The 52,396-nt window shown below is 70.0% G+C and carries 46 protein-coding genes (1 of these 46 only partly in view); 33 read left to right on the forward strand and 13 right to left on the reverse strand.

The window, feature by feature from the left end:
* A protein-coding gene (locus BLQ03_RS06205) for an ABC transporter substrate-binding protein (RefSeq protein ID WP_090753939.1) crosses the window boundary here: on the reverse strand, positions 1 to 708 show its start. It extends 891 nt beyond the left edge of the window; only the first 708 of its 1,599 coding nucleotides appear in the window; its start codon is at positions 706 to 708; its stop codon lies beyond the left edge, outside the window.
* Positions 709 to 897: 189 nt separating this feature from the next.
* On the opposite strand from BLQ03_RS06205, the gene BLQ03_RS06210 reads away from it, so the two are divergent.
* From BLQ03_RS06210 to BLQ03_RS06220, 3 genes are all read left to right on the forward strand, one after another.
* Positions 898 to 1,665, forward strand: coding sequence for a histidine phosphatase family protein (locus BLQ03_RS06210; protein ID WP_090753940.1), 768 nt, complete (start codon positions 898 to 900; stop codon positions 1,663 to 1,665).
* Positions 1,662 to 2,537, forward strand: coding sequence for an NAD(P)H-hydrate dehydratase (locus BLQ03_RS06215; protein ID WP_090753941.1), 876 nt, complete (start codon positions 1,662 to 1,664; stop codon positions 2,535 to 2,537). The genes BLQ03_RS06210 and BLQ03_RS06215 overlap by 4 nt, the downstream gene beginning before the upstream one ends.
* Positions 2,538 to 2,673: 136 nt before the next feature.
* A complete protein-coding gene (locus BLQ03_RS06220; RefSeq protein WP_090753942.1) occupies positions 2,674 to 4,194 on the forward strand; it encodes an aldehyde dehydrogenase (NADP(+)) in 1,521 nt (506 codons plus the stop codon).
* Positions 4,195 to 4,239: 45 nt separating this feature from the next.
* Here BLQ03_RS06220 and BLQ03_RS06225 read toward each other — a convergent pair whose 3' ends face one another.
* The gene (locus BLQ03_RS06225; protein WP_090753944.1) at positions 4,240 to 4,983 is read right to left on the reverse strand and encodes a peptidoglycan-binding domain-containing protein; all 744 of its coding nucleotides are present in this window, start codon (positions 4,981 to 4,983) and stop codon (positions 4,240 to 4,242) included.
* 278 nt (positions 4,984 to 5,261) lie between these two features.
* On the opposite strand from BLQ03_RS06225, the gene BLQ03_RS06230 reads away from it, so the two are divergent.
* The 7 genes from BLQ03_RS06230 (at position 5,262) to BLQ03_RS17885 (ending at position 11,715) form a co-directional block, all read left to right on the forward strand.
* Positions 5,262 to 6,461, forward strand: a complete 1,200-nt coding sequence (locus BLQ03_RS06230; RefSeq protein ID WP_090753946.1) for an ABC transporter substrate-binding protein — start codon at positions 5,262 to 5,264, stop codon at positions 6,459 to 6,461.
* 173 nt (positions 6,462 to 6,634) lie between these two features.
* Positions 6,635 to 7,840, forward strand: coding sequence for an ABC transporter substrate-binding protein (locus BLQ03_RS06235; protein ID WP_090753947.1), 1,206 nt, complete (start codon positions 6,635 to 6,637; stop codon positions 7,838 to 7,840).
* A complete protein-coding gene (locus tag BLQ03_RS06240; RefSeq protein WP_090753948.1) occupies positions 7,837 to 8,610 on the forward strand; it encodes an ABC transporter ATP-binding protein in 774 nt (257 codons plus the stop codon). The genes BLQ03_RS06235 and BLQ03_RS06240 overlap by 4 nt, the downstream gene beginning before the upstream one ends.
* The gene (locus BLQ03_RS06245; RefSeq protein WP_090753950.1) at positions 8,607 to 9,308 is read left to right on the forward strand and encodes an ABC transporter ATP-binding protein; all 702 of its coding nucleotides are present in this window, start codon (positions 8,607 to 8,609) and stop codon (positions 9,306 to 9,308) included. The genes BLQ03_RS06240 and BLQ03_RS06245 overlap by 4 nt, the downstream gene beginning before the upstream one ends.
* Before the next feature lies 1 nt (position 9,309).
* A complete protein-coding gene (locus BLQ03_RS06250) occupies positions 9,310 to 10,197 on the forward strand; it encodes a branched-chain amino acid ABC transporter permease (protein WP_090753952.1) in 888 nt (295 codons plus the stop codon).
* Position 10,198: 1 nt separating this feature from the next.
* On the forward strand, positions 10,199 to 11,197 hold the full coding sequence (locus BLQ03_RS06255; protein ID WP_090753953.1) for a branched-chain amino acid ABC transporter permease: 999 nt from the start codon (positions 10,199 to 10,201) through the stop codon (positions 11,195 to 11,197).
* A gap of 197 nt (positions 11,198 to 11,394) precedes the next feature.
* Positions 11,395 to 11,715, forward strand: coding sequence for a hypothetical protein (locus BLQ03_RS17885; protein WP_217629664.1), 321 nt, complete (start codon positions 11,395 to 11,397; stop codon positions 11,713 to 11,715).
* Positions 11,716 to 11,755: 40 nt separating this feature from the next.
* Here the strand turns inward: BLQ03_RS17885 and BLQ03_RS06265 are convergent, their stop codons facing one another.
* The 3 genes from BLQ03_RS06265 to BLQ03_RS06275 form a co-directional block, all read right to left on the reverse strand.
* Positions 11,756 to 14,044 carry an FdhF/YdeP family oxidoreductase gene (locus BLQ03_RS06265; protein ID WP_090753954.1) on the reverse strand — a complete coding sequence of 763 codons (2,289 nt, stop codon included), beginning with the start codon at positions 14,042 to 14,044 and terminating at the stop codon, positions 11,756 to 11,758.
* A gap of 92 nt (positions 14,045 to 14,136) precedes the next feature.
* Positions 14,137 to 14,931 (reverse strand): Crp/Fnr family transcriptional regulator, encoded by a 795-nt coding sequence (locus tag BLQ03_RS06270; RefSeq protein ID WP_139166643.1) that lies wholly within the window; start codon positions 14,929 to 14,931, stop codon positions 14,137 to 14,139.
* Positions 14,932 to 15,142: 211 nt separating this feature from the next.
* Entirely contained in the window at positions 15,143 to 17,833 is a 2,691-nt protein-coding gene (locus tag BLQ03_RS06275; RefSeq protein WP_090753959.1) for a molybdopterin-dependent oxidoreductase, read from the reverse strand.
* Positions 17,834 to 18,051: 218 nt separating this feature from the next.
* On the opposite strand from BLQ03_RS06275, the gene BLQ03_RS06280 reads away from it, so the two are divergent.
* Positions 18,052 to 18,564 (forward strand): hypothetical protein, encoded by a 513-nt coding sequence (locus BLQ03_RS06280; protein WP_090753961.1) that lies wholly within the window; start codon positions 18,052 to 18,054, stop codon positions 18,562 to 18,564.
* Between the two features lie 48 nt (positions 18,565 to 18,612).
* On the opposite strand, the gene BLQ03_RS06285 is transcribed toward BLQ03_RS06280, so the two are convergent.
* The 6 genes from BLQ03_RS06285 to BLQ03_RS06310 all read right to left on the reverse strand — a co-directional run bounded on the left by BLQ03_RS06285 (position 18,613) and on the right by BLQ03_RS06310 (position 24,652).
* Entirely contained in the window at positions 18,613 to 19,707 is a 1,095-nt protein-coding gene (locus BLQ03_RS06285; protein ID WP_175558776.1) for a response regulator, read from the reverse strand.
* Entirely contained in the window at positions 19,694 to 21,169 is a 1,476-nt protein-coding gene (locus BLQ03_RS06290) for a sensor histidine kinase (protein WP_090753965.1), read from the reverse strand. The genes BLQ03_RS06285 and BLQ03_RS06290 overlap by 14 nt, the downstream gene beginning before the upstream one ends.
* An 87-nt stretch (positions 21,170 to 21,256) precedes the next feature.
* Positions 21,257 to 22,429, reverse strand: a complete 1,173-nt coding sequence (locus BLQ03_RS06295; protein WP_090753967.1) for a DegT/DnrJ/EryC1/StrS family aminotransferase — start codon at positions 22,427 to 22,429, stop codon at positions 21,257 to 21,259.
* A gap of 3 nt (positions 22,430 to 22,432) precedes the next feature.
* Positions 22,433 to 23,116: a PIG-L deacetylase family protein gene (locus tag BLQ03_RS06300; RefSeq protein ID WP_090753969.1), complete on the reverse strand. Its 684-nt coding sequence runs from the start codon at positions 23,114 to 23,116 to the stop codon at positions 22,433 to 22,435.
* Positions 23,103 to 24,020, reverse strand: a complete 918-nt coding sequence (locus tag BLQ03_RS06305) for a methionyl-tRNA formyltransferase (RefSeq protein WP_090753970.1) — start codon at positions 24,018 to 24,020, stop codon at positions 23,103 to 23,105. The genes BLQ03_RS06300 and BLQ03_RS06305 overlap by 14 nt, the downstream gene beginning before the upstream one ends.
* Positions 24,017 to 24,652, reverse strand: coding sequence for a sugar transferase (locus BLQ03_RS06310; RefSeq protein ID WP_090753972.1), 636 nt, complete (start codon positions 24,650 to 24,652; stop codon positions 24,017 to 24,019). Before BLQ03_RS06310 ends, BLQ03_RS06305 begins: the two co-directional genes overlap by 4 nt.
* Positions 24,653 to 24,883: 231 nt before the next feature.
* Between BLQ03_RS06310 and BLQ03_RS06315 the strand changes: the two genes are divergently transcribed.
* The 19 genes from BLQ03_RS06315 to BLQ03_RS06405 all read left to right on the forward strand — a co-directional run bounded on the left by BLQ03_RS06315 (position 24,884) and on the right by BLQ03_RS06405 (position 48,229).
* On the forward strand, positions 24,884 to 26,056 hold the full coding sequence (locus BLQ03_RS06315) for a glycosyltransferase (protein WP_175558777.1): 1,173 nt from the start codon (positions 24,884 to 24,886) through the stop codon (positions 26,054 to 26,056).
* Positions 26,053 to 27,918 (forward strand): GumC family protein, encoded by a 1,866-nt coding sequence (locus BLQ03_RS06320; RefSeq protein ID WP_090753976.1) that lies wholly within the window; start codon positions 26,053 to 26,055, stop codon positions 27,916 to 27,918. Before BLQ03_RS06315 ends, BLQ03_RS06320 begins: the two co-directional genes overlap by 4 nt.
* Entirely contained in the window at positions 27,905 to 29,302 is a 1,398-nt protein-coding gene (locus tag BLQ03_RS06325) for a hypothetical protein (RefSeq protein WP_090753978.1), read from the forward strand. Before BLQ03_RS06320 ends, BLQ03_RS06325 begins: the two co-directional genes overlap by 14 nt.
* A gap of 32 nt (positions 29,303 to 29,334) precedes the next feature.
* A complete protein-coding gene (locus BLQ03_RS06330) occupies positions 29,335 to 30,636 on the forward strand; it encodes a lipopolysaccharide biosynthesis protein (RefSeq protein WP_090753979.1) in 1,302 nt (433 codons plus the stop codon).
* A gap of 17 nt (positions 30,637 to 30,653) precedes the next feature.
* The gene (locus BLQ03_RS06335; protein WP_090753981.1) at positions 30,654 to 31,907 is read left to right on the forward strand and encodes an O-antigen ligase family protein; all 1,254 of its coding nucleotides are present in this window, start codon (positions 30,654 to 30,656) and stop codon (positions 31,905 to 31,907) included.
* Positions 31,900 to 33,177 (forward strand): polysaccharide biosynthesis/export family protein, encoded by a 1,278-nt coding sequence (locus tag BLQ03_RS06340; protein ID WP_090753983.1) that lies wholly within the window; start codon positions 31,900 to 31,902, stop codon positions 33,175 to 33,177. The genes BLQ03_RS06335 and BLQ03_RS06340 overlap by 8 nt, the downstream gene beginning before the upstream one ends.
* Complete coding sequence (locus tag BLQ03_RS06345) at positions 33,174 to 34,343, forward strand: glycosyltransferase (RefSeq protein WP_090753985.1); 1,170 nt, start codon at positions 33,174 to 33,176, stop codon at positions 34,341 to 34,343. Before BLQ03_RS06340 ends, BLQ03_RS06345 begins: the two co-directional genes overlap by 4 nt.
* Positions 34,340 to 35,161, forward strand: a complete 822-nt coding sequence (locus BLQ03_RS06350) for a sulfotransferase family protein (protein WP_090753987.1) — start codon at positions 34,340 to 34,342, stop codon at positions 35,159 to 35,161. The genes BLQ03_RS06345 and BLQ03_RS06350 overlap by 4 nt, the downstream gene beginning before the upstream one ends.
* Before the next feature lie 362 nt (positions 35,162 to 35,523).
* Positions 35,524 to 37,518: a polysaccharide biosynthesis protein gene (locus BLQ03_RS06355; RefSeq protein ID WP_139166644.1), complete on the forward strand. Its 1,995-nt coding sequence runs from the start codon at positions 35,524 to 35,526 to the stop codon at positions 37,516 to 37,518.
* Complete coding sequence (locus tag BLQ03_RS06360; RefSeq protein WP_090753991.1) at positions 37,515 to 38,735, forward strand: glycosyltransferase family 4 protein; 1,221 nt, start codon at positions 37,515 to 37,517, stop codon at positions 38,733 to 38,735. Before BLQ03_RS06355 ends, BLQ03_RS06360 begins: the two co-directional genes overlap by 4 nt.
* Positions 38,732 to 39,142, forward strand: a complete 411-nt coding sequence (locus tag BLQ03_RS06365; RefSeq protein ID WP_090753993.1) for a GtrA family protein — start codon at positions 38,732 to 38,734, stop codon at positions 39,140 to 39,142. Before BLQ03_RS06360 ends, BLQ03_RS06365 begins: the two co-directional genes overlap by 4 nt.
* Positions 39,139 to 40,767 carry a hypothetical protein gene (locus BLQ03_RS06370; protein WP_090753995.1) on the forward strand — a complete coding sequence of 543 codons (1,629 nt, stop codon included), beginning with the start codon at positions 39,139 to 39,141 and terminating at the stop codon, positions 40,765 to 40,767. Before BLQ03_RS06365 ends, BLQ03_RS06370 begins: the two co-directional genes overlap by 4 nt.
* A complete protein-coding gene (gene rfbF / locus BLQ03_RS06375) occupies positions 40,764 to 41,573 on the forward strand; it encodes a glucose-1-phosphate cytidylyltransferase (RefSeq protein ID WP_090753997.1) in 810 nt (269 codons plus the stop codon). Before BLQ03_RS06370 ends, rfbF begins: the two co-directional genes overlap by 4 nt.
* On the forward strand, positions 41,570 to 42,748 hold the full coding sequence (rfbG, locus tag BLQ03_RS06380) for a CDP-glucose 4,6-dehydratase (RefSeq protein ID WP_090753999.1): 1,179 nt from the start codon (positions 41,570 to 41,572) through the stop codon (positions 42,746 to 42,748). The genes rfbF and rfbG overlap by 4 nt, the downstream gene beginning before the upstream one ends.
* 1 nt (position 42,749) lies before the next feature.
* A complete protein-coding gene (locus BLQ03_RS06385; protein WP_090754001.1) occupies positions 42,750 to 43,952 on the forward strand; it encodes a DegT/DnrJ/EryC1/StrS family aminotransferase in 1,203 nt (400 codons plus the stop codon).
* A complete protein-coding gene (locus tag BLQ03_RS06390; protein ID WP_217629665.1) occupies positions 43,949 to 45,208 on the forward strand; it encodes a class I SAM-dependent methyltransferase in 1,260 nt (419 codons plus the stop codon). The genes BLQ03_RS06385 and BLQ03_RS06390 overlap by 4 nt, the downstream gene beginning before the upstream one ends.
* A 5-nt stretch (positions 45,209 to 45,213) precedes the next feature.
* Positions 45,214 to 46,173 (forward strand): NAD-dependent epimerase/dehydratase family protein, encoded by a 960-nt coding sequence (locus tag BLQ03_RS06395; RefSeq protein ID WP_090754005.1) that lies wholly within the window; start codon positions 45,214 to 45,216, stop codon positions 46,171 to 46,173.
* Entirely contained in the window at positions 46,170 to 47,138 is a 969-nt protein-coding gene (locus BLQ03_RS06400; protein WP_090754007.1) for a glycosyltransferase family 2 protein, read from the forward strand. Before BLQ03_RS06395 ends, BLQ03_RS06400 begins: the two co-directional genes overlap by 4 nt.
* Entirely contained in the window at positions 47,135 to 48,229 is a 1,095-nt protein-coding gene (locus BLQ03_RS06405) for a glycosyltransferase family 4 protein (protein WP_090754009.1), read from the forward strand. Before BLQ03_RS06400 ends, BLQ03_RS06405 begins: the two co-directional genes overlap by 4 nt.
* Here the strand turns inward: BLQ03_RS06405 and BLQ03_RS06410 are convergent.
* Both BLQ03_RS06410 and BLQ03_RS06415 read right to left on the reverse strand, forming a co-directional pair.
* The gene (locus BLQ03_RS06410; RefSeq protein WP_217629666.1) at positions 48,193 to 48,867 is read right to left on the reverse strand and encodes an HAD family hydrolase; all 675 of its coding nucleotides are present in this window, start codon (positions 48,865 to 48,867) and stop codon (positions 48,193 to 48,195) included. The genes BLQ03_RS06405 and BLQ03_RS06410 overlap by 37 nt on opposite strands.
* The gene (locus tag BLQ03_RS06415) at positions 48,860 to 49,819 is read right to left on the reverse strand and encodes an ATP-grasp domain-containing protein (protein ID WP_090754013.1); all 960 of its coding nucleotides are present in this window, start codon (positions 49,817 to 49,819) and stop codon (positions 48,860 to 48,862) included. The genes BLQ03_RS06410 and BLQ03_RS06415 overlap by 8 nt, the downstream gene beginning before the upstream one ends.
* A 173-nt stretch (positions 49,820 to 49,992) precedes the next feature.
* Between BLQ03_RS06415 and BLQ03_RS06420 the strand changes: the two genes are divergently transcribed.
* The 3 genes from BLQ03_RS06420 to pcaD all read left to right on the forward strand — a co-directional run bounded on the left by BLQ03_RS06420 (position 49,993) and on the right by pcaD (position 52,173).
* Positions 49,993 to 50,811 carry an aldo/keto reductase gene (locus BLQ03_RS06420; protein ID WP_090754015.1) on the forward strand — a complete coding sequence of 273 codons (819 nt, stop codon included), beginning with the start codon at positions 49,993 to 49,995 and terminating at the stop codon, positions 50,809 to 50,811.
* Between the two features lie 36 nt (positions 50,812 to 50,847).
* Positions 50,848 to 51,291 carry a type II 3-dehydroquinate dehydratase gene (aroQ, locus tag BLQ03_RS06425; RefSeq protein ID WP_090754017.1) on the forward strand — a complete coding sequence of 148 codons (444 nt, stop codon included), beginning with the start codon at positions 50,848 to 50,850 and terminating at the stop codon, positions 51,289 to 51,291.
* Between the two features lie 99 nt (positions 51,292 to 51,390).
* Positions 51,391 to 52,173, forward strand: coding sequence for a 3-oxoadipate enol-lactonase (gene pcaD / locus BLQ03_RS06430; RefSeq protein WP_090754019.1), 783 nt, complete (start codon positions 51,391 to 51,393; stop codon positions 52,171 to 52,173).
* The last annotated feature ends 223 nt before the right edge of the window (positions 52,174 to 52,396 follow it).

Raw genomic sequence — 52,396 nt, forward strand, 5'->3', positions numbered from 1 at the left:
CACCCGCTTCATCGCGGGCGCGCCGCCCCAGTAGGTCTCGTTGGCGACAAGCTGGACGACCTCGTTCGGGCGCCACGCGGCCAGGCTGTAGGGGCCCGAGCCCGCGCCGTTGGTGGACAGCCAGGTGTTGCCCAGGTCGTCGCCCTGCGCGTTGGCCATCGCCGTTTCCTTGTCGATCACGGCGGCATTGCTGGCAGCAAGGCAGTTCAGCACGAAGGACTGCGCATAGGGCTTGTCCAGCCGGATGGTCAGCGTACGCCCCTCGGCCGTGATCATCTGGTCCACGTTCTCGGGCGTGAAGCCGAACTGGGTCAAAATGAAGGCCGGTGCCTTGTTCAGCTTGACCACGCGCTGCAGCGACCAGGCGGCGTCCTCGGCGCGCACCGGGTTGCCCGACTGGAAGGTCACGCCCTCGCGCATGGTCAGCGTCAGGGTCAGCCCGTCCTCGCTCATCTGCCAGCTTTCGGCGAGGCTGGGCTGGTAGCCCTTGGACAGGTCCAGCGCGTCGAAATCGACCAGCCGGTCATAAAGGTTCTGGGTAACGTCGTTGCCCGAGAACTCGAAGCTCTGCGCGGGGTCGAGGCTGATGATGTCGTCGATCTGGGCAGCAACCACCAGCGTGTCGGCGGGGGTTTCGGCGTAAGCCGCCGGGGCAAGCGCAAGCGCCGAGGCCAGCAGCAGCGCGCGGGCGGAGAACGAAAGCGTCATGGTCCTGATCCTGTCGGTTCTGGCGCCGCTCCTCGTCCTTGGGCCGCGGGCAAGCGCATGGGATTGCTGGCCGGTTCGTCCGGCTCTGCGCCGTTGGTGCGCCATCCTGCCCCGCGACGCAAGCATCACGATGGCGCAACCCGAAGGCACCCGCCCGTGTTGTCCGTCAGACGGATGCGGGGGACGACAATGACGCCAAGATGGCCCGAGCGACTGTGGATCGTGCGGCATGGCGAAAGCGCGGGCAACGTGGCGCGCGACTTCGCCTATCAGCAGGGCCTGCCCCGGATCGACCTGACGGGCCGGGACGTGGACGTGCCGCTTTCCCCCCTGGGCGAACAGCAGGCCCGTGCATTGGGCCACTGGTTCTCGCAGGGGAAGGAGGAAGGGCGGCCGAACGTCGTCCTCGCCTCGCCCTATCTCCGGGCGATGGAAACGGCGCGCCTGTTCCGCGAGGCCGGGGGCTGCCCGGAGGGCACCCGCATCCACCTGGACGAGCGGCTGCGGGAAAAGGAATTCGGCATCCTCGACGGCCTGACCGGCCTCGGCATCCGCGCGGAACACCCTCAGCAGGCCGAGCTGCGCGCCAGCCTGGGCAAGTTCTACCACCGTCCGCCGGGGGGCGAGAGCTGGTGCGACGTGATCTTCCGCCTGCGCGCGCTGATGGACACGGTCGGGCTGCATCACGGCGGCTGCCGGGTGATGATCGTGGCCCATCAGGTCGTCGTCCTCTGCCTGCGCTACGTCATCGAGGGGCTGACGGAACAGGAGATCCTCGCCATCGACCGCGCAGGGGACGTGGCCAACTGTTCCATCACCGAATACCGTTGGGAAGCCGGCGAGGAAGGCACCGACGGCGGCATGGCGCTGGTCCGCTACAACGTGACCGCGCCGATGGAGGCCGAGCATACCCCCGTCACGCGCGAGCCCGACGCCATCGTAGGGAACCGGGGATGACCGAGGCACAGGTTCTCGACGCGGCCTGGCTGCGCCGGCATCCCCTGCCGGTCCACCCCGAGGACACCGACAAGAACAGCCGCGGCCGGCTGATGCTGGTGGGCGGCTCGCTTCTGGTGCCGGGGGGGCTGACGCTGACCGCGACCGCGGCCTTCCGGGCAGGGGCGGGAAAGGTGCAGATCGCCCTGCCCGAGCCCCTGGCAATCCCCACCGGCATGGCCATGCCCGAATCCGGCATCTTCGCCCTGCCCACCGGCCCGGACGGAGAGATCGCCGACTGCAGCCCCATCATGGACAAGCTCGCCCCCTGCGACTGCCTGGCGCTGGGCCCCGCCGTGGGCACGACCGAGGCCGGGGGCGTGATCCTCGACAGGCTGCTGCCCCATGCGGGCGGCGCGCCCGTCATCATCGATGCGGCTGCCGTCTGCGCCGGGATCGACCGGCAGGACGCCATCGCCGCCCTGCCCGGCGGCGCGATCCTGACCCCGCATGTGGGCGAGATGGCATTGCTGACCGGCATTCCCGCCGAGGAGATCGAGGCCGACCGCGACAAGGTCGCGCTGGAGCAGGCCGAACGACTGCGGGCGGTGGTGCTCATCAAGGGCGCGACCACCGTGATCGCCAGCCCCGACGGCGAGCTGATCGTCTATGGCGGCGGCGGCGTGGGGCTGGCGACGGGCGGATCGGGCGACGTGCTGACCGGGATCATCGCGGGCCTCTGCGCGCGGGGGATGCCAGCCTGGGAGGCGACCTGCTGGGGCGTCTGGCTGCATGGCGAGGCGGGACGGCGGCTGGCCGAGCGGCTGGGGATGATGGGCTTCCTTGCCCGCGAACTGCCCGGCGAGGTGCCGAGCCTGATGCGCGGGATCTAGACGCGGGGCCGCGAGGCCTAGCTGAAAAAGCCGCTTCCCTGCCCTTGCAGCCGGGGCGCGGGCGGGGGATGTGTCCTCGCATCGGCCAGCACCGGGCGTTTCCCTTGGCTGGCGGCACAAGCGAAAGGATCCTCGGATGTCAGGCTTCACCCCTCACGGCAAGCACCTGGTCGGCGGCGAATGGGTCGCGGGCGAGGCGACGTTCCAGTCGAGCCCCGCGCATGGCCCGGCACATGACTTCGCGGTGGGCACCCCCGATCTGGTCGCCCGCGCCTGCGCCGCCGCCGCCGGGGCCTTCGACGCCTATGCGGCGACCACGCGCGAGGAACGCGCCCGCTTCCTCGAAGCCATCGCCGACGAGATCGACGCCCGCGCCGAGGCCATCACTGAAATCGGCACCCAGGAATCCGGCCTGCCCGAAGGCCGCCTGCAGGGCGAGCGTGGCCGCACCACCGGCCAGCTGCGGCTGTTTGCCGAACATATCCGCAAGGGCGACTACCTCGACCGGCGCCTCGACGCGGCCCTGCCCGACCGCGCCCCGGCCCCGCGCCCGGAACTGCGGATGATCCAGATGCCCATCGGCCCGGTCGCGGTCTTCGGCGCCTCGAACTTCCCGCTGGCCTTCTCTACGGCGGGCGGCGACACGGCCGCCGCGCTGGCGGCGGGCTGCCCGGTCGTGGTCAAGGGCCATTCCGCCCATCCCGGCACCGGCGAGATCGTGGCCGAGGCGATCCTTGCCGCCATCGAGAAGACCGGGATGCCCAAGGGTGTCTTCTCGCTGATCCAGGGCGGCAACCGGAAGGTGGGCGAGGCGCTGGTGACCGACCCGCGCATCAAGGCCGTGGGCTTCACCGGCTCGCTGCAGGGGGGCCGGGCTCTGTTCGACCTCTGCGCCCAGCGCCCCGAGCCGATCCCCTTCTTCGGGGAACTGGGCTCGGTGAACCCGATGTTCGTCCTGCCCCAGGCGGCCGCCGCGCGGGGCGAGGAGATCGGCAAGGGCTGGGCCGGGTCGCTGACCATGGGCGCGGGCCAGTTCTGCACCAACCCCGGCATCGCCGTGGTGATGGACGGCCCCGAGGCCGACCGGATCATCGCCGCCGCCCGCGCCGCGCTGGAACAGGTCGCGCCCCAGACCATGCTGACCGACGGCATCGCTCAGGCCTATCGCCAAGGCGTGGACCGCATGGCCAAGTCCAACGCGGTGAAGCCGGTGCTGACCACCGACAGCGCCGAGCGGAACGCCTCGCCCAACCTTTACGAGACCACCGCCGACGCCTTCCTGGGCGAGGACGACCTGGCCGAGGAGGTCTTCGGGCCGCTGGGACTGGTCGTCCGCGCAAGCTCGCCCGAGGACATGGAGCGGATCGCCCGCGGCTTCCCCGGCCAGCTGACCGCGACGCTGCATACCGATCCCGAAGACGCCGATCTCGCCCGCCGCCTGCTGCCGATCCTGGCGCAGAAGGCCGGCCGCGTGCTGGCCAACGGCTTCCCGACGGGGGTCGAGGTCGCCGATGCGATGGTCCACGGGGGACCCTACCCGGCCTCGACCAACTTCGGCGCGACCTCGGTCGGCACACTGTCCATCCGCCGCTTCCTGCGGCCGGTGTCCTTCCAGAACCTGCCCCCCTACCTGCTGTCGGGCGACCTGGCGGGCTGAAACGAAAAAGGGCCGCCCTCGGGGCGGCCCTTGCCTTTCGGCGATTCAGCGCGAGGTCAGGCGCTCGAACTGGTTGGCGGTCAGATAGCCCGTCGCGTTCAGGTCATTGGCCCGCTGCCAGGCCGCGATCGCGTTGCGGGTCCCGCGCCCGAAGACGCCGTCCACGCCGCGCGTGTCGAAGCCGCGCCGCGTCAGCCCGGCCTGCACGGCCGCGCGCTGCTGGCGGCTGAGGTTCAGCACCCCCTCGGCCCGCGCAGGGGCCCCGTCCGCAGCCGCGCCCGTGTTCGACGCCGAGCCGCTTGCGGCAGGCGCGCGCCCTTGCAGGATCTCGGTCGCCTGTGCCGAGGTCAGGGTGCCGGTCTGGGGATAGTTGCGGTCGCGCTGCCACAGCGAGATGGCGCGGCGCGTGCCGGGGCCGAAGCTGCCATCCAGTCCGTTGGTGTTGTAGCCGAGCGCGTTCAGGCGGCGCTGGATGGCGACACGCTGGTCGGCCGACAGCGAGGCACTGCCCGCACTCGACTGGCTGCCGGTGGTTGCCACGGTCCCGCCCAGCCGCCGCACGCGCTCTCGCGCCTGTTCGGCATAGGCGCCGTTGGGAAACTGGCGCAGGTAGGACTGGTAGGCCGACAGCGAGTTCGTCTGCTGCGCCTGCGCGAAGGCGGCGCGGTCCTGTTCCTGCTGCAGATACTGCCGGGCGATGCCGCCCACGATCTCGCCCACGTCCTGCGCCTGCACGGGCGCGGCAAGAAGAACGGCCGCCAGCGCCGTGGAAATCATCGTCCTGACCATCAAGGTTCCCTTCTTTCCTGTGGCGCCTCGGGCGGTGCACGGGCGCGAAGCTGATGCCCCTTGGCCGGGGCGGCCGAGGATTATAGCGCCAAGGGTGCCATCCGGTTCCCGCAACCCTGGAGCTGCCCTTTCCCAAACGCTTAAACTTGCAGCGGGAATTCTGCCCTGTCCGCTTGCGGGCGCTTGCCAGCGGAACGCGCATTGGACAGTCTGCGCGGCGGAGGAACGGGGCTGCGCGGCAAGGACCGCGCAAGACACCCAGACAAGGGAGGAAGAACATGGCGAGGTTTTTCGCATCGGTCGCGGTCGCGGCCCTGCTGGGCGTGCCGGCCTGGGCCGAGGTTTCGGACAACAAGGTCAGGATCGGCATCCTGAACGACCAGACGGGCGTTTATGCCGATTTCGGGGGCTTGGGCTCGGTCGAGGCCGCGAAGATGGCCGCCGAGGAGTTTGGGGGCACGGTTCTGGGCGCGCCTGTCGAGATCGTCTCGGCCGACCACCAGAACAAGCCGGACATCGCCAGCAACATCGCGCGCCAGTGGTATGACACCGAGCAGGTGGACGCGATCATGGAGCTGACCACCTCGTCGGTCGCGCTGGCCGTCCAGGCGCTGAGCGCCGAGAAGAAGAAGATCAACCTTGTCACGGGGGCGGCGACGGCGGACCTGACGGGCAAGGCCTGCTCGCCCTACGGCTTCCACTGGGCCTATGACACCCATGCGCTGGCCGTGGGCACCGGGGGCGCATTGGTCGAGGACGGGGGCGACAGCTGGTTCTTCCTGACCGCCGACTATGCCTTCGGCTATTCGCTGGAAGAAAACACCGGCGCCGTGGTCAAGGAAAAGGGCGGCACGGTGGTGGGCTCGGTCCGCCATCCGCTGGCGGCAACCGATTTCTCGTCCTTCCTGCTGCAGGCGCAAAGCTCGGGCGCCAAGGTCGTGGGACTGGCAAACGCGGGGCTGGACACCCAGAACGCCATCAAGCAGGCGGCCGAGTTCGGCATCGTGCAGGGCGGCCAGCGCATGGCGGGGCTGCTGTTCACCCTGGCCGAGGTGCACGGGCTGGGGCTGGAAACGGCGCAGGGGCTGACGCTGACCGAAAGCTTCTACTGGGACCGCACGGAAGCCAGCCGCGAATTCGCCAACCGCTTCAAGGAACGCACGGGCAAGATGCCCAACATGGTGCAGGCCGGCACCTATTCGGGCGTGCTGCATTACCTCAAGGCCATCGAGGCCGCCGGCACCGACGAGACGGAAGCCGTCGCCGCGAAGATGCGCGAACTTCCCGTCAGCGACGCCTTCGCGGAAAGCGGCCGGGTCGGGCCGAACGGGCGCATGATCTCGGACGTCTACCTGATGGAGGTGAAGACCCCCGCCGAAAGCAAGGGCGAGTGGGACTACTACACCGTCAAGGCGACCATCCCGGGCGACCAGGCCTATATCGACCCGGCGAAAGCGGGCTGCCCGCTGGTGCAATAGAACGACCCTGCAGGGCCGGGCATCCCCGGCCCTTTTTCATTCGCACAATTCATCGTCCGAACGTCTTGCTTCGCACATGAACTGCGGCAATCATCCGGCTCGGAGAGAACAGAAAGGGCGCAAGCAATGCGCCGCCCCGCGGCCGGCGGCCCGGGGAGAATCGGGAGGACGACATGAAGTTTCTGTATGTCACCGCCGCCACGGCGGCGCTGCTGGCTGGTACGGCCACGGCGCAGGAAGTCTCGGACGGCAAGGTCAAGATCGGCATCCTGAACGACCAGTCGGGCGCCTATTCGGCGCTGGGCGGACTGGGCTCGGTCGAGGCCGCGAAGATGGCTGTCGAGGAAGCCGGCGGGACCGTTCTGGGCATGCCGGTCGAGATCGTCGCGGCCGACCACCAGAACAAGGCGGACGTGGGCTCGTCCATCGCCCGCGAATGGCTGGATGCCGGGCAGGTGGACGCGATCATGGACCTGACCACCTCGTCGGTGGCGCTGGCCGTGCAGACCCTGGCGGGCGAGCGCAACAAGGTGACCATGATCACCGGCGGCGGCACGACGGAACTGACCGGCAAGGCCTGCACGCCCTACAGCTTCCACTGGGCTTATGACACCCATGCGCTGGCCGTGGGCACCGGCAGCGCCGTCGTGGCGCAGGGCGGCGACAGCTGGTTCTTCCTGACCGCCGACTATGCCTTCGGCTATTCGCTGGAAGAAAACACCACCAAGACCGTCGAGGCTGCGGGCGGCCAGGTGCTGGGATCGGTGCGCCACCCGCTGAACACGACCGACTTCTCGGCATTCCTGCTGCAGGCCCAGGCCTCGGGCGCCAAGGTGGTCGGCCTCGCCAGCGCCGGGACCGACACCCAGAACGCCATCAAGCAGGCGGCCGAGTTCGGTCTGACCCAGGCGGGCCAGAACATGGCCGGTCTGCTGCTGATGATCTCGGACGTCCACGGTCTGGGTCTGCAGGCCGCGCAGGGTCTGTACCTGACCGAGTCCTATTACTGGGACCGCGACGACCAGTCGCGCGACTTCGGGAACCGCTACAAGGAACGGACCGGCGCGATGCCGACCATGGTCCAGGCGGGCACCTACTCGGCGGTGCTGTCCTATCTCAAGGCGATCGAGGCCGCGGGCAGCGACGATGCCGCCAAGGTGTCCGAGCAGCTCAAGAGCATGACGATCAACGACGCCTTCGCCCGCAACGCGACCGTGGCCCCGAACGGCCGTCTCATGAGCGACGTCTTCCTGATGCAGGTGAAGTCGCCCGAGGAAAGCAAGGGCGAGTGGGACTATTACCATGTCCGCGCCACGATCCCCGGTGCCGAGGCCTACATGAACCCGGCCGAGTCGGGCTGCCCGCTGGTCACCGGATGACGGACGTCCCGCATGACGACGAACCGCGGGTGGTGCTGTCCGCCCGCGGTCTGGGCAAGGACTTTTCCGGGTTCACGGCCGTCAACAACGTGAACCTGGATGTCCATCACGCCCGTATCCACGCATTGATCGGCCCCAACGGGGCCGGCAAGACCACCGTCTTCAACCTTCTGACCAAGTTCCTGCAGCCCACGCGCGGGCAGATCACGCTTCTGGGCACCGACATCACCAAGATGAAGCCCGACGCGGTGGCCCGCATGGGGCTGGTGCGGTCCTTCCAGATTTCCGCCGTCTTCCCGCACCTGACGGTGCTGGAGAACGTGCGCGTCGCCCTTCAGCGCCCGGCCGAGCTGCATGTGCAGTTCTGGCGCTCGCTCGGGGCCTTGGACGTGCTGAACGGCCGCGCCGAGGTGCTGATCGACGAACTGGGCCTGACGCCCTGGCGCGACGTGCGCGCCGCCGATCTTTCCTATGGGCGCAAGCGGGTGCTTGAGATCGCGACCACGCTGGCGCTCGACCCGCAGGTGCTGCTGCTGGACGAACCGATGGCCGGCATGGGGCACGAGGACGTGCATACCGTGGCCGAGATCATCCGCGAGGTCGCCCGCCACCGCGCCGTGCTGATGGTGGAACACAACCTCTCGGTCGTGGCCGACATCTGCCACCACGTGACCGTGCTGCAGCGGGGCGAGATCCTGGCCGAGGGCGATTACGCCACCGTCGCCGCCGACCCGCGCGTCCGCACCGCCTACATGGGGACCGAAGCATGAGCGCGCTTCTGAACGTGGCCGGGCTGAACGCCTGGTATGGCGAAAGCCACGTCCTGCATGGCGTGAACATGCATGTGAGCGAGGGCGAGACGGTCTGCATCCTGGGCCGCAACGGCATGGGCAAGACCACGACCCTGCGCTCGATCATGGGCATCGTGCGCAAGCGGACGGGCCAGATCACCTTCGCGGGCCAGGATGTGCTGGCGATGCCGCTGCACCGCACCGCGCGGGCGGGCCTGGGCTTCGTCCCCGAGGAACGCGGCATCTTCGCGACGCTGTCCGTGGACGAGAACCTGATGCTGCCCCCCGTTGTGGCGCCGGGCGGCATGACGCTGGACGAGATCTACGCGCTGTTTCCGAACCTCAAGGAACGCCGCAACAGCCCCGGCACCAAGCTGTCGGGCGGCGAGCAGCAGATGCTGGCCATGGCGCGCATCCTGCGCACCGGCGCGCGCTGCCTGCTGCTGGACGAGCCGACCGAGGGGCTGGCCCCCGTCATCATCGACGCGATCGGCGCGGTGCTGCGCGAACTCAAGGCGCGCGGCATGACCGTGGTGCTGGTGGAACAGAACTTCCGCTTCGCGTCCAAGGTCGCGGACCGCTTCTATGTCATGGACCATGGCGTGATGACCCACGAATTCCCTGTCGGAGAGCTGAACGCCCGCATGGACATGCTGCACGAAACGCTGGGGGTCTGAGATGACGATGATCTTCGGAATCCCGATCCAGGCCTTCATGGGCCAGATCCTCATCGGGCTGATCAACGGGTCCTTCTACGCGCTGCTGTCGCTGGGACTGGCCGTGATCTTCGGCCTTCTGCGCGTCATCAACTTCGCCCATGGCGCGCAATACATGCTGGGCGCCTTCGTGGCCCTGCTGGCGCTGAACTGGCTGGGTCTGAACTACTGGTTCGCGCTGATCCTGGCGCCGCTGGTGGTGGGCGCCTTCGGCGCGCTGCTGGAACGCACGATGCTGTCGCGGCTCTATCAGCTTGACCACCTTTACGGCCTGCTCTTCACCTTCGGCCTGGCGCTGACGCTGGAAGGCACGATGCGCTGGTATTTCGGCGCCTCGGGCCAGCCCTACGCGGCCCCGGCCGCGCTGACGGGGGCGGTCAACCTGGGCTTCATGGTGCTGCCGATCTATCGCGGCTGGGTGATCCTCGCCTCGCTGATCGTCTGCCTTGCCGTCTGGGCGCTGATCGAGAAGACGCGTCTGGGCGCCACCCTGCGCGCGGCGACCGAGAACCCGACCCTGGTGCAGAGCTTCGGGATCAACGTGCCGATGCTGCTGACGCTGACCTATGCGCTGGGGGCGGGGCTTGCCGCCATCGCCGGCGTGCTGGCCGCGCCGATCTACCAGGTCTCGCCGCTGATGGGCTCGAACATCATCATCGTGGTCTTTGCGGTGGTCGTGGTCGGCGGCATGGGCTCGATCATGGGCGCCATCGTCACCGGCTACCTGCTGGGCATCGCCGAGGGGCTGACCAAGGTCTTCTATCCCGAAGCCTCCAACATCGTGATCTTCGTCATCATGGCGATCGTGCTGATCCTGCGCCCCGCGGGCCTGTTCGGAAAGGAGGCCTGAGATGGCCAGGACATCCGAAATCTCGACCTCCGAGCCCGGCTCGGTTCCGACCATGGGCCGGGGCGTGCAGCTTCTGCTGCTGGCCCTGGGCGCGCTGGTGCTGATCGGGGCGCCCTTCGTGGTCTATCCCGTCTTCGCGATGACCATGCTGTGCTTCGCGCTCTTCGCGGCGGCCTTCAACCTGCTGCTGGGCTACACGGGCCTTCTGTCCTTCGGCCACGCGGCCTTCTTCGGGGGCGCGGCCTATTTCACGGCCCATGCCGCCAAGGTCTGGGGCTGGAACCCCGAGTTCGCGCTGGCGCTGGGCGTTCTCGGGGCGACTGCACTGGGCGTGGTGATCGGTGCCATTGCGATCCGGCGGCAGGGCATCTACTTCGCCATGATCACGCTGGCCTTGGCGCAGATGTTCTTTTTCTTCTGCCTGCAGGTGCCCTTCACCCATGGCGAGGACGGCATCCAGGCCGTGCCGCGCGGCCATCTGTTCGGGTTCATCGACCTGAACGACACGATGACCATGTATTTCTTCGTGCTGGCGGTCTTCGTGCTGGGGCTGGTGCTGATCTGGCGCTTCGTGAACTCGCCCTTCGGCATGATCCTGAAGGCGATCCGCGAAAACGAGCCGCGCGCGATCTCGCTGGGCTATGCGACGGCGCAGTACAAGCTGGGCGCCTTCGTGATGTCGGCGGCGCTGGCGGGCATGGCCGGCGGGCTGAAGGCGCTGGTGATGCAGTTCGCCACGCTGACGGACGTGGACTGGCACATGTCGGGGCAGGTGGTGCTGATGACGCTGATCGGCGGCATCGGGACGCTGCTGGGCCCGGTCCTGGGCGCGGGCATCGTGATCGCGCTGCAGAACCTGCTGGCGACCTCGGCCTTCCCGGTGACGATCATCACGGGGCTGGTGTTCATGGTCTGCGTCATGCTGTTCCGCCGCGGGCTGATCGGCGAGTTGGCCCATTCCCGCCTGGGCCGCGCCCTGGGCCTGCGCCCGCCGGGCTGAGGCCCCGCCGACCACAGGAACCAAGGCCGCCGCGATCCCCTTCGCGGCGGCCGTTTCATTTTCGGGCACGGGCAGGGACCGTTTGCCGGGGCAGAGTCGTTGACTGACACGGGAACGCGCCCGAGGGCGCAGGACTTCACCGGACCTCCGGCCGTCGGCCGGGCGGCATGGCATCAGGCAACAGACAGCAGGATCGGATGGCTCTCGTGAACGACACTGGCGAACAGCGGGGAAACCCCAGCTTGCTCAAGAAGGACATCGACCAGGGGCTGACCGGGGACAAGGTCAGCTACCCTGACCCCGCGGCCTCGCCTCTGGGCACGGATGACGAGGCCGCGGGCACGCCCAACACGCCCCAGCAGGTGGCCATGGCCCGCAGCCTCGAACGCGGCCAGGGTGCGCAGGCAGGCCAGCGGGCGCCCGACTTCGGCAACGACAAGCGCGGGCCGGGCCGGGCCTCGATCGTGATCATCGCGGGGATCGTGGCCGTGGGCCTGCTGCTGCTGGTGGCGCTGTGACGACCCGCGCGCCGGGACAGGCTCCCGGCGCGCCATGGCCTTACATCGCCTCGAGCCGCACGGGCACGCCCTTGTAGGCCGGGGTCTTGGACATCCGGTCGTGCAGGCCCACGGGGATGACCGGGTTCACCTCGGGGTAATAGGCTGCGACGCAATGGTCGGGCAGGTCGTAGGCCGTCACCGTCAGACCTGCCACGCCGCGCGGATGGCCGTCCTCCTCGGCGCAGACCAGACGCACCTTCTGCCCCTCGGCCAGTCCGGCCCGCGCGATCTCGGCCGGGCTCATCAGCACGATCATGCGGTCGCCCGACAGCCCCCGCAGCCGGTCGGAAAAACCGTAGATCGTGGTGTTGAACTGGTCGTTCGAGCGCAGCGTGACCAGCGTGTATTCCCCCTGCCCCAGCGGCCGGTTCAGCCCCGAGTTGGAATCGGGCACTGAAAACTCGGCCTTGCCGCTCTCCGTCTGCCAGCGGCGTTCCCGCGCGGCATTGCCCTTGTAGAAGCCGCCCGGCTCATGCATCCGCCGTTCGTAGTCCGCGAACTTGTCGGGCCACAGCGCCTCGATGCAGGCGCGGACGCGGGAATAGTCGGCCACCCAGTCGTCCCAAGGGACGTCGGGGTTCGGTTCCAGCGTGGCCTTGGCGATGCCTGCCACGATCGCGGGCTCGGACAGCAGCGTCCGCGCGGCGGGCTCGTTCCGGCCCAGCGAGGCATAGATGTGGGACAGCGAATCCTCGATGGACACGACCTGAGGGCCGGACACCTGCTCGTCCTCCTCGGACCGCACGAGGCAGGGCAGAAGCCAGGTCTCCCGCCCCGGCAGCAGGTGCGAGCGGTTGAGCTTGGTGGCCACGTTGACGATCAGGTCCAGATCCGTCCAGTGCTCCTTGACCCGGCCCGAATCCGGGATCGAGATGGCGAAGTTGCCGCCCATCTGCAGGAAGCCCCTGACCGAGCCGTCGATGACGCCCTCGGCCGCCTCGACGGTGGTGTGGCCGGTCTCGCGCGGTGGGGTGAAGCCGAACATCCGCCCCATCTCGTCCAGGGGCACCAGCTCGGGCTTTTCCGAGATGCCGACCGTGCGCTGCCCCTGCACGTTGGAATGCCCCCGCACCGGGGAAATCCCCGCCCCCAGCCGTCCGAGGTTCCCGCGCAGCAGCATCAGGTTGACCAGCATCCCCAGCGTCTCGCCGCCCCGGACATGCTGGGTCAGGCCCATGCCATACATGGCGATCGCGCGCTTGGACCGCGCATAGGCCGTGCCGACCTCGCGCAGGTGGTCGCGCGACAGGCCCGACAGCGCCTCGATCTCGTCCCAGCCCGTCGCCTCGGCATGGGCCTTGAGCGCCTCGTAGCCTGTGGTGTGCTCGGCAATGAAGCCGTGGTCGAGGATGCCGCCCTCGGCCGTTTCCAGTTCAAGCACCCGCTTGATCAGCCCGAGGATGGCGGCCATGTCGCCGCCCGGCCGCACCTGCAGGTAAAGGTCCGAGATCTCGGTCGAGCCGCCCAGCATCTGGGTGATCTGCTGGGGATTGCGGAAGCGCAGCAGGCCTGCCTCGCGGACGGGGTTGAAGGTGATGATGGTGCAGCCGCGCTGCTTGGCCTGCTGCAGCGTGTGCAGGAAGCGCGGGCTGTTCGAGCCGGTGTTCTGGCCGAAGAACAGCATCAGGTCGCAATGGTCGAAGTCCTCCAGCACGCAGGTGCCGACAGGCGAGCCGATGAACTTCTTCAGCGCCACGCTGGTCGTCTCGTGGCACATGTTCGAGGAATCGGGCAGGTTGTTGTGCCCGTACATGCGCGCGAAAAGCTGCCACATGAAGGATGTCTCGAGGCTCGCGCGCCCCGAGGTGTAGAAGACGACCGACTTCGGGTCCATCCGGCGCAGGGTGGCGCCGATGGCCGCGAAGGCCTCGTCCCAGGTGGTTTCCACATAGCGGCGGGTGCCGGGGTCGAAGCGCATCGGGTGGGTCAGGCGGCCGAGCGACTCCAGCTCGTGGTCGGACAGTTCGCGCAGTTCCTCGACCGTGCGGCTGGCGAAGACCTCGGGGTCGCAGGTGCGCCGGTCCAGGTCCCAGATCGTGGCCTTGGCGCCGTTCTCGCAGAACTCGGCCAGGTGGGGCTTGGCGGGCTTGGCCCAGGCGCAGGAGGTGCACATGTGGCCATTGGGCTTGTTCTGGCGGCGCAGCGTGTCCAGCACGGCGGCGGTCGGCGGCTGGCCCACCATGACCTTGCTGATGCCTTCCATCGAGCCCCAGCCGCCGGCAGGTCCCCCATAGTAAGGCGTGTCAGGATCCTGCTGCGTTTCGGGATCGATTCGCTTCTGGCTCATGGCTACACCCCCTGTGGCTCCGCAGGCGCGGGCTGCACCTGCGGGAAGGGAAGGCCCCGGTCTTGCCCGGGGTTCCCCCAAGGGGCGAATTATCAGGACCGGGCCGCAACCTGCCGCAGGCGGCCTTGCGGTGCGGTCATGACGCCGCCCCGCGACACTTGGGCCAGCCGCTCGGCGGTTTCAGGCGGCAGGTAGAGGTAGTCCCAGTCGAATTGGGCCTGCCGGAACAGCCGCGGCAGGTCCATGACCTCGACCCGGCCATCCAGGAACAGGCAGATCCGTTCCTGCCGCAACTCGCCCAGCATCCGGTTGGCATGGACCGGAGTCATGCCGCAGGCCTCGGCCAGGTCCGTCTGGCTGATGGGCAGAGGGCAGCCGTTCAGCCCGCAAAGCCCGCGCGCATATTGCCGGACCAGCGTTTCGGCAAAAAGACTGGCGATCCGCGGGCGCCCCGTCAGCCGCCCGTTGCGGAAGGTCCAGTACCGCTCGACCGCCGCGTCCAGCAGCGTGACCTGCCACAGCTTGTCGTAAAGGTCGGGCGCATCCTGCCGCAGCGCCGAGATGGCCTCATGGGGCAGCGCGCTGACCGTGGCGGGGGCGAGGGCCTCGATCTCGTGGTCGCTGTGGCCCAGCCGGCAGGTCGGCAGGTCGACGAAGTCGCCGGGGATCAGCAGGCCCAGAAGCTGCCGCCGCCCCTGGTGGTCGGCACGATAGCGGCCGGCGAAACCTTCCAGCAGATACGAGCAGGCGGTCACGGGCACCCCGGCCTGCGCCAGCTTGTGCCGGGGCCGGACGGTCGCCGCAGGCCCCTGAAGGGAGGTGACCAGTTCCGCCTCGGAATGCGAGAACAGCTGCGGATAGGCGTGATGAAGGTCGATTCCCGGCAATCCCTTCTCCCCTGCCCGGCGGCGTGTCCGGGTAGCTGCATGTCTCAGGAAAGGGGTGAAGAAACAGGAAGCTGCCGTCAACCTTGCCTGACGCTTCCCTGCAACGGCAGGGAAGGGAATTGGTTCATCCCGGGCAGCCCGCCTGCCGCAGCGTCAGATGCAGGCGAAAGGCCGGCCAGTGCGGCCGGCCTTTCCCTGTCGGCTGCCCGCCTCAGTTAGCGGCAGGCACGGCGTCCGCGGCGTTGCGCATCAGGAAGTCGGTGACAAGGGCCGCTTCCTCCTCGTCGAGGCCTGCGCGCGGGAACATCGACGGGGTGATGCCGCGCCATTGCAGCTGGGTGAAGCCCTTTGGATCGCGAGGCCCGTGGCAGACGGTGCAGCGCTGGTAGAAGATGCGCTCGCCCGGCTCCATGTTCTCGTAAAGCGCCTCGACCAGGCCCGCGACGCGGTCCAGCCCCAGCTCGCCCTCGTCCACGGCGGCGAACTGGTAGTCGGTCAGGATCGCGGGCGGCTGATAGGCTTGGTTGGGACGTTCCGCATCCTCGCACTTGGCGACGGAGGCCACGCAGGTGTTGGCGATGGTCGCCTGCGTCAGCCCCGAGGCGGGGCGTTCCGAGGTGATCCAGTTGATCTGCCCCGAGTTGCAGCGCCCCTTGCTGTCGAGGTCCGGCCAGACGCCTTCGTAAAGCGACATGACGCCCGGCATGATGTCGTCCGACAGCACCGCCCCCGCGATGATCGCGCCGCGATCGTTGCGGATTTCCACGAGGTCCCCGTCCGCGATGCCACGCGCCTCGGCGTCCTGGCGGTTGATCCGCACCGGCTCGCGCCCGTCGATCTTGTAAAGTTCGCGCAGCCGGGCCGAGTTGTCCATCTGGCTGTGCAGCCGGTACCAGGGATGGGGGCTCACGACATGCAGCTGGCCTTCCCCGGCATTGCCCAGGTATTCCAGCGGCTCCTGCCAGACGGGCATGCCGGGGTTGTCGGCCACCTTCATGTCGGCGATCGAGCTGCAGAACATCTCGATCTTGCCCGAGACCGTGTGCAGCGGGTTCTTTTCGGGGTCCTCGTAGAAGGCGCCGTGGCGGACCCACTTGCGCGCCTCGGGGGGCGCGGGCTGGAGCGCATAGCCCTTTTCCCAGAACTCCTCGAAGGGCGTGGTCTTGGACGCGCCCGAGCGTTCATAGGCCGCGCGGATGTGGTCCATGAAGTCCAGGCTGTCGGTGAACTGCGCCCAGAGGCCCATCTTGTCGGCCAGCGCCTCGAAGATCTCGTAGTCGCTCTTCGACTCGCCGAGCGGCTCGATCACCTTCTTCATGGCGTAGATCTTGTCGTTGGAATAGGTGCCGCCGACCGAGATGTCGTCGCGCTCCATCGTGCCCGAGGCGGGCAGGACGATGTCGGCCCAGCGCACGGCGGCCGTCCACCAGATGTCCTGGCTGACGATCGTGTGCAGCTTGCCGAAGGCCTTAAGCAGCCGGTTCAGGTCCTGCTGGTGCGAGACGAAGTTGTTGCCTGCGTTGTAGATCATCTTCACGTCGGGATAGGTGCGGGTCTGCCCGTTGTAGAAGAACTCCTTGCCCGGGTTTTCCAGCATCTCGACGATGCGGCTGGCGGGGCAGAGCTTGTCCACGAGGTTCTTGCCCGAGGACAGGCCCGTGGGGGTGGGCTGGCCCGACTGGGGCATGCCGCCGTTGCCATAATGCCAGCTGAAGCCCACGCCCTCGCCCGGCTTGCCGATCTTGCCGACCAGCGCGGCGAAGTTGATGATCGCGTGGTGGGTCAGCTCGCCGTGGTGGGCGCGCTGCAGCGACCAGGCGCCTGCGAACTGGGTGCGCGAACCGGCGAACAGTTCGGCCAGTTCGCGGATCCGGTCGGCCGGGATGCCGGTGATGGCGGCGGCCCAGTCGGGCGTCTTGGGGGTGCCGTCGTCCCGGCCCTGGACATAGGCGATCCAGCGGTCGGCCCCGACCGTGTATTTCGCCATGTAGTCCTTGTCTTCCAGCCCCTTTTCCAGAACGTGGTGGGCCATCCCGAGGAACAGCGCGATGTCGGTGTTGGGGACGATCTGCACCCAGTCCGCGTTCAGGTAGTAGTCCGAGGCGGTGCGCTGCGGGTTGATCGAGATGAAGCGGCAGCCCGCGTCGCGGATCTCGGCCCAGGGGCCGTACATGCCGTGGTCGGCGACCGTGAACTCGATCCGGTTGTTCTTGATCGGGTCGCAGCCGACCAGCACGAAGACCTGCGTGTTGTCGCGCACGACCTCCCAGGCGGTCTGGGGCGAATAAACCTCCATGTCGCCGATGATGTGCGGCAGCGCGACCTGGCTCGCCCCGGCCGAGAAGTCGCCCTGGGTGATGGTGCAGCCGCCGATCAGGTTGAAGAAGCGCTGCTGCATGACGTTCGGGCGGAAGGACCCGGCATTGGCCCAGCCCCCGTAGGACGAGCTGAAGATCGCCTCGTTGCCGTTTTCCTCGATGGTCTTGAGGATCGCGTTGCCGGCCAGCGCCAGCGCGGTGTCCCAGTCCACGCGGACGAATTCCTCGCGCCCGCGCAGTTCCGGCTTGGTGTCGCCGGTCTGCCAGCCGTCCAGGTAGGACTTGCGGACCATGGGATAAAGGATGCGGCTTTCGTCATAAACGCGATCCACCGTGCCCAGCATCAGCATGTCGGTGGGCTGGTGGTCGAGCTCGGTCACCGGAGAGATCGAGGTGAGGCGCCCGTCGCGCACGACCGCCTCGAAGGGCCCGAAATGCGTGGCGTGGAACACCCGCTGTCCGTGCGAGTTGGGGTCGATCGCAGCAAGGGCCGAACTGTTCATCAGCCGGGCGGCGCCCAAGGCCCCCACCGCCACGACACCTGCCTGCATGAAGCTGCGGCGCGAGATCTGACATGCGGTCATGGGCGATTCCTTCCATTCCATCTTTCGGCATGATATGGGCCCGCGGGGCGGCCCCGGTCCATGATCTGGATCAAGGCAGCGGGGCGGGGAAGGTTGCCTTCTGGTTGTGGAATCAGGTCCGGCTTGCGCGAAATCCTGCCTGTTTTCCTGTCCCGGTGAACAAGGGAGCAGGGGCGCGCGTTGCCCGGAAAACAACCTCTGGGAAGGAGAAGGAAGCGATGGTCACCATGTCTCGTCTCTTGGGTCCGGCGGCGGTGGCGGCCCTGCTGGCCACGCCCGTCCTTGCGCAGCAGAGCGCTCCGGCGCCCGCCGGTGGCTCACCCGACGCGCCCGCCGCAACCGCGCCGGTGGCTGATAATCCTGCGCCCGATCAGCCCGATGCCGTGGCCGTTCCGACCGCGCCCGCAGCGGGCGGCGGCGAGCCTGCCGACCCTCACCTGATGCTGCCCGCCCTGACCGGTGGCCCCGATGGCTCGCCCACCGCCCTGCGCGGCAACCCCCTGCCCGGCACCTCGACCTCGATCCCCACGGCCAACCCGGCCGGCGTGCCGCCCCTGCCCGAGCGCCAGGGCCAGGCCGCGGAACGCGAGGACACGGGGATCGAGGGGCAATGCGACCCCGTGACCAGCATCGGCTGCCCCGCCCTGCGCACGGACGGCGCCACGCAGACCGTCAGCCCCGATCCCGCTGCCCCCGGCGGCTCTGCCGCGACCAGCGGCGCCACGAACTGAGCGTCCTTCCGGCCTGCGAGGACAACCGCGTCCTTGCAGGCCTGCGCCTCAGGTCGCCGGCCGGGACGGGGGACCTGCCTGTCCCTTCGGGTCGGTGCAATGCGGACATTCAGCCAGGGGCACGCTGCGCAGCAGCAGCATCAGGTCGGCCTGCCGCGAGGTCATGGTCTTCTGGAAGATGTTGCGAAGATGGAAGTTCACGGTCGTCAGGCTGATCGCCAGCTGGTCCGCGATGTCCTTCAGCCGCAGCCCCCTAGCCAGAAGCTCGGCCACCGCGGCCTCGCCCGCCGTCAGCCCGGCCGCCTGCGCGATAAGGCGGACGCCCAGCCGCCGCGCCGCGTCGAAGCCGAGGATCAGCGCCATCATCATGGGATCGCCCGGCCGGACCGGCAGCGAGCCCAGGTCGGACAGGACGACCAGCCTCCAGCTGTCCTGCGGAAGATCCTGGCTGATCACGGCGGCCGAATGGTGGCAGCCGCCCTGGCGCAGGCTGTCATAGGCCGCGTTGATGGACTGCATGTAGTCGGCCTCGCCGATGGCATGGCGCAGCCAGTTGCGGGTCGGCGGGGAAAGCTCCTGGGACAGTCGCCGCGCGGCGCGGTTCGAAAAGCAGATGCGTCCGCGCATGTCCAGCAGCACCAGCCCGAAATCCAGTCGGTTCACCGCCCGCACCAGCCCCGCCACGGCATCGTCCTGATGGGGATGCCCGTGGACCGAGGCGATCCGCGCCGCCAGCCGCAGTTGCGCGTCCACGGCCGCCACCAGCAGGTCATAATCCACCGGCTTGACCAGGTAGTCGTCGGCTCCTGCCCGCTTGCCGGCCAGGATGTCCGACCGGTCCGCGAAGCCCGTCAGCAGGATGAAGGGCACGTCGTTCAGGTCCGGCCGCGTCTGGCGCACCCGGCGCAGAAAGGTCATCCCGTCGATCCCGGGCAGGGTGATGTCCGACAGGATCACGTCAGCGCGGACACTGTCCAGCCGGGCCAGCGCGGCCTCGGCGCTGGTTTCGGCCAGAACGTCATAGCCCGCCTCGGTCAGCACCGCCGAAAGATCCTCGAGCAGGTCCGGCTCGTCCTCGCAGACGAGGATGAGGGCGCGCTCTTCCTCGCCTTTGGCCGGGCTGGGGTGCTTAGGGGCGGCCACGGCGCACCTCTGCCGGGCCGGGCCGCACGGGCGCGTCGGGGCTGACATACCGGGCTCCCGTTCCTGCCTCGGCCAGCGGAAGCACCAGGTCGAAGCGCGCACCGTGCTGTCCGTCGCTGGCCACGCGGATCGTTCCGCCCTGGATCTCGGCCAGCCTGCGGGCCAGCCACAGGCCGACGCCACTGCCGGGATGGCCCACCGCGCGTTCGCCCCGCCAGAAGCGCTGGAAGATCGCCTCCTGGTCGGCCGGAGGAATCCCCGCGCCCTGGTCGATGACCGAGATGACGGCCATCCCCTGCGCCTCGGCGGCCCGCAGCTCGACCGGGCTGCCGCTGGGCGAGTATTTCAGCGCATTCTCGACCAGGTTGGCCAGCGCGTGAAAGGCAAGGCTGGGATCGCAGAGGAGGCGCAGCCCTGCCGCGTCCGTCGGCAGGACCAACCGCTGGCGCCCTTCCCCCATCCCTTCATGCGCCAGGATCATGGCGACCAGATGCTGCAGCGGGACCGGACGGGGATGGATCGAGGGCGCACCGCCCTCGACCGCGCCCGCCAGCATGGCCTGGTCCATGAAATGCAGCACCTGGCTGATCTGCCGCCGGATCCGCAGCAGGGCCGCGCTGTCCTGGGGACGTTCGGCCAGATCGGCGCGCGACAGCATCCGTTGCGCGGCGCTGTCGATCACCGTCAGGGGCGACCGCATCTGGTGCGCGATCACGGCGGCGATGTTGCGCAGGTAGGCCGCGGAATCGCAGGCGCGCTGCAGATCCCGCTGAAGCTTGCGGTCGTCCTGGACGCGGCGCAGCGTCCACAGCAGGCACAGGACGAGCCACGCCAGTCCCACGAGCCCCGCCAGCACCGCCGCCGCCCCCAGCACAAGGATGCGGTAAAGCTGACCTGCCCTTTCGACCTGCTGCGCCTCGTGGGCGCTTTGCACGCGCGCCCCGGCCCGGCTCAGCGCCCGTTCCAGTTGCGTCAGCCGGGCGGCAAGGCCCGCCAGATCGCCCCGGCTGTAGACGACGCGCGCCGGGTCGCGGTCGCGCAGTTGAGTGATGGCGGCGGCGATCTCGTCGTCCAAGGCGGCGGCGGCAGCGGAACGGTCCCGCAGCACGGGCTCCAGCTGGTCCAGCCGGCGCAGCAGCAGGTGGTAACGGCGGATGAATTCCTGCCGGGCGGCGGGGTTCTCGGCATGGTCTTCCGCGACCTCGTTCAGCCGCAGGGCCTCGACCGCCGCCTGGACGTAAAGCCGGGGCATGTCGGCCACCGGGTCCCGCAGGGGGCGCGCCTCCATCCGCCACAGCTGCACCGAGGCGAAGACCGTCACCGACAGCGCCGCCGCGATCAGCAGAAAGGGCAGCATCAGGCCGGGGGAAAAGAACAGCGCGTGCAAGGGCAGATGCCCCCGGACCTCGGCCTCGTCTTCGGGCGCCGCAGCCGATGCCCGGTCAACCACCTCGCTCGTCATCGGCAGTTCCCTCCCCGTTGAGATCGGGACGGGCCGGGCAACATCACGCGCCCGAGCCCTCGATCGACAAAGTCCCGGAGCGGCCGGTCAGGCGGCCGCCTCGGCGCAGGTTTCGACCAAGGCCGAGGCGACGGCGTCCAGCTCGTCCTCGGTCCAGGTGGGATCGACCAGCAGGCACAGGCTCGTCTCGCCCAGGGCCCGCGCCATGGGCAGCGGCTCGGGCGGATGCAGGCCGGGCGGGGCGAAGATCGCCTCGCGGTAGATTTCCGAGCAGCTTCCAGTCAGCACCGGCCGGCCGCGCGCGGCCATGGTGGCCAGGATGCGGTCGCGGTCCCAGCCGGGGGCCAGTCGTTCAGGGCGGACGAAGGCATAGAAGCGGTACCAGGCATGAGTCATGCCCTCGGGCGGCATGGGGATGCGCAGCAGGTCCGTGCCGTCCAGCGCCGCCGCCAGCCGCAGGGCGTTGCGTTCCCGCGCCGCCCGCCATTCGGGCAGCCGCCGCAACTGGACGCGGCCCAGCGCGGCCGAGGGCGCCGTCATGCGCAGGTTGGTGCCCGGCCCCGCCGCGTGCAGCCAGCGGAAACCGGGAGCCGGGTCCTTCTGGAACACCAGGGCGCGGTCCTTGCCATGGTCCTTGAAGCTCCAGATCTCGTCGAACAGGGCGTCGTCGTCGGTGACGATCATGCCGCCCTCGCCGCCCGTGGTCATGATCTTGTCCTGGCAGAAGGAATAGGAGCCCAGCGTGCCGAAGCCGCCCACGGGCCGCCCGCCGATGGCCGCGCCATGGGCTTGGGCGCAGTCCTCGATGACCCACAGCCCGTGCCGCGCGGCCAGGGCCATGATGCCTTCCATGTCGCAGGGCCAGCCGGCCAGATGGACGGGGATGATGCCGCGCGTGCGGGGGGTGATCAGGGGCGCGATGGTTTCGGGCGTGATGTTCTGGCTGTCCGCGTCCACGTCGGCGAAGACCGGCACGCCCCCCGCCAGCAGCACGCAGCTGGCCGAGGCGACGAAGCTGCGGGGCGTCACGATCACCTCGTCGCCCGGCTGCAGGTCCAGCGCGCGCAGGGCCGCGTCCAAGGTCACCGTGCCGTTCGCCATGGCGATGGCATGGGCGGTGCCGACGTGATCCGCGAACTCGCGCTCGAAGGCCGCGACGTCGGGGCCAGTCCAGGCATTGACCTTGCCCGAGCGCAGCACCGCCGCCACGGCCTCGACCTGTTCCTCGTCGTATTCGGGCCAGAAGCGGGTTCGATGCATGGCTTACTCCACCAGACGGATTGCGACAAAGGCTTCGGCCGCGGCGCGGTGCACGGTCGCGCCGCGCAGGGTCGCCAGCGCCCTGAGCGCGGCGACCGAGCGTTCATGGGGCGGTTCGCGCTGCTGGCTGGCGAACAGGGCGAAGGCATCGAGCTTGCGGTCGAGCGTGGCCGAGATGTCCACGAAAAGATTGGGCAGGAAGGCCGGGGTCAGGTAGGGCGCGTTCCAGTTGGTTTCCGACAGCGTCTCATAGGCCAGGACCCGGCGGGGGTAGTGGTGCTGGTGCGGCCGGGCCGCAACCAGCGCCGACAGGAAGCAGAGCTGGTGGTCCAGGTGGATGTCGCCCGGATGAGGGGCGAAGACCGTCACCGGATCGACCGCGCGCACCAGCCCGCCGATTGCGGCATTCAGGTCGGCATGGGCCATCTCGCCCAGTTCCGCCGCCGGGCAGTCAAGGAAATGCGTCTGCGCCACGCCCAGCGCCCGGTGCGCCGCCTCGGCCTCGGCCCGCACGCCCTGGGCCTGCTCGGGCGAAAAGCGGGGTGCGCGGCCTGTGGTGACGATGGCCACATGGACCTCGGCGCCCGTCTCGGCCAGCCGGGCCATGGTGCCGCCCACGCCCAGCACCTCGTCGTCGGGATGCGGGGCGAGGACCAGAACCGGGCCCTTGTCGTCAAGCAATCCCATCGCGTGGTCCCCCCAGCATCTCGTGCCGCCGCGGCGCCGGGCCGCTCCATTCCAGAAGATCGAGGCAGCGGCCGTCGCCGCACATCACCGTCAGGGCGCGTCCGTCCAGGTCCTGCACCTGACCGGGCAGGCCGATGAAATAGCCCTCGCGCGGGTGCAGCCGGGCGGCGGTGACCGTGATCGGGCCACCCGACCCCGCGGTCAGCGCGCCGGGATAGGGCGGGCCCACGGCGCGGACCAGCCGCTCGATCTCGGCCGCGGGACGCTGCCAGTCGATGATCCCGTCCTGCGCACGGCGGCGGGCGCAGATCGTGGCCTGGGCGTGGTCCTGCGGGATGGCAGGACGCTCGCCCCGCGCCAGCGCGTCCATCAGCGGCGGCAGCAGCGCCAGCATGGCGGCGACGCTGCGGTCGTAAAGCTCGCGCGCGGTCATGCGGTCGGGGTCGATGTCGAACATTGTTTGGGCGGCGATGGGACCGCTGTCGGTGCCCTCGTCGATCCAGAACAGCGTGGCGCCGCCCTGCCGCTGGCCCGACAGGATGTGCCAGGGGATCACTGCCCGTCCCCGCATCCGGGGCAGGGCGGCGGGATGAAAGCCCAGGACGCCCAGCCGGGGAATCGCACGGAACTCGGGCCCGACCAGCTGCGACCAGCCGATGACCAGGATGACGTCGGGCGAAAGCGCGCGGATCGCGTCCTGCGTCTCGGGGGCCGAGGTCCGGGCCGTGCGGTGGACCGGCACCCCGTAGCGCGCGGCGAGCGGGCTGAGGTCGGCGAAGTCCGAATGAGCCCCGGCCCTTTCCAGGGGCAGCGTCACCACCAGCGCGGGCGCATGGCCCGATTCGCACAGGGCCGCCAGCGCCAGCGCCGAGCCCTCGACCGCGCCCACGAAGACCGAGATCACGACATGGCCCCCGCCATCTCCATTTCAGGTGGCACGGCGGTCTGCTGGTCGCGCAGCCAGGCCTGGGCGCGGCGCAGCCGCTCCTCGTGCCGGTGCTCGCCGCGCAGGGCGACGCCCAGGGTGTCGCAAAGGATACGCAGGTCCAGCCCCGGGCTGCGGTGGGCGACATACCACAGGTCCAGCGCCAGCTTCTCGTCGTCGTTCAGCCGGGTGTTGCCGCTGACCTGCGCCCAGCCGGTCAGTCCGGGCCGCACCGAGTTGCGAATCACCCCAAGCGCCCCGAAGCCGCGCAGGGTCGATTCGAGCAGCGGGCGCGGCCCCACCAGCGCCATGTCCCCCGCGATGATTCGGTCCAGCTGCGGCAGCTCGTCCAGCCGCAGGCGCCGGACGATGCCGCTGACAGGGGTCTGCCGCTGCGCATCGGGCAGAAGCTGGCCGTCGGCACCCCGCGCCTCGGACATGGTGCGGAACTTGGGAACAAGGATTGCGCGCCCGCCCTGCCCCACGCGCGCCTGGCGGAACATCAGCGGCCGGCCCAGATGCGCCAGCAGCAGCCCGGCCGTCAGCAGCCGGAACGGCAAGGTCAGTATCAGCAGTGCCCAAGCTACAAGCAGTTCTTGCCATCTCGCCATTGCGAAACGCCACCATCCAATTCAATTGCCAAGATTCCCTAAAGAGGGAAGTTCAACTCAGGATTTAATTCCCGACAGATTGGCTTCCTTTGACCCTCGAGGGATTGAACATCCATGCAAATCATCATGGATCAGAGATATGCATAATTTCAAGAATTGTATTTGGCGAAACACCGCAACAGCGTAATGTGCAGGCACGACTCTGTTTCTAGGCCTCACGGAGAACTGCCGATGTCCGAAGCCCGGGTCATGCATGTCATCACGGGAACGGCGCTTGGCGGGGCCGAGATGATGCTGCTGCGCTATCTGCGCGCGCTGGGGGATGCCCGGGCAGGGCACGTGGTCGTGTCGATGATGCCTCCGGGGGCACTGGCGGCCGAGATCGCGGCGCTGGGGGTTCCGGTGCGGACCCTGAACGTCGCAGGCGCGGCGGGACTGCCCGCGGGCGTGATGCGGCTGGCGCGGCTGATCCGCGAGCATGACCCCCAGGTGCTGCACTGCTGGATGTATCACGGCTGCCTTGTCGGCACGCTGGCGCTGCTGGCGGCACGGCGCGGGGACATCGGGCTTCTGTGGGGAATGCATCATTCGCTGGCCGATCCGCGCCGGGAAAAGCGCATGACCCGGGTGGTCTTCGCAGCCCTCAGGCGGCTGGCGGGCCGGGCGGACGTGATCACCTACTGCTCCAGGGTGGCGCGAGACCAGCACCGGGCGCAGGGGCTGTCGGGCGCGCGCGACCGGCTGATTCCCAATGCCATCGACTGCGACGAGTTCGGGCCCGATCCGGAGGCGCGGGCACGGCTGGCCGCACTGGCCGGCATCCCGCCGGGGCGGCTGATCGTGGGCAGCGTCGGCCGCAACCACCCGATGAAGGACCATGCCGCCTTTGCGCGCTGCATTGCCGCGCTGGTCCGCAGGGGGCTCGATGTCCACGGCGTCGTCATCGGCGAAGGCCAGCCCGGTGGTCCCGCCGCGCGGCAGGCGGCGGCCGAGGGCATTGCCGACCGGCTGGCCGCCATCGGCCCGCGCCAGGACATCCCGGCGCTGGTGCCGGGGTTCGACCTTTATGTCCTGTCCTCGGCCTGGGGCGAATCAATGCCGCTGGCGGTGGCCGAGGCGGTGGCCTCGGGCGTGCCGGCGGTGGTGACGGACGTGGGCGACAGCCGCTGGCTGGTGGGCGAGGCGGGTGCCGTCTGCCCCCCGCGCGACAGCGCGGCGATGGCCGAGGCCGCGGCGCGGATCCTGTCGCTGTCCCCGTCCGAACGGGCCGAGCTGGGCCGTCGCGGGCGTGATCGCATGATCGCCCTGATGTCGATGCCGCACTACGTCGAACTGCATGAAACCGCCTACCGCGATGCCCTGGTCCGTCGCGCCGCACCCAGCCAGCAAGGGGCCGTCGCATGAATGCACCGATGCGCGAGGGCCCGGTCCCGAGCCAGTTCGCCCCACCGGGCGGCGGTTTCCGGGCCGAGGACATCCTCAACCTTCTGCGCCGCAACATCTGGATGATCGTGGCGATCTGCGCGACGACGCTGGGGGTGACGGCAAGCTACCTGTCGGTCCAGCCCGACATCTACCGCGCCCAGGCCGCGATGGAGCTGACCAACGCCGAGGTCCGGCTGAGCCAGATCGACGCCCAGTTCGAAAGCTACGAGCTGAACAGCGCCCGGATCGCCACGGTGATGGACGTCCTGCGGTCGCGCAACTTCGCCCAGACCGTCGCCACCAACCTGGACCTGTTCGACAACCAGACCTTCCTGCCCCGCCCCAAGGACCAGCCTGCGCCAGACAAGGAGACCTGGAAGCGGATGGTGGTGGACCACCTCCTGGCCTCCTACAGCGTGCACCGGGCGGGCGAGAGCTTCGTCATCACCGTCCAGACCGAGGCGCAGGACCCCCAGACGGCGGCCCGGCTGGCCAACGGCATCGTGCGGAACTTCGTGGAAACCTCGGTGCGCGACCAGTCCAAGGTCATCGACAACTCGGTCGCCTACCTGCGCGGACAGGTCAACGCCCTGGGTGAGGAACTGTCCCAGAAGGAGGTTGAGCTGGCCGAGCTAATCCGCACCAGCGCGCTGGACGACGCGGACCTGCCGGTGCAGCTGCGCCGCGAACTGAACCACCTTTCCTCGGTCCTGGCGAACCTGGAAGCCGACGGGCAGGGCCAGGGCGCCGAGGCCGGGCAGATCCGCGAGCAGATCGCCGCGCTCGGGTCCCAGCTGGACGAACGGACCCGCAACGACTTGGCCAAGAACCGGCTGGAACGCTACCTCGACCTGCTGTCGACCCGCTACCAGACCGCCATCGAGCGGCTGAACGAGATCGAGCCGCGCAAGGACATCCTGCAGGCCGACGCGCGCCAGATCTCCAAGGCCGAGGTCCCGGTGGCCCCCGCGGCGCCGAACCGGGGCACGACGCTGGCGGTGGTGCTGGCGGCCTCGCTGGTGCTGGGCTTCCTGCTGGCACTGCTGCGCGGCGCGCTGAAGCGGACGGTCGAGGACGGGGCGCAGGCGACCCAGATCAGCGGCAGGCCCAACCTGGCGACGATCCCCCATGTCCGCCGCCGGGGGGTGCTGGCGCGCCGCCACGATCCGGTCGGCTTCCTGCGGCGGTTCCCGCGCTCGGGCTTCTCGGAATCGCTGCGCTCGTTCTTCACGATCTGGTCCAGCCAGCGGCGCGACTCGGACGCGCCCAAGCTGGTCATGGTCACCTCGGCCGCGCAGGACGAGGGCAAGTCCACCATCGCCTCGGCCTTCGCGGCCTCGGCCGCGCTGGACGGGCTGCGCGTGCTGCTGCTGGACTTCGACAGCCGGCACGCGGGCGCCTCGGACATCCTGCATGTCCAGGCCGAGGGCCTGCCCGTGGCCGCGCTGGCCGACGGCTCGGCCTCCTGGCGCGAGGCGGTCCGCCCCGTCCCAGACTTCGAGCGGCTGGACGTCCTGAGCTTTCCGGCGGGCACAAGCTGGACCAGCCGCCTCATCTCGGCCTTCGCGGCCCGCGTCGTGCCCGACATGCGCGAAGACTATGACCTTGTCGTGCTGGACACGCCGCCCGCGCTGTCCAGCGCCGATGCCGTGCGCTTCGGCACCATCGCCGACGAGGCGCTGGTGGTCGTCCGCGCAGGCCAGACGACCGAAGGCGCGCTGCAGGCCACCATCCAGAAGCTCGAACGCGCGGGCATCGTCGTGGGCGGCACCGTGGTCAACGACATCGAGCCGCGCCGCTATCGTCAGCACAACCACGGCGCAGGCTATGAATACGCGTAGCTGGCGCAGGCATCGGCTGCGTCCCCTGGCCCTTGCCTGCGCAGCGGCGCTTGCTCTGCTGCCCGGCACCGTCACGGCCAGGCCCGCCTTCCCGGGCGCCGTCGGCCATGGCGCCGAGGCCGGCGGCTGGCGCGGCGGGCGGCTGATCGCCGTCACCTCGCTGGCGGACAGCGGCGCGGGCTCCTTGCGCGCCTGCGCCGAGGCCACCGGCCCCCGCGTCTGCATCTTCCGCGTGGCGGGCACGATCATGCTGAGCCGGCCGATCATGGTCCGCTCGAACGTCTACGTCGCGGGCCAGACCGCACCGGGGGGCGGCATCCAGCTGCGGCTGGGCCGGTCGGACCACGGGCCGCTGGTCGTCAAGGACGCGACGGACGTGGTGATCCGCTTCCTCAAGCTGCGCCCCGGCACCGGGGGCAGGACCAGCGCCAACATCGACGCGCTGACGGTGGAAAACGCCCGCCGTGTCTATGCGGGCAACCTCTCCATGGCCTTTGCCAGCGACGAGACCTTCAACATCCATGTCTCGGGCGCCACCGCCAGCGACATCACCCTGGCCGACAGCATCCTGGCCTACAGCCTCGACCGGGCGAACCATCCCGAGGGGGCGCATTCCAAGGGCGCGCTGATCTGTTCGGACGAGGGGCGCAACCCCCGCTGCGGCCGCATCAGCCTGATCCGCAACCTGTTCGCCCATCACCGCGACCGCAACCCGGACGTCAAGGCGACGGCGATCGGGCCGGTCGAGATCATCAACAACATCTTCTACGACCCCATCAGCCAGTTCGGCGAATTCTACGATCTGCTGGGCGAGACGCGGATCGCCTATGTCGGCAACCTCGCGCTGACGGGCCGGTCCACCACGCCCCGTGCGGGCACGGCGGTCGAGGTGATCGCCCGGATCGGCGGCAACCCGATCTCGGTCTGGGAGGAAGGCAACCTCGCCTTCCGCCAGAAGGACTGCGGCCCCCGTCGCGCGATCCCGATCCTGGACGGACCGGCGCTGGTGCATCGCGCGCCCCTGCCCCCGCCCATGACGATGAGACCCGTGGCGGCAAACACGCTTGAACGCACCCTGCCCGCACGGGTGGGCGACGTGCTGCCCGGCGGGGGGCACCGCGACGCGCTGGACCGCCGCATCCTGAACGATCTCGCGCGCTGCGAAGGGCAGGTCATCGACCAGCCCGACCAGGCCGGCGGCTGGCCCGCCATCGCCTCGGCCGCGCCGCCGCCCGACCGCGACGGCGACCTGCTGCCCGACGCCTTCGAGCAGAGCCACCCCGGTCTGCGTCCTGCCCGGCCCGACGACCCCTGGGCCGATCCCGACGGCGACGGGATCCCGGCGGTCGAGGCCTGGCTTGCCGAACTTGCGGGCGACCGATGAGCGCGCGGGCGGCTTCCCCTTCCACGGCCGGAATGCGCCGCAGGCTGCTGCACAACCTGGCCTGGGTCGGCTCGTCCCAGGCGGTGATCGCGGTCCTGGGGCTGGTGTCGCTGGCGCTGACGGCGCGTGCCCTCGGCCCTGCGGGTCTTGGCGTGCTGGCCGTGGTCGAGGCCTATTCCCGCAGCATCGCCCGCCTGCTGCACCCAGAGCCTTGGCAGGTGGTGATCAAGCATGGCGCCGAGGCGCTGGAAGCCGGCGACCACGAGCGCTTCGAGCGGCTGGTCTGGCTGTCGCTGGTGACGGATCTGGCGCTGGGGCTGGTGGCGGCGGTGGCGGGGGTGGCCCTTGCGGGCCTTGCCGCGCATTGGATGGGCGCGGTGGGTGGCGGGGCGGCGCTGCTGGCCCTGGGGGCGACCGCCGCGCTGCTGGCCGCGCGGCCGACCGCCACGGGCGTGCTGCGGCTTTACGACCGCTTCGACCTGCTGGCACGGATCGACATGGGCATTGCCCTTCTCAGGGTGGCGCTGGTGGCCGTGGTCTGGGCGGCAGGAGGTGAACTTTTCGCCTTTGTGCTGGTGTTCGTCGCCTGGACCGTCGCGGACGGGCTGCTGCCGATCCTGTTCACCCTGCCCCAGATGCGCCAGCGCGGGCACCGCCTGCGCCCGGCCTCGCCCCGCCGGATCGCGGCCGAGAACCCGGGCCTGCTGCGCCTTTTCGTCAACAGCAACGCGAACGTCACCCTGCGCCAGTTGCGCCAGCGCTTCGACATCGTGCTGCTGGCGGGCGTCCTGCCCGCCGCGGCCTTGGGGCACTACCAGCTTGCCCGCCGGATCGGAGAAGCGGCCTTGCGGCTGGGCCGGCCGCTTGGGCAGGTGACATTCCCTGAATTCGCACGGCTGGTGGCGCGGGGCGACCGGGCGCGGCTGCGGCGCCTGCTGGTCTGGTCCTCGCTGGGGCTCAGCGCGGCGCTGCTGGTGATTTTGGTACCCGTCGCGATGCAGATGGACCGGCTGCTGCCGCTGGCCTTCGGCCCCGGCTTCGCGGGCGCCTCCGCCTGCGTCAACATCATGGCGGCGGCGATGGCGCTGTACATGGCGGGCCTGACCAGCGGGCCCGCGCTGATGGTGCTGGGGCGCGATCAGGCAATGACGGTGCTGACCGGGGCCACGACCGCCTTCTTCTTTGCCGCGCTGATCCCGGCCGCCCGGATCTGGGGGGCCGAGGGCGCGGCGGCCATGCAGCTTGTCGGCAATGCGCTGTGGCTGGTGGCCTGCCTGGCGCTGGCCCTGTCGGCCTCCCGCCCGCAGCCCATCCAGGGGCAGGCCGCCACATGACCGCAAGGGGCGCCCGCATGACCTCCCTGATGCCCGCCCCGCACATGGGCGCGCTGGCCTCGGCACATTCCCCCGGCTTTCACCTGGCGATGCTGGCGGTGTTCCTGTCGCCGATGAACCACTTCCGGCTTGATGCCGTCTATATCACCGCCTCGGACGTCGCGGTGGTCGTGGCGCTGGTGGTGATGCTGTGGCAGGGCGCCCTGCCCCGGCGTCCCTTCGGCGGCGCCACGGGCCTGTGGATCGCAGGGTTCCTGATGCTGGGGACCGGGCTGATGCTGGGCTCGATCGCCCATGCGGCGGGGGTGGAGCTGGGCAAGGTGATGGCCCAGTATGCCTTCTCGCTGCTGCTGGTGCCTCTGGTCGTCGCCGGGCGCAGCCTGGACGAGACGGTGGCGCTGGCGCGGGTGCTGGTGCTGTCCATCGTCGTGGTCATGCTGTTCGGCATGTGGATGATCCACTTCGTCCCCGACCCGCCCCTGCGCTTCGTGTCCTACAACAACCGCATGCGCTCGCTGGTCGAGCGGGAAAATGAATGCGCGGCCCTGGGGGCGGTGGCGGTCGTGTTCCTGCTGGGCCTCTGGCAGGCCGGCTTCGCCCGGCTGTGGGAGCTGCTGGTCGCGCTGCCGATCCTGGCCTACGGGATCATGCTGACCGGATCGAACACCGGGCTGATGTGCGCGGCCCTGGGCGTGGGCATGATCATGGTCTTTGCGCCCTCGGGCAGGCTGACGCTGTTCGTGCTGGTCGTGGCGGGGTCGATCCTCGCCTTGGGCTTCGCCTTTCCGGCGCTGGTGCCCGACGTCTTCCGCAGCCGCGTGCTGGAAGGGATCGCGGCGGCCGACCCGGCCCTGTCCGGCACCTTCGCCGACCGCATGCTGCTGATCCAGGAAGCCTTCCGCCTGGCCGACGACCGCCTGCTGATCGGCATGGGGGCCGAGCAGTTCCGCAACATCAGCGTCTTCGACGCGCCCGTCCACAACACCTATCTGCTGCTTCTCAACGAAGGCGGGCTGCTGTCGCTGTGCGGGCTGGTGGCGCTGATGCTGGCCGGGCTGCCCGCGCCGCTGTCGCACCTGCCTTTCCGCCGTTACCGCGGGATCGCGGCCACGACGCTGACGATCCTGCTGATCTTCGCCCTGATGCTGAACACCTTTCCCCATTTCTACGCGCGGTTCTGGAACGTCCCCCTGATCCTTGCCCTGTCGCTGTCCTGCGCCCTGCCGCAGGCCCGCGCACCGCGCCCGAGCCGGAGTGCAGTCCATGCGTGACCTCGTCCTTTCCGCCCTGCTGTTGGCCCTGGGCGCCGCCCCCGCCTTCGCCGAACCCTACCGCCTGCACGCGCAGGACCGGCTTCTGGTGCGGGTCGTGGCCTGGGACCCCGACACCAACGGCCTGGCCGAATGGGCGGGCGTGTCGGGCGAATACCTTCTGGCCTCGGACGGAACGCTGCAATTCCCACTGGCGGGCGTCCTGCCCGCCGAGGGGCAGACCATGACCGGCCTGCAGGAGCAGCTGGCCATGGCCCTGGGACGCAACGCCGGCCTGGACCGCCCGCCCCATGTCACGGTCGAGCTGGTCGAAAGCCTGCCCGTCTACGTCCTGGGCGCAGCCCAGAGCCAGGGCGCGGTCGCCTTCCGCCCCGGCCTGACCGCCCGGCAGGCGCTGGCGCTGGCGGGCGGGGTTTACCGCAACCTGTCCTCGGCCGACCCGATGCTGATGGCGCGCATCGCGGGCGACGCGCGGCTGGCGGCCGAGGAGCTGCGCCAGCACGGGGCCGAGCGCGCCGCCATCGAGGCCGAGCTGGCCGAACTGGAAAGCCCCGAGCCGCAGCAGGATACAGAGCTGCCGGCCGACGCCGACCTGCGCAGCCGGCTGCAGGCGGCCGACCGGGTGGCGCGCAATGCGCAGGCGGCCAGCCTTGACAGCCTGCAGCAGCTGCTGCGCGACAAGGCCGACAAGCTGCGCCAGCAGATTGTCCTGCGCGACCAGCAGCTGGCCGACAACCGCCGCGACCTGGAAGGCATCGCCGAGCTGAAGGAAAAGGGCCTGGCCGTGAACGCCCGGGTCACCGCCCTGACCACGGCGATCAACGACATGGAGGCCAAGCGCCTGGACCTCGAGGCGACCCTGCTGATGGCCGAGCAACAGCTGAACGAGGCCGAGCGCGACCGCGCCGCCATCATCGACGATGCCCGCAGCGCCAACCTGCAGAAGCTGGCCGAGCTGGAAGACGAGATGGCCGCCACCGCGATCCGCCTTGGCACGGCCGACCGGCTGCTGACCCAGGCCATGCTGGCAGGCGAGCTCGCGCCCGAGCCGGGCGCGGCCGAGCAGCCCGTTTTCGTCGTCACCCGCATCACGGACGGCACGCCCGAGCGGATCGAGGCCACGCCGGACATGGCGCTCGAACCCGGCGACGTGCTCGAGATCGCCCTGCCCGGTGCTGTCGATGCCTCTGCCCGGCCGGTCGCGGCGGCTCCGCCCCCTGCCGCCGTGGGACAGGTCGCGGCGGCCAGCCCTGCCCTGGCGGCGCGATGACGGCAGCGGTGCGCGTGCTGTTCCCCTTCGCGGGGGGCGATCTGGTGGGCGGCAGCCACCAGTCGGCGCTGCGGCTGGCCGCCGGGCTGGACCGCCGCCGCTTCGAGCCGGTCGTGCTGGTGCATGGCGAGGGCGGCAAGGTCGCGCGCTTCGCCACTCAGAACGGGCTGGACCCGATCCGCGTCGATCGGCCCGGGATCATCGCGCCGCGCTATAGCCGCAGGCCCGGGGACGCCTCGGCGCCGGGCTACCTACTGACAGGCGTGCCACGCCTTGCCCGCCTGCTGCGGCGCTGGAAGATCGACATCGTCCATACCAACGACGGGCGGATGCACCTGACCTGGGCCCTGCCCGCGCGACTGGCCGGCTGCCGGCTGATCTGGCACCACCGCGGCGACCCCGGGGCCGCGGGCGTGAACCGGGTGGCGCCGCTTCTGGCGCACCGGGTGGTGACGGTCTCGGACTTCTCGCGTCCCGCACGTCCGATCCGGCCGCTGGGGGACCGGCTGCGCGTGATCCGCAGCCCCTTCGACACGCCCGCCGACCAGCCCGACCGCGCCGCCTGTGCCCAGGCGCTGCGCGCCCGCATCGGCGCCGCGCCCGGCGCGGTGGTGCTGGGCTATTTCGGCGCGCTGAACGAGCGCAAGCGGCCCGACCATTTCATCCGCGCCATTGCCGCGATCCGCAGCGCCCTGCCGCGCCGGGACATCCACGGCGCGATCTTCGGCCGCCCCGAGCGCGACGGCGACCCGGTCGAGCAGGAACTGCGCGCCCTGGCCCTGTCGCTGGGGATCGCCGACCGCATCCACCTGATGGGCCATGTCTCGCCGGTCGAACCCGCGCTTGCGGGCGTCTTCGCCCTGCTGGTGACGGCGCGGGGCGAGCCCTTCGGCCGCACCCTGATCGAGGCGATGCACCTGGGCACCCCCGTGATCGCCACCCGCCACGGCGGCAACCCCGAGGCGATCGAGGACGGGCGGAACGGCTTCCTGGTCGATCCCGACGATCCTGCCGCCTTCACTGCCCCGCTCGCCCGCCTGCTGGACGAGCCGGGACTGACCGATCACATCACCGCCGCCGCCCGCACGGGTCTCGACCGCTACAGCACGGCCGAGCACCTGCGCCGCGTGCAGGCGCTTTACGACGAGGTTCTGGGACGGACATGACACGAGGACCCGATTTCATCATCGCAGGCGCCGCGAAATCCGCGACGACCTGGCTTCAGCAGTCGCTGCAGGCCTCGCCGGACATCTGGATGCCCGACCCCGAGCTGCATTTCTTTTCCCGCACCTACGAGGCGGGCTTTCCCTCCTACCTGCGTCATTTCGCGGATGCGCCGCCGGGCGCGCTGACGGGCGAGAAGTCCAACTCGTACCTGACAATGCCCGAGGCGGCGGGCCGCATCCACCGCCACCTGCCCGGCGTGCGGCTGGTCTTCCAGCTGCGCGACCCGGTGGCGCGGGCCTATTCCGACTATTGCATGCTGTTCCGGCGCGGCGAGGTGGACGGTGACGTGGCCCGCCACCTCGACCCCGACCGCGCGGCGCAGGGCCGCTTCTTGGCAGATGGCTGCTATGCCGACCACCTGGAACGCTTCATCGCGCTTTTCGGGGCGGAACCGATCCTGGTCCTGTTGTACGAGGATGTCCGCCGCGCCCCGGAACGCCAGCTGCGCCTGCTGGCGGCGCATGTGGGCCATTCGGGCGCCCTGGCTCCGCCGCTCACCGAGCGGGTCAAGGATGCCCGCGCCGCGGCCGTTCCGCGCCCGCTGCGGCGGCTGCTGGCGCCCCTGCGGCCGGTGCTGGACCCGATCCGCGGCACTGCACCGTTGCGCGCCCTGCGCGGCATGGTGGCCCGTCCCTATCGCTATCCCCCGCTGGACCCCGTCCTGCGCAGCGAGATCGCCGATTTCTACAAGCCGCAGATCGCCCGACTGGCCGTTCTGACAGGCATCGATCCCGCGGCATGGGGCAGCCGCGCCTGAGTTCCGCAGCCTTTCCGCAACTTGCCTGACGCCCTCGGAAGCGAGGGCGCACATCTTGCTGGCCTTCCCGTCCCGAATCGCGGCAACGGCCCAAATGGGCTAATGATTTGAGGACAAGAGAGTAATGTCCCCTTCATTACGACCCATGGTTGTTATTTAGCGCAATCAGAAGTCTGATTTGAATCCGCGCGCGGCGGCATTGCAAATGGCAGAGAATGTCTTTCCGTTAATAATCATTAACATGTCTTAACTCTTTACGGTCCCCCTTCATTCACATGGGGCGATGCGCGGCTGCCGGCGCAAGACTGCCAGCAGGGGTCGCTTCCGAACGGCCCTGCTTCACTCAGGCGGGACTGCACATCATGCACGCAGATGTCGGTAATACGGGCGAGGGTTTGAACGGGGCCATCCGCGCCCAGGCTGCCAGCCTCAAGGCGCAATTGCAGGCCAACAACAAGCTCGTCCTTGCCGATGCGGGGGGCATCGTGGTGGCCTGCGGGACGGCCCTCCTGTTGTCGGCGGGCCCCCATTTCGGCATGGCCGAGCTGGCCGCCCTGCCGCGGCTGGCGGCGCTGGTGCTGCTGGTGGGCATGCCCGTCTTCACCTGCTTCGGCTTCTACCGGCGCCATGCGCGCTCGTCCTCGCTGCCGGACCTGCCGATCCTCGTGCCGGGAACCGCCACCGCGCTGCTCATCGCCCTCTGGATCGAGAACACCGTCAATCTCGTCCCCGAGGCGCCGCTGACGACCTGGCCGATCCTGTTCCTGGCCCTGATGCCGCTGCTGGGCGGCGCGCGCCTGGTCGCCCGTCACCGCGAGATCCTGCGCCTCGACAGCCGCGACACGGCCGACGCCCCGCGGGAACCGGTGCTTCTGGTGGGCACGGACGCCTCGGCCGACCTGTTCCTGCGGGCGATCCGCCAAGGACCCGCGCGCTATGACGTGATCGGGATCATCGACAGCTCGAGCACCAGCGCCAGCCTTCTGTTCCACAGCGTGCCAATCTTGGGGGCCGTGCGCGATCCCGGCCCCGTGCTGGCGCGGCTGGCCGCCGCCAACCGCCTGCCCCGGCAGATCTTCCTGACCGGACCGGTCACGCATTTCGACCGCGACGGCATGGCCGTGCTGATGAAATGGGCGGAAGGCCGGGGCATCCGCGTGCGCTCGCTGCCCGACCTGACCGACCCCGAGGGGGGCTGTATCCCGCCCGGCGGCGGCAGCGCCCTGCGCGACATCGACCCCGAGGACGTGCTGACCCGCCCGCAGGCGCGTGTGGAACGCCAGCTTCTGGCCCTGACCTACCAGGGCCGGCGGGTGCTGGTGACGGGCGCGGGCGGCTCCATCGGCAGCGAGATGGTGCGCCAGATCGCCTCGCTGCGCCCGGCCGAGATCGTGCTGATCGAGAACTCCGAGTTCAACGCCTACCAGATCGACCGTTCGCTGGCCCGCCACTTCCCCGATGTCCCGCGCCACCTGCATATCTGCTGCGTGCGCGACCGGGAAAAGCTGCTGGCGCTGTTCCGGCGCCACCGGCCGGAACTGGTCTTCAACGCCGCCGCCCTGAAGCACGTCCCCCTGGTGGAACAGAACCCGGCCGAGGGCGTGCTGACCAATGTCATCGGCGCGCGCAACGTGTCGGATGCCGCCCGCGACGTGGGGGCGCTGGCGATGGTGCAGGTGTCCACCGACAAGGCGGTCAACACCACCAATGTCATGGGCGCGACCAAGCGCGTGGCCGAGTTCTACGCCCAGGCGCAGGATCTCATCACCCGCGAGATCGGCTGGGAAACGCGCTTCTTCGCCGTGCGCTTCGGCAACGTTCTGGGCTCGTCGGGCTCTCTGGTGCCGCTGTTCCAGGAACAGATCGCCCGCGGCGGCCCCCTGACCGTCACCGACCCGCGGATGGAGCGGTATTTCATGACCATCCGCGAGGCGGTGGAGCTCACGCTGGTCGCGGCCGCCCAGGGGCTGCGCAGCCCGAACGAGAACGGGCGGATCTTCGTCCTGGACATGGGCAAGCCGGTCCGCATCGTCGACCTGGCCGAGCGCATGATCCGCATGGCCGGCAAGGAGCCGGGCCGCGACATCCGCATCGAGTTCGTCGGCATCCGCCCCGGCGAGAAGCTGTTCGAGGAGCTGTTCGACCGCAACGAGGTCGTCCGCCCCGCGGGCTTCGCAGGTGTCAACTGCGCGGTGCCGAAGCCGGTCCCGATCTCGCGCCTGCGGGGGGCGATGGTGCAATTGGAGCGCGCCGCCCGGGCGGGCGACGAGGACGCGGTGCGCCGGCTTCTGGCCGATCTCGTGCCCGGCTACTGCACGGGCGGCACCGAGCCCGATCAGCAGCCGAGGGTCGCATGAACCGCATGGTTCCTCCGTTCGGCGGTCATCCGGGGGCAGGCGTGCCGCCGCGCCGGGTGATGCTCATCGGCTCGCTGGGCTGGTCGCTGGTCAACTTCCGGCTGGACCTCATGCGGCGGATGCTGGCGAACGGCCACCATGTCACCGCTGTCGCGCCCGACCTGGACGGAGAGGTCCGGGGCAGGCTGGAAGCCCTGGGCATCCGCACCGCCACGGTGCCGATGCAGCGCACCGGGATCAATCCGCTGGCCGACATGGCGACGATGGAAGCCCTGCGCCGGCTGATGCGGCGCGAGCGGCCGGATGTGGTGATCCCCTACACCATGAAGCCCATCGTCTATGGCGCCATGGCCGCGCGGCTGGCCGGGGTGCCCGCCTGTCATCCCCTGTTCACGGGTCTGGGCTATGCCTTTTCCGACCCGCACCCGCGTGGCAAGCGGCGCATGGTGCGCGACATCTCGGTCGCGCTGCACCGGCTGGCGACAGGCGGGGTGAAGCTTGCCTTCTGCTACAACGACGCCGACCGCGACGACATCCGCCGCCACCGGATGATCCCGAAGGCCGCGCGGCTGGTCGAGATCCCCGGCTCGGGCGTCGATACGGCGCGCTTCGCGCCCGCGCCCCTGCCGCCGGGACCGCCGGTCTTCCTGTTCGTGGGGCGGATGCTGCGCAGCAAGGGGGTCGAGGACGCCCTGGCCGCCGCCCGCCTCCTGCGCGCGGAGGGACTGCCCGTGCGGCTGGAACTGTTGGGTCCGACCGACAGCAACCCCGACGCCATCGCGCCCGAACTGCTGGCACGCTGGCAGGCCTCGGGCGAGGCGGTGGTGCTGGGCGAGACGCGCGACGTGATCCCGCACCTGCACCGCGCCCATGTCGTCGTCCTGCCCACCCGTCTGCGCGAGGGCGTTCCGCGCACCATCCTGGAGGCCATGGCCTGCGGCCGCCCCGTCATCACCACCGACGCGCCCGGCTGCCGCGAGACGGTGGCGGACGGACAGTCGGGCCTCGTGGTGCCGACCGGCGACGTGCCCGCGCTGGCCCGCGCCATGCGGGCCTTCGCCGAGGACCTCTCGCTGGCCCGGCGCATGGGGGCCGAGGCGCGGCGGCAGGTCTGCGCGCGCCATGACGTCGATCTGATCAACCGGATGATCCTGACCGCCACGGGCCTCGAGGCCGAGGGCGCCAGCCCGGCGCTGGAACGGGAAGCCGCGGCATGATCTCGGCGGCCCTGCCCCTTCGCCCGGATGCGCGCGCGGCCTTCCTGCGCTTTCTCGCCGTGGGCGTGCTGAACACCGCGTTCGGCTACGGCGTCTATGCGGCGGGCGTGCTGGCCGGGTTGCCTGCGCAGGCCGCGCTGGCGCTGCAGTTCCTGCTGGGCGCCTTGTGGAACTATCGCCTGCACGCGCGGCTGGTCTTCGCCGTCCGGGGCTGGGGCCGCCTGCCCGCCTATGTGGGCGCCTATCTGCTGATCTGGGTGCTGAACGCGCTGGCCCTGCGGACGCTGCTGGCGGCGGGCACGGGCGCGCTGGCGGCGCAGGCGCTGATCCTGCCTGCGACGGTGCTTCTGTCCTGGGGGCTGATCGGCCGCGTCATGGGCTTTCACACCGCCGGAGGCAGGCCATGAGCGTCACCGACCTGCCCGCCCCCCGCAGCCTGTCCCGCCAGGCGGCTCTTGCCGCCCTGGCCATCGGGGGCCTGCTGTTGCTGGGGGCCGCGCTTTACGGGCGCATCATGGGCTTCGACCTGCGCCGCGACGAATGGATGTTCGTCCCGCCCGCCGCCACCCTGAGCGACTGGCCGCTGTATTCGGGACAGTTCTACAACCACGTGCCCTATTCGGCCTGGGCCTTCCGCGCCGTCCACCTGGCGCTGCCGGGGCTGGACCTGCTGACCTCGGCGCGGCTGACGGTCTTTGTGGCCTGGATCCTGCTGATGGGCGGGGGTTTCTGGGCAGGCTGGCGGATCGCGGGCTCGGTGCGCGCAGGCCTGTTTGCGGCGGCGATCCCCCTGGGCAGCGAGACGCTGCTGTCGCAGGCCGGCATGGCCGCGACCAACAACCTGCTGCCGCTGCCCTTCATTCTGCTGGGGCTGGCGCTTTTCACCATGGCGCATCTCAGCGGGCGCTCGCCCTTCGGCCTCTACTTCGCGGCCGGGCTGTCGCTGTCCGTTGCGGCCGGGATGAAGGCCAGCGCCATCGCCTTCGTGCCCGCGGTCGTGGCGGCCTGTTTCCTGCTGCCGCGCGGGGTTCCGCTGGCCCGGCGCGCGCGGCTGACGGCACTGCCCGTGGCACTGGGGGGCCTTGTCGGCGCGCTGCCGCTGATCTGGCTGGCGCTGACCGAGCCCACCTTCTTCGACCACATCCTGCGCTATCACTCCGGCCCCCATGTCGCCTACTGGCAGGCCAATGCGGCCTCCGAGCCGGGGCTGGCCATGGGGTTGCCCGGAAAGGTTCAGCTGGCCCAAGGGGTCTGGCTGGCAGGGGGCGCGATCCTGGGGCTGTTCGTCGCGGCGATGGCCTGGACGATGTGGTCGCAGTCTTCGGGGCGCGACGATGATGCCGCGCGGGCCGCGCAGGCGGCGGGCGTGGTCGCTGCCGCGATGGGGACGGCGGCGGCGCTGGCCTTTGTCCCGACGCCCGCCTTCCCCCAGTACTTCATCCAGCCACTGGCCGGACTGCCGGTGCTGGCGGCGCTGGCGATCCGCGCCCTGCCGCCCGCGCCGCGCACCGTCCTGCTGCGTGCCCTGCCCGCCGCCGCAGTCCTGATGGGGGCGGTCGCGCTGCCGCGCCTTGCCACGGGGCTGGCCGACCTGCGCCACCCCGACCTCCTGACGCCCGCGCGCCTGAGCCACGGGGCCGAGGCGCTGGCCCGGCTTGCCGCCCCCGACGGGCTTGCCGCCGGTCCGGTCGCCACGCTGTCGCCCCTTTATCCGCTGCAGGCCGGACTGCCGATCTATCCCGAGTTCGCCACCGGCCCCTTCGCCTGGCGCGTGGCGGGCCACATCGACCCCGCGCTGCGCGCCTCCTACGTCATGGCCGGGCCCGAGGACCTTGCCCGGCTGTTCGGGACCCGGCCGCCGGTGGCCATCCTCACGGGCTTCGATCCCGCGCTGGAAGCCCCGCTGGAAGACTATGCCCGCGCCCATGGCTACCGGCCCCGGGCCATCCCCGAAATTCAAGACCGATACGGGACCGGAACGCTCTGGCTTCCCGCCGGCTCAACCCAGGACAACCCAGGAGGCACTCCATGAAGACGATCCTGCTCGCGGGCGGCCTCGGCTCTCGACTGGCCGAGGAAACCGTGGCCATCCCCAAGCCCATGGTCGAGGTCGGCGGCCGCCCCATCATCGCCCGCGTGATGGATATCTACTGCCACTTCGGCCACACCGACTTCATCGTGGCCGCCGGCTACAAGGCGATGATGCTCAAGCAGTTCTTCGCCAACTACCACCTGATCGCCAATGACATCAGCGTCTCGGTGGACACCGGCGAAGTGCGGCTGTCGCCCATCAGCAAGGGCGGCTGGACCGTTTCGGTCGTGGACACGGGCGCCCATACCATGACCAGCGGCCGGATCGCGCGGCTGCGCGACTGGATCGGGGACGAGACCTTCATGGTCACCTACTCGGACGGCCTGGGCAACGTGGACATCGGCGCCCTGCTGGAGTTCCACCGCAGCCACGGCAAGCTGGCCACCGTGACCGCCGTCCAGCCCCCCGCCCGCTTCGGCAACATCGAGCTGGTCGGCGACCGCGTTCAGGCCTTCACCGAGAAGGTCCGCCGCTATGACACCTGGATCAACGGCGGTTTCTTCGTCTTCGAGCCCGCCGTCTTCGACTATCTCGTGGACGAGATGGAGCCCCTGGAGCAGACGCCCCTGGCTCAGCTCACGCAGGACGGCGAGCTGATGGCCTATCGCCACTTCGGCTTCTGGCACCCGATGGACACGGTGCGCGACCGCAACACGCTGAACGAGCTTTGCATGGAGGACACGCCGCCCTGGCTGTGCTTCGATGAAAAGACCCGGCGGCGCGAGCATCTGGCGCTGGCGATATGAACGGCGCGCGCCACGACACCGGCTTCGGCCCCGAGGGTCCCTTCGGCGAGTCCTTTCTGGGTCGCCGGGTGCTGCTGACCGGACAGACCGGCTTCAAGGGCGGGTGGCTCGCGATGTGGCTGGACCAGCTGGGGGCCGAGACGCGCGCGGTCGCGCTGCCCCCCGACACCCAGCCCGCGCTGTACCACCTGGCGCGGATCGACACGCTCTGCGACAGCCGCTTTGCCGACATCAACGCGCCCCTGGACCTTGCGCGTGCGGTGGCGGGCTTCAGGCCCGACCTCATCATCCACATGGCGGCCCAGGCGATCGTGCGCGACGGCTACGACCGCCCGGCCGAGACCTTCGCCACCAATGTCGTGGGCACCGCCAACGTGCTGGAGATCGCGCGCGCCCACCGCGACAGCCTGAGCGGCGTGATCGTCGTCACCTCGGACAAATGCTACGACAACCGCGAATGGGACTGGGGCTACCGCGAAACCGACCGGCTGGGCGGGCGCGATCCCTATTCGGCGTCCAAGGCCTGCACGGAACTGGTGGCCGAGGCCTACCGGCAGTCCTTCTTCGCCGACCCCGCCGGGCCGCAGCTCGCGACCGTGCGCGCGGGCAATGTCATCGGGGGCGGCGACTGGTCGCCCTTCCGGCTGATCCCCGACATCGTGCGGGCGACCCTCGAAGGGCGGGAAACGGTGATCCGCAACCCCGCGAGCCTGCGCCCCTGGCAGCATGTGCTGGAACCGCTGGCGGGCTACCTGACCATCGGCGCGGCCATGCTGGAAGGGCGCGGGACCGAGGTCGCGGGTGCCTGGAACTTCGGCCCCGACAGCGAGGCGGCGGTCCCGGTCGGCACCCTTTGCGCGATGCTGGCCGAGGCCTGGGGCGAGGACGGCCCCCGCTTCCGCGCCGACCCGCCGCCGAACGCGCCCCACGAGGCCGGCATCCTGCGGCTCGACAGCACCAAGGCGCGTCAGCGTCTGGGCTGGCAGCCGCGCCTGTCCCTGCGCGAGGCGCTGGGGCTGACCGCGGCCTGGTACCGCGCCCAGGCCGCGGGCGCCGACATGCTGCGCCTGTCACTGGGCCAGATCGCCGATTACGCGGCCCGCCTGCGGCCCATGCCCGCAGCCCTGGCCCGCCCTGCATTGCCGACCAGCCAACTTGCCATTCAGAGGGGATGAGATGCGCGTCAACTACGGCCAGACCGTTCACGGAGAAGAGGAAATCGCCGCCGTCACGGCGGTGCTGCGCAGTTCGACCCAGATGGGCAAGCACGTGCGCGAGATGCAGGAGCGGGTGGCGGCGCTGTTCTCCAAGCGGCACGGGATCATGGTGAACTCGGGCTCGTCGGCGAATTTCCTGGCCGTCGCGCTGCTGGACCTGCCCGAAGGGTCCGAGGTCATCACCCCCGCGCTGACCTTCGCCACGACCGTGGCCCCCCTCCTCCAGCACGGGCTGGTGCCGGCCTTCGTGGATGCGGCTGAGGGAACCTACAACATCGACGCGGACCGGATCGAGGCGATGATCGGCCCCAACACCCGCGCGATCATGGTGCCGTCGCTGATCGGCAACCTGTCCGACTGGCCGCGCATCCGCCAGATCGCCGACGCCCACGGGCTGAAGGTGATCGAGGACAGCGCCGACACCCTGGGCGCGACCATCGGCGGAACCAGCACCGGGACATGGTCGGACATCTCGACCACCAGCTTCTACGGCAGCCATGTCATCAACTGCGCGGGCAACGGGGGAATGCTCTGCGTCAACGACGACGCGCTGGCACGGCGGGCGCTGCTGCTGCGGTCCTGGGGACGGACCTCGTCGCTGTTCGTCGAAAGCGAGACGATCGAGAACCGCTTCAACGTGGACCTGGACGGCATCCCCTATGACGCCAAGTTCCTGTTCGAGGAACTGGGCTACAACATGGAGCCGTCCGAGATGGGCGCGGCCTTCGGGCTGGTCCAGCTGGGCCGCCTGCAGGCCAACATCGCCGCGCGAGAGGCGAACTTCACCCGTCATCTCGATTTCTTCTCGGCCTACCGGAACTGGTTCATCCTGCCCCGGCAGCTGCCCGAATCCGTCACCGGCTGGCTGGCCTTCCCGCTGACCGTCCGGCCCGAGGCGCCCTTCACCCGGCGCGACCTGCAGATCTGGATGGAGCGCCGCGACATCCAGACCCGGCCCGTCTTCACCGGCAACATCCTGCGCCAGCCCGCCATGCGCAACCAGCCCCGGCGCGAGGCCCCCGGCGGCTATCCGGTCGCCGACGCGGTGATGCGCGGCGGCATCCTGATGGCCTGCCACCACGGGCTGACGGACGACCAGATCAACTACATGCACGCCTCGTTCCAGGACTTCGCCGATCACGCCAGCAGAAAGGCCGGATGATGAAGGACCACGCCCCCCGCCCCGACCAGCTCGACCGCTGCCGTGCCTGCGATTCGGACAACCTTCTGCTGTTCCTGCCGATGGGCGACCATCCGCCGGCCAACATGTTCGTCCGCCCCGAGGACCGCGACGCGCCGCAGCCGGCCTTTCCGCTGAACACCCAGGCCTGCCTTGACTGCGGGATGATCCAGGTGGCCGACCAGATCCCGGACGGCTTCTTCACGCACTACCTTTATGTCCCCTCGGGCGCGCGGACCATGCACGGCCATTTCGAGGGGCTGGCCCGCGTCCTGACCGACCTGGCCCAGGGCGGGCTGATCGTGGACGTGGGCTGCAACGACGGGCTGATGCTGTCCTTCGCCAACCGCATGGGCGGGCGGACGCTGGGGATCGACCCGGCCGCGAACCTGGTCGCCAACGCCGCCGCGAACGGGGTCGAGGTTCATGTCGCCTATTTCGGCCCCGGAACCGCCGCCGAGGTCCGCGCCCGGCGCGGCCCGGCGCAGGTGATCTCGACCACCAACACGCTCAACCACATCGGCGACCTGCATGGCTTCATGGAGGGCGTGCGCACGCTGCTGTCCGACGATGGCTGGTTCGTGGTCGAGGTCCCCTGGGGCCGCGACATCCTGCTGACCAACCAGTTCGACAATGTCTATCACGAGCACATGTCGGAAATGAGCCTGATGTCGCTGGTCCGGCTGGCCGAGGCGACGGGCATGGCGGTGGTGGACGTGACGCGCCTGACGGTCCACGGCGGCTCCATGCGCGTCTTCATGCGCAAGGCCCAGGCCGCGCAGGCGCCCAGCGCCGAGGTCACGGCCATGCTCGAGGCCGAGCGCGAGGCGGGCATGCAGGGCGCCGAGGCCTTCGCCGACTTCGCCCAGCGGGTCGAGGACATCCGCGACCGGCTGGTCTGGATGCTGGCCGACCTCAAGGCCTCGGGCGCCCGGATCGCAGGCTACGGGGCGGCGGCCAAGGGCAACACGCTGCTGAACTACTTCGGCATCGGCCCCGAGACGCTGGACTACCTGGTGGACCGCAACCCGCTGAAGCAGGGCACGCTGTCGCCGGGCGTCCTGATCCCGATCCACGGGCCCGAGAAGATCGAGGAGCAGCGCCCCGACTACCTGCTGGTGCTGGCCTGGAACTTCTTTGACGAGATCCGGGACCAGTTGCGCGACTACGAGGCGGCGGGGGGCAAGTTCATCGTGCCGCTGCCTTATCCCCGGATCGTCGGCGGCGGCGAAGGGTAAGGCGCATGGCGCGGGTGCTGATCACGGGAGGAACGGGCTTCATCGGCTCGCATCTGGCGCGCGACTGCCTGTCGCGCGGGGACGAGGTCACGGTGCTGGCCCGCCCCGGCAGCGATCCCTGGCGGCTGGCGGATCTCGCGGGGCGGATCACCCTGGCCCGCGCCCATCCCCTGGACGCACCGGCGGTCGCCGCCGCGGTGGCCCGCGCCCGGCCGCAGCAGGTCTTCCACCTGGCGGCCCGGACGCGCAGCCCCGCGCAGGACGACCTGTCGGATCTCGACGATGCGGTCGCCGCGAATGTCGCGCCGCTCAGGGTCCTTCTGGACGCCCTGCGGCGACTGGCCCATCCGCCCGCACTGGTCCGCACCGGGTCGCTGGCGGAGATGGGCGAAACGAACCGGGTGCTCGACCCGCACGAGGCCGAGCGCCCCGGGGACGGCTACGGGCTGTCGGCCCTGATGGGCACCCAGGTGCTGCGGCTGGCCCGCGCGCGCCTGGGCCTGCCCGCCGTCACCGCGCGGCTGTGCCTGACCTACGGCGGCGACCAGTCCCCGGACTTCCTGGTGCCGGGCCTGATCCACTGCGCCCTGTCCGGCCTTCCGCTTCAGGTGCAACGGCCGCAGGCCCAGCGCGACCTGATCCATGTCCGCGACTGCGTGGCGGCCCTGCGTCTTGCAGCCGACCACGCCGCCGCCCTGCCGCCCGTCGTCACCGTGGCCACCGGGCGCCCCCTGCTGGCGGGCCATCTGGCCGACGGCATCGCGGCGCTGACCCTGCGCCCCGACGGCCCCCTGCCTGCAACACCACCGGTTCCTGCCCTGGCCGCGCATGTCGTGTCCTGCCGCCCCTCGCCCGAGATGGCGGCCCTGGGCTGGCACCCGCGCGTTGGACTGGCCGAGGGCCTGCGCGAAACGATCAACTGGGAGCGGGCGCGCATCATGCCCCCGCAGGAGTGCCTTGCATGACCCTGATCTCGATCCTGATCCCCTGCCTCAACGAGGAAGAGAACATCCGGAAATGCCACGCGCGCGTGGCGGCGGTGCTGGACGGCCTGAAGGATGTCGAGGCCGAGATCATCTTCACCGACAACCATTCCACCGACCTGACCTTCGCCATCCTGCGCGAGATCGCCGAAGAGGACCCCCGCGTCCGGGTGTTCCGCTTCTCGCGCAACGTGGGCTACCAGAACTCGGTCATGTTCGCCTACAAGGCGGCGCGCGGCGATTGCGCGATCCAGCTGGACAGCGACCTGCAGGACCCGCCCGAGCTGATCCCCCGGATGCTGGACCTGTGGCGGCAGGGGAACCAGGTCGTCTACGGCATCCGCCGCAGCCTGCCCGACGGCCCGGTGGTGGCCGCGCTCAGGCGGGCCTTCTACTGGTTCATCGATCGCGTCAGCCCCGACGATCTGCCCCGCAACGCGGGCGAGTTCCGGCTGACCGACCGCGTGATCCTGGACCAGATTCGCCGGTCCGAGGACCGCTCGCCCTACATGCGGGGCATGATCAGCGCCATGGGCTTCCGCCAGGCAGGCTTCGACTACGACCGCGCGGCGCGGGTGGCGGGACAGTCCAAGTTCCCCTTCCGCGCCATGCTGGGACTGGCGGTGGACGGGCTGGTCAACCACTCGCTGCTGCCGCTGCGACTTGCGTCCACCGTGTCGCTGCTGGCGGGGCTTCTAACCTTTCTCGTGCTGCTGGGCTACCTGGTGGGCAAGCTCCTGTTCGGGCAGGAATGGCCGCCCGGCTTTGCCACGCTGGCGATCCTGCTGCTGATGTCGATGACGCTGAACGCGATGTTCCTGGGCATCCTCGGCGAATACATCGGCCGCATCTTCCTGCAGACCAAGAACATCAACGCCCCGATCGTCGAGGCGGCGCTGAACGCCCCCGGCCCCGTCACCCCCCTGCGCATGGAGGCCGCCGAGTGAGGCTGTTGATGATACAAGGCGGCTTCGGCACGGGCGGAGCCGAGAAGATCATGGCCGCGATCGGGGCGCATCGCCACGCGCAAGGGGACGAGGTTCACGTGGCGGGCATGTACATGCCGCCCGCGGGCCCGTTCTTCCCCTATCCGCCCGACGTCCGCCTGCATCTTCTGGCCGACGGCGCGCGGCCCGACAAGCTGCTGCACCTGCGGCGGCTGGCCGCGATCCGGGGGCTGATCCGCCGGGTGAAGCCGGACGTGATCCTGTCCTTCCTGACCAAGGTGAACTGCCTGACGATGCTGGCCGCGCGGGGGACGGGCATCCCGGTCGTCATCTCGGAACGCAACAACCCGCTGATGCAGTCGCCCGGCTTCTGGAACCGCGCCCAGCAGGTCCTCGCCCATGGCGCGGCCGGGATCGTGATGCAGACCAGAGGCCAGCACGACGACCTGCCCCCGGCGCTGCAGGAACGCGCGGTGGTGATCCACAACTTCTGCAATCCGGTCCCCTTCCGCCGCGCCTCGCCCGCCCCCGACTGCCATTTCATCGCCGTGGGGCGTCTGGACCCGCAGAAGGGCTTCGACCTGCTGATCCGGGCCTTTGCCCGGGTGCCTCATCCCGGCGCGCGCCTGACGATCTTCGGCGAGGGACCCGAGCGCGCGCCGCTGGAGAACCTGGTCCGGGCCTCGGGCCTGGAGGGCCGCGTCTCGCTGCCCGGCATCGTCCGTGGGCCGCAGGAATGGTTGGGGGCGGGGCATGTGCTGGTGGTCAGCTCGCGCTTCGAGGGATTTTCCAACGTCGTGGCCGAGGCGACCTGCTCGGGCCTGCCGGTGGTATCCTTCGACTGTCCCTACGGCCCTTCCGAGATGATCGTCGAAGGCCGGAACGGTTTCCTGGTCCCGCCCGGCGACGTGGCGGCGCTGGCGGGCGCGATGACGCGGCTTGCCGCCGATCCCGCCTTGCGCAATCGCCTGGGCCAGGCGGCCCATATCGCCGCCGCCCGGTTCGAGCAGGGCCGGATCATGGCGCAATGGGACGCCGTGCTGGGCGCCGCGCTTCAGCCGCGCAAGGCGGCGATGGCCTGGTCCAGCTGATCGAGGCTCTCGATCACCGCTCCCGCCGCATGGGCGGGGGTGGGCGGGCTTCCCTCGTGCACGCGGCCGGGCCGCAGGATCTGCACCGTGATCCAGCCCATCCGGTTCGGCGCAAGGAAGTCCTTGGCGGCGTTGTCCGCGACATAAACGCAGGTCCGCCCTCCCGAGGCAGCGGCCACGATCTCGTAGGCGCGCGGATGCGGCTTGCCGTAGTCCGCCCCCCACTGCCCCGTCGGCAGGATCAGGTCGCAATGCGCCTGCAGCCCCAGCGCCGCGATCTTGTTGCGCTGCGTCTGCTCGAACCCGTCCGAGATGAGGCCAAGACCCGTATGCCCGGCCAGGTAGCGCAGGGCGTCGGGGCAGAGCGAGATCCGGGGCATATGGCCGCGGTAGACCTCGATCAGTTCGGGCACGAGTTCTGGGGCCAATCCCAGCCCTTGCGCCGCGCGGTCGAAGATGGCGCGCCGCTCGCCCCGGGCGAACAGCTCCCGGCAGGCGTCGGCAAGACGGGGACCCGTGCCCGGCGGGGCGCTGCCCAGCGCTTCCAGCCAGTCGCCTGCCGCGCGGTAGCCGCTGAAGGCGAAGTCGCGTTCCAGGTAAAGCGTGTCGTCCAGGTCGAAGACGATCCGCTCAGCCAAGGAAGACGGCATCATCATAGCGCAGCATCGTGACGCCCTCGCGCCAGCCGTCATGGGCCCGGCAGGGACGGCCGTCGATCTCGTCCAGCAGCCAGTCGGCGAAGCGTGCCCCCGCCTGGTGCGCCAAGGGGTAGCCGCCGCCGAAGCGGGCGTTGACCTCGAAGACGCGGGGTCCGTGGCGGGGATCGTCGATCACCTGGAAGCACAGGACGCCCCGTGCGCCCGGCAGGGCGGCGGCCACCTTCCGGGCGATGGCGGCCAGGTCGGCCCGCCGCTCGGTCCGGCCCTTTTCCACCTCGCCCGCGCGGGTCTGAAGCCGCAGGTGCGGAATGGCGCAGCGCAGCTCGCCCGCCTGGTCCACGAAGATGTTGACCGTGTATTCCGGTCCCGAAAGCCGGGTCTGGAAGATCATCGGCTCGGGGAAACCTTCCGGCAGCTCGCCCACCGAGCGATAGACCGCGAGCCCCCGGCTCGCGCTGCCGCCCGAGGGCTTGGCGAAGACCGGCCAGCCGAGGCCCTGCGGATCGGCGCGCAGCTCGGCTTCCGTCCGCGTCTCGGGAACGGGCACGCCCGCCGCGCCCAGCACCTGCATCGTCAGCTGCTTGTCGCGCACCACGGCGATGGTGGCGGGGTCCGAGACATGAACCCGCGCGCCCAGCGCGGCAAACCGCCCGGCGGCCTCGGCATAGGCGGGAAGCTCGGTGTCGATGGTGGGCACGACCAGACGGATGCCGTTGTCGCGGACAATGGCCTCGACCGCCTCGACGAAGCCCGGCGCATCGCAGCGCGGCACCGCATGGGCGGCGTCGGCCAGCCGGCAGGCCGCCGAAAGCTCCGGGTTCAGGTCGCAGGCATGAAGGCGGCCTGCCCCCGCCTCGCGGAAGGCCGCGAGCAGCGCCGCCCGCCGGCCGGCCGAGGAAATCAGCACCGGCGGCTCGTGATCCTGGTCCATATATTGTCCATTCGACGGGGTTTGGCCAATTTGTAGCAGTGGTCCGGATTTCCGCCAATGGGGCTGTTGCCGAAAGCCGTGCAGCCGATGGCGGATTCATGCGGCCGCCCCGCTTTGACAAGCCGCCGGGCGGCCCCGTAGGTTGCGGGCCAGCGGAAACGGAGGGGTCGGGCATGCTGAAGACGATCCGGGGCGACACTGTCCCGGCGCTGGGGCTGGGGACATACCAGCTGACGGGCGCCTCGGGGCAGGCCGCGATCCGCGACGGGATCGCCATGGGCTATCGCCATCTCGACACCGCCATCCGCTATGGCAACGAGGCCGAGGTCGGCCGCGCGATCCGGGACAGCGGCGTGGCGCGGGACGAACTGTTCGTCACCACCAAGATCTGGCCCAGCGATCTGCGCCCCGACGACGTCCATGCCCGCATGGCCGAAAGCCTGGACCGGCTGGGGCTGGATCAGGTGGACCTGCTGCTGGTCCACTGGCCCGCCCGCGACATCCCCCTGGGCGAGACTCTGGCCGCCTTTGCCGAGGAAAAAGCCGCCGGCCGCACCCGCCTGATCGGGGTCGCGAACTTCACCCTGCCCCTGCTGGACGAGGCGCTGGAGGTCCACAAGGCGGACCTGTTCTGCAACCAGGTGGAATATCACCCCTTCCTGTCGCAGGCCCGGCTGCTTGACCGCATGGCGCGGGCCGATATGCTGCTGGTGGCCTATCTGCCGATCGCGCGGGGCGCGGTGGCGGACGTGACCCTGCTGCAGCAGATCGGGGCGCGCCACGGCAAGACGCCCGCGCAGGTTACGCTGCGCTGGCTGGTCCAGCAGGACCGCGTGGCGGCGATCCCCCGGTCCTCCAGACCCGCGCGGCTGGCCGAGAACCTCGACATCTTCGACTTCGCCCTGTCGGAGGACGAAATGGCGGCCATCCACGGTCTCGCCGAGGGGCGGCGCTACTGCGATTACGACTTCTCGCCCGCCTGGGACGACTGAGCGCGGCTGCGACACCGCCGCGCATGAAAGGACAGCATGGCCCGCCTGATCTACATCCTCAACGGCCCCAACCTGAACCTGCTGGGCAAGCGCCAGCCCGAGATCTACGGGCATGAGACGCTGGCCGACGTGGAACGCGACTGCGCCGCCCTTGCCGGGGAACTGGGGGTGGAAATCCGCTTCCTGCAGTCGAACCACGAGGGCCGGCTGATCGACTGGATCCACGAGGCGCGCGAGGACGCGGTGGGCATCGTCATCAATCCGGCGGCCTTCACCCATACCTCGGTCGCCATCCTCGACGCGCTGAAGACCTTCGACGGGCCGGTGATCGAGGTTCACATCTCGAACGTCCACCAGCGCGAGAGCTTCCGCCACCATTCCTATGTCAGCCTACGGGCCGACGGGGTGATCGCGGGCTGCGGGACCGAGGGCTACCGCCTGGGGCTGCGGCGCGTGGCCTCGCTGACAGCGGCGGGCTGAGGGCCTGCTTTCAAGCGGCGGGTGCCTGTTCTATGGCTGGACGCTGGGCCGGTCCCGGGCTGGCACCGCTGCGCAGCAACATAAGGAGTTGTCCGTCCGATGCAGGTGGCAGAACTTCAGGGCCTCGCGGTCCATTACGCCGACCAGGGGCCGCGCGACGGCCGGGCGGTCGTCTTCGGCAACTCGCTGGGCACCGACCTCAGGGTCTGGGACGCGGTGCTGCCGCTGCTGCCTCAGGGCTTGCGGCTCGTGCGCTATGACAAGCGCGGCCACGGGCTGACGCAGGCGACGCCCGGCCCCTACAGCATCGGGCAGCTGGCCGATGACGCCGCCGCGCTGATGGATCACCTCGGGCTGCGGGACGCGGTCTTCGTGGGCCTCTCGATCGGCGGACTGATCGGGCAAAGCCTGGCCGCACGGCGCCCCGACCTGCTGCGCGGGCTGGTGCTGTCGAACACCGCCGCGAAGATCGGCACGCCCGAGCTGTGGCGCGACCGCATCGCCACCATCCGCGCGGGCGGCATCGAGGCCATCGGCGCCGCCACGATGGAACGCTGGTTCTCGCCCGCCTTCCGCGAAACGACGGAATGCCGCGCCTGGCAGATGATGCTGGAGCGCCAGCCGCTGGACGCCTATGCCGCCGCCTGCGAGGCCATCGCCGCCGCCGACCTGCGCGAGGCCACGGCCACCTTGCGGCTGCCCACGCTGGCCATCGCGGGCGAGCTGGATGGCGCGACGCCCCCCGAGATCGTGCGCGACACCGCCGCCCTGATCCCCGGCGCACGCTTCGAGGTCCTTCCCGGCGCGGGCCACCTGCCCGGCGTCGAGGTCGCGCCCGCCTATGCCGCCCTCCTGACCCGCTTTCTCGAGGAGCTGGGCTGAGGAAGGCCGGGCTTTCGCCACAGGCCTGCCGGGCAACGCCTGCTGCCCGGCCCCCGGGCGAGGAAGGGGGGCGTACGGGCCTTCGGGGCGGAGCGCTCAGGATGCCAGGATATCGGGACGCTGGCCCTGCCGCCTCGGCGGCGGGTTCCGGTCATGAAATGTCCACTTAACCTTCTTGGCTTACGAAAGACATAACGGTCTCGATGGGTCGGCGTCCCATGTT

The sequence above is a fragment of the Paracoccus chinensis genome, from assembly GCF_900102885.1.
Classification (GTDB): domain Bacteria; phylum Pseudomonadota; class Alphaproteobacteria; order Rhodobacterales; family Rhodobacteraceae; genus Paracoccus; species Paracoccus chinensis.

Excerpts from the sequence above, each read along its gene's own strand:
- BLQ03_RS06210 (WP_090753940.1), top strand. The coding sequence starts at position 898 with ATGACGCCAAGATGGCCCGAGCGACTGTGGATCGTGCGGCATGGCGAA.
- BLQ03_RS06215 (WP_090753941.1), top strand. The coding sequence starts at position 1,662 with ATGACCGAGGCACAGGTTCTCGACGCGGCCTGGCTGCGCCGGCATCCC.
- BLQ03_RS06220 (WP_090753942.1), top strand. The coding sequence starts at position 2,674 with ATGTCAGGCTTCACCCCTCACGGCAAGCACCTGGTCGGCGGCGAATGG.
- BLQ03_RS06225 (WP_090753944.1), bottom strand. The coding sequence starts at position 4,983 with ATGGTCAGGACGATGATTTCCACGGCGCTGGCGGCCGTTCTTCTTGCC.
- BLQ03_RS06230 (WP_090753946.1), top strand. The coding sequence starts at position 5,262 with ATGGCGAGGTTTTTCGCATCGGTCGCGGTCGCGGCCCTGCTGGGCGTG.
- BLQ03_RS06235 (WP_090753947.1), top strand. The coding sequence starts at position 6,635 with ATGAAGTTTCTGTATGTCACCGCCGCCACGGCGGCGCTGCTGGCTGGT.
- BLQ03_RS06240 (WP_090753948.1), top strand. The coding sequence starts at position 7,837 with ATGACGGACGTCCCGCATGACGACGAACCGCGGGTGGTGCTGTCCGCC.
- BLQ03_RS06245 (WP_090753950.1), top strand. The coding sequence starts at position 8,607 with ATGAGCGCGCTTCTGAACGTGGCCGGGCTGAACGCCTGGTATGGCGAA.
- BLQ03_RS06250 (WP_090753952.1), top strand. The coding sequence starts at position 9,310 with ATGACGATGATCTTCGGAATCCCGATCCAGGCCTTCATGGGCCAGATC.
- BLQ03_RS06255 (WP_090753953.1), top strand. The coding sequence starts at position 10,199 with ATGGCCAGGACATCCGAAATCTCGACCTCCGAGCCCGGCTCGGTTCCG.
- BLQ03_RS17885 (WP_217629664.1), top strand. The coding sequence starts at position 11,395 with ATGGCTCTCGTGAACGACACTGGCGAACAGCGGGGAAACCCCAGCTTG.
- BLQ03_RS06265 (WP_090753954.1), bottom strand. The coding sequence starts at position 14,044 with ATGAGCCAGAAGCGAATCGATCCCGAAACGCAGCAGGATCCTGACACG.
- BLQ03_RS06275 (WP_090753959.1), bottom strand. The coding sequence starts at position 17,833 with ATGACCGCATGTCAGATCTCGCGCCGCAGCTTCATGCAGGCAGGTGTC.
- BLQ03_RS06280 (WP_090753961.1), top strand. The coding sequence starts at position 18,052 with ATGGTCACCATGTCTCGTCTCTTGGGTCCGGCGGCGGTGGCGGCCCTG.
- BLQ03_RS06290 (WP_090753965.1), bottom strand. The coding sequence starts at position 21,169 with ATGACGAGCGAGGTGGTTGACCGGGCATCGGCTGCGGCGCCCGAAGAC.
- BLQ03_RS06295 (WP_090753967.1), bottom strand. The coding sequence starts at position 22,429 with ATGCATCGAACCCGCTTCTGGCCCGAATACGACGAGGAACAGGTCGAG.
- BLQ03_RS06300 (WP_090753969.1), bottom strand. The coding sequence starts at position 23,116 with ATGGGATTGCTTGACGACAAGGGCCCGGTTCTGGTCCTCGCCCCGCAT.
- BLQ03_RS06310 (WP_090753972.1), bottom strand. The coding sequence starts at position 24,652 with ATGGCGAGATGGCAAGAACTGCTTGTAGCTTGGGCACTGCTGATACTG.
- BLQ03_RS06315 (WP_175558777.1), top strand. The coding sequence starts at position 24,884 with ATGTCCGAAGCCCGGGTCATGCATGTCATCACGGGAACGGCGCTTGGC.
- BLQ03_RS06320 (WP_090753976.1), top strand. The coding sequence starts at position 26,053 with ATGAATGCACCGATGCGCGAGGGCCCGGTCCCGAGCCAGTTCGCCCCA.
- BLQ03_RS06325 (WP_090753978.1), top strand. The coding sequence starts at position 27,905 with ATGAATACGCGTAGCTGGCGCAGGCATCGGCTGCGTCCCCTGGCCCTT.
- BLQ03_RS06330 (WP_090753979.1), top strand. The coding sequence starts at position 29,335 with ATGCGCCGCAGGCTGCTGCACAACCTGGCCTGGGTCGGCTCGTCCCAG.
- BLQ03_RS06335 (WP_090753981.1), top strand. The coding sequence starts at position 30,654 with ATGACCTCCCTGATGCCCGCCCCGCACATGGGCGCGCTGGCCTCGGCA.
- BLQ03_RS06340 (WP_090753983.1), top strand. The coding sequence starts at position 31,900 with ATGCGTGACCTCGTCCTTTCCGCCCTGCTGTTGGCCCTGGGCGCCGCC.
- BLQ03_RS06345 (WP_090753985.1), top strand. The coding sequence starts at position 33,174 with ATGACGGCAGCGGTGCGCGTGCTGTTCCCCTTCGCGGGGGGCGATCTG.
- BLQ03_RS06350 (WP_090753987.1), top strand. The coding sequence starts at position 34,340 with ATGACACGAGGACCCGATTTCATCATCGCAGGCGCCGCGAAATCCGCG.
- BLQ03_RS06355 (WP_139166644.1), top strand. The coding sequence starts at position 35,524 with ATGCACGCAGATGTCGGTAATACGGGCGAGGGTTTGAACGGGGCCATC.
- BLQ03_RS06360 (WP_090753991.1), top strand. The coding sequence starts at position 37,515 with ATGAACCGCATGGTTCCTCCGTTCGGCGGTCATCCGGGGGCAGGCGTG.
- BLQ03_RS06365 (WP_090753993.1), top strand. The coding sequence starts at position 38,732 with ATGATCTCGGCGGCCCTGCCCCTTCGCCCGGATGCGCGCGCGGCCTTC.
- BLQ03_RS06370 (WP_090753995.1), top strand. The coding sequence starts at position 39,139 with ATGAGCGTCACCGACCTGCCCGCCCCCCGCAGCCTGTCCCGCCAGGCG.
- rfbF (WP_090753997.1), top strand. The coding sequence starts at position 40,764 with ATGAAGACGATCCTGCTCGCGGGCGGCCTCGGCTCTCGACTGGCCGAG.
- rfbG (WP_090753999.1), top strand. The coding sequence starts at position 41,570 with ATGAACGGCGCGCGCCACGACACCGGCTTCGGCCCCGAGGGTCCCTTC.
- BLQ03_RS06385 (WP_090754001.1), top strand. The coding sequence starts at position 42,750 with ATGCGCGTCAACTACGGCCAGACCGTTCACGGAGAAGAGGAAATCGCC.
- BLQ03_RS06390 (WP_217629665.1), top strand. The coding sequence starts at position 43,949 with ATGATGAAGGACCACGCCCCCCGCCCCGACCAGCTCGACCGCTGCCGT.
- BLQ03_RS06395 (WP_090754005.1), top strand. The coding sequence starts at position 45,214 with ATGGCGCGGGTGCTGATCACGGGAGGAACGGGCTTCATCGGCTCGCAT.
- BLQ03_RS06400 (WP_090754007.1), top strand. The coding sequence starts at position 46,170 with ATGACCCTGATCTCGATCCTGATCCCCTGCCTCAACGAGGAAGAGAAC.
- BLQ03_RS06415 (WP_090754013.1), bottom strand. The coding sequence starts at position 49,819 with ATGGACCAGGATCACGAGCCGCCGGTGCTGATTTCCTCGGCCGGCCGG.
- BLQ03_RS06420 (WP_090754015.1), top strand. The coding sequence starts at position 49,993 with ATGCTGAAGACGATCCGGGGCGACACTGTCCCGGCGCTGGGGCTGGGG.
- aroQ (WP_090754017.1), top strand. The coding sequence starts at position 50,848 with ATGGCCCGCCTGATCTACATCCTCAACGGCCCCAACCTGAACCTGCTG.
- pcaD (WP_090754019.1), top strand. The coding sequence starts at position 51,391 with ATGCAGGTGGCAGAACTTCAGGGCCTCGCGGTCCATTACGCCGACCAG.